Origin of the sequence: Streptomyces odontomachicola, assembly GCF_039605595.1 — a bacterium.
In the GTDB taxonomy this organism is placed as follows: Bacteria; Actinomycetota; Actinomycetes; order Streptomycetales; family Streptomycetaceae; genus Streptomyces.
The window spans coordinates 227,215-284,885 of the sequence record NZ_JBCFOK010000012.1; the positions used below are offsets into that span (position 1 = coordinate 227,215).

46 protein-coding genes, 1 tRNA gene and 2 pseudogenes (2 of these 49 only partly in view) are annotated in these 57,671 nt (G+C 72.1%); 31 read left to right on the forward strand and 18 right to left on the reverse strand.

Annotated features, from left to right (window positions below; genetic code table 11):
• The 4 genes from ABEE00_RS22650 to ABEE00_RS22665 form a co-directional block, all read left to right on the forward strand.
• A protein-coding gene (locus tag ABEE00_RS22650; protein WP_345747445.1) for a RidA family protein crosses the window boundary here: on the forward strand, nt 1–385 show its 3' portion. The gene continues 92 nt to the left of window position 1, outside the view; the window shows 385 of its 477 coding nt (coding positions 93–477); its start codon lies beyond the left edge, outside the window; the stop codon is at nt 383–385.
• A gap of 88 nt (nt 386–473) precedes the next feature.
• A complete protein-coding gene (locus tag ABEE00_RS22655) occupies nt 474–1,499 on the forward strand; it encodes an NUDIX hydrolase (protein WP_345747446.1) in 1,026 nt (341 codons plus the stop codon).
• Nucleotides 1,496–2,326 (forward strand): MBL fold metallo-hydrolase, encoded by an 831-nt coding sequence (locus tag ABEE00_RS22660; protein WP_345747447.1) that lies wholly within the window; start codon nt 1,496–1,498, stop codon nt 2,324–2,326. Before ABEE00_RS22655 ends, ABEE00_RS22660 begins: the two co-directional genes overlap by 4 nt.
• 44 nt (nt 2,327–2,370) lie before the next feature.
• The gene (locus ABEE00_RS22665; RefSeq protein WP_345747448.1) at nt 2,371–3,462 is read left to right on the forward strand and encodes an agmatine deiminase family protein; all 1,092 of its coding nucleotides are present in this window, start codon (nt 2,371–2,373) and stop codon (nt 3,460–3,462) included.
• Nucleotides 3,463–3,580: 118 nt separating this feature from the next.
• Here ABEE00_RS22665 and ABEE00_RS22670 read toward each other — a convergent pair whose 3' ends face one another.
• On the reverse strand, nt 3,581–4,255 hold the full coding sequence (locus ABEE00_RS22670; protein ID WP_345747449.1) for a Crp/Fnr family transcriptional regulator: 675 nt from the start codon (nt 4,253–4,255) through the stop codon (nt 3,581–3,583).
• A 313-nt stretch (nt 4,256–4,568) separates the two neighbouring features.
• Here ABEE00_RS22670 and nth point away from each other — a divergent pair, with 313 nt between their 5' ends.
• The 3 genes from nth to ABEE00_RS22685 are packed head-to-tail and all read left to right on the forward strand — an operon-like array spanning nt 4,569 to nt 7,538.
• On the forward strand, nt 4,569–5,603 hold the full coding sequence (gene nth / locus ABEE00_RS22675) for an endonuclease III (RefSeq protein WP_345747450.1): 1,035 nt from the start codon (nt 4,569–4,571) through the stop codon (nt 5,601–5,603).
• Complete coding sequence (locus tag ABEE00_RS22680) at nt 5,600–6,325, forward strand: NUDIX hydrolase (RefSeq protein ID WP_345747451.1); 726 nt, start codon at nt 5,600–5,602, stop codon at nt 6,323–6,325. Before nth ends, ABEE00_RS22680 begins: the two co-directional genes overlap by 4 nt.
• Nucleotides 6,326–6,338: 13 nt before the next feature.
• Entirely contained in the window at nt 6,339–7,538 is a 1,200-nt protein-coding gene (locus tag ABEE00_RS22685) for a MarP family serine protease (protein ID WP_345747452.1), read from the forward strand.
• A 63-nt stretch (nt 7,539–7,601) separates the two neighbouring features.
• Here the strand turns inward: ABEE00_RS22685 and ABEE00_RS22690 are convergent, their stop codons facing one another.
• The 6 genes from ABEE00_RS22690 to ABEE00_RS22715 form a co-directional block, all read right to left on the reverse strand.
• Entirely contained in the window at nt 7,602–7,778 is a 177-nt protein-coding gene (locus ABEE00_RS22690) for a hypothetical protein (RefSeq protein ID WP_345747453.1), read from the reverse strand.
• Between the two features lie 191 nt (nt 7,779–7,969).
• Entirely contained in the window at nt 7,970–8,902 is a 933-nt protein-coding gene (locus tag ABEE00_RS22695) for an alpha/beta fold hydrolase (protein WP_345747454.1), read from the reverse strand.
• A complete protein-coding gene (locus ABEE00_RS22700; protein WP_345747455.1) occupies nt 8,899–9,381 on the reverse strand; it encodes a phage holin family protein in 483 nt (160 codons plus the stop codon). The genes ABEE00_RS22695 and ABEE00_RS22700 overlap by 4 nt, the downstream gene beginning before the upstream one ends.
• A gap of 70 nt (nt 9,382–9,451) precedes the next feature.
• Nucleotides 9,452–10,879, reverse strand: coding sequence for a Na+/H+ antiporter NhaA (nhaA, locus tag ABEE00_RS22705; protein WP_345747456.1), 1,428 nt, complete (start codon nt 10,877–10,879; stop codon nt 9,452–9,454).
• A gap of 214 nt (nt 10,880–11,093) precedes the next feature.
• Nucleotides 11,094–13,061: an acetate--CoA ligase gene (gene acs / locus ABEE00_RS22710; RefSeq protein ID WP_345747457.1), complete on the reverse strand. Its 1,968-nt coding sequence runs from the start codon at nt 13,059–13,061 to the stop codon at nt 11,094–11,096.
• A gap of 190 nt (nt 13,062–13,251) precedes the next feature.
• Complete coding sequence (locus ABEE00_RS22715) at nt 13,252–15,864, reverse strand: SulP family inorganic anion transporter (protein WP_451918643.1); 2,613 nt, start codon at nt 15,862–15,864, stop codon at nt 13,252–13,254.
• Nucleotides 15,865–16,080: 216 nt separating this feature from the next.
• On the opposite strand from ABEE00_RS22715, the gene ABEE00_RS22720 reads away from it, so the two are divergent.
• A complete protein-coding gene (locus tag ABEE00_RS22720) occupies nt 16,081–17,385 on the forward strand; it encodes a polysaccharide deacetylase family protein (protein ID WP_345747458.1) in 1,305 nt (434 codons plus the stop codon).
• Here ABEE00_RS22720 and ABEE00_RS22725 read toward each other — a convergent pair.
• Nucleotides 17,342–18,379, reverse strand: coding sequence for an ATP-binding protein (locus tag ABEE00_RS22725; RefSeq protein ID WP_345747459.1), 1,038 nt, complete (start codon nt 18,377–18,379; stop codon nt 17,342–17,344). The two genes, ABEE00_RS22720 and ABEE00_RS22725, sit on opposite strands and share 44 nt — an antisense overlap.
• A gap of 110 nt (nt 18,380–18,489) precedes the next feature.
• On the opposite strand from ABEE00_RS22725, the gene ABEE00_RS22730 reads away from it, so the two are divergent.
• Nucleotides 18,490–19,329: a Fic family protein gene (locus ABEE00_RS22730; RefSeq protein ID WP_345747460.1), complete on the forward strand. Its 840-nt coding sequence runs from the start codon at nt 18,490–18,492 to the stop codon at nt 19,327–19,329.
• 392 nt (nt 19,330–19,721) lie between these two features.
• On the opposite strand, the gene ABEE00_RS22735 is transcribed toward ABEE00_RS22730, so the two are convergent.
• A complete protein-coding gene (locus ABEE00_RS22735; RefSeq protein ID WP_345747461.1) occupies nt 19,722–20,579 on the reverse strand; it encodes an HAD family hydrolase in 858 nt (285 codons plus the stop codon).
• A 452-nt stretch (nt 20,580–21,031) separates the two neighbouring features.
• Between ABEE00_RS22735 and ssd the strand changes: the two genes are divergently transcribed.
• From ssd to ABEE00_RS22770, 7 genes and pseudogenes are all read left to right on the forward strand, one after another.
• On the forward strand, nt 21,032–22,189 hold the full coding sequence (ssd, locus tag ABEE00_RS22740) for a septum site-determining protein Ssd (RefSeq protein WP_345747462.1): 1,158 nt from the start codon (nt 21,032–21,034) through the stop codon (nt 22,187–22,189).
• Nucleotides 22,186–23,649 (forward strand): TadA family conjugal transfer-associated ATPase, encoded by a 1,464-nt coding sequence (locus tag ABEE00_RS22745; protein ID WP_345747463.1) that lies wholly within the window; start codon nt 22,186–22,188, stop codon nt 23,647–23,649. Before ssd ends, ABEE00_RS22745 begins: the two co-directional genes overlap by 4 nt.
• Nucleotides 23,646–24,548 carry a type II secretion system F family protein gene (locus ABEE00_RS22750; RefSeq protein ID WP_345747464.1) on the forward strand — a complete coding sequence of 301 codons (903 nt, stop codon included), beginning with the start codon at nt 23,646–23,648 and terminating at the stop codon, nt 24,546–24,548. Before ABEE00_RS22745 ends, ABEE00_RS22750 begins: the two co-directional genes overlap by 4 nt.
• Complete coding sequence (locus ABEE00_RS22755; RefSeq protein ID WP_345747465.1) at nt 24,545–25,453, forward strand: type II secretion system F family protein; 909 nt, start codon at nt 24,545–24,547, stop codon at nt 25,451–25,453. The genes ABEE00_RS22750 and ABEE00_RS22755 overlap by 4 nt, the downstream gene beginning before the upstream one ends.
• 129 nt (nt 25,454–25,582) lie before the next feature.
• Nucleotides 25,583–25,813: a DUF4244 domain-containing protein gene (locus tag ABEE00_RS22760; RefSeq protein WP_345747466.1), complete on the forward strand. Its 231-nt coding sequence runs from the start codon at nt 25,583–25,585 to the stop codon at nt 25,811–25,813.
• Between the two features lie 94 nt (nt 25,814–25,907).
• A complete protein-coding gene (locus ABEE00_RS22765) occupies nt 25,908–26,282 on the forward strand; it encodes a TadE family type IV pilus minor pilin (protein ID WP_345747467.1) in 375 nt (124 codons plus the stop codon).
• A 49-nt stretch (nt 26,283–26,331) separates the two neighbouring features.
• Nucleotides 26,332–26,532, forward strand: a pseudogene (locus ABEE00_RS22770) (Rv3654c family TadE-like protein); the annotation flags it as partial.
• Between the two features lie 138 nt (nt 26,533–26,670).
• Here the strand turns inward: ABEE00_RS22770 and ABEE00_RS22775 are convergent.
• Complete coding sequence (locus ABEE00_RS22775) at nt 26,671–29,025, reverse strand: DEAD/DEAH box helicase (protein WP_345747468.1); 2,355 nt, start codon at nt 29,023–29,025, stop codon at nt 26,671–26,673.
• Between the two features lie 241 nt (nt 29,026–29,266).
• Here ABEE00_RS22775 and bldG point away from each other — a divergent pair, with 241 nt between their 5' ends.
• The 11 genes from bldG to ABEE00_RS22830 all read left to right on the forward strand — a co-directional run bounded on the left by bldG (nt 29,267) and on the right by ABEE00_RS22830 (nt 46,303).
• Complete coding sequence (bldG, locus tag ABEE00_RS22780; protein WP_019547857.1) at nt 29,267–29,608, forward strand: anti-sigma factor antagonist BldG; 342 nt, start codon at nt 29,267–29,269, stop codon at nt 29,606–29,608.
• A 104-nt stretch (nt 29,609–29,712) separates the two neighbouring features.
• Complete coding sequence (locus ABEE00_RS22785) at nt 29,713–30,192, forward strand: ATP-binding protein (RefSeq protein ID WP_345747469.1); 480 nt, start codon at nt 29,713–29,715, stop codon at nt 30,190–30,192.
• Nucleotides 30,193–30,858: 666 nt separating this feature from the next.
• Entirely contained in the window at nt 30,859–33,270 is a 2,412-nt protein-coding gene (locus tag ABEE00_RS22790; RefSeq protein WP_345747470.1) for a sodium-translocating pyrophosphatase, read from the forward strand.
• Between the two features lie 243 nt (nt 33,271–33,513).
• Nucleotides 33,514–34,083, forward strand: coding sequence for a small secreted protein (locus ABEE00_RS22795; protein ID WP_345747471.1), 570 nt, complete (start codon nt 33,514–33,516; stop codon nt 34,081–34,083).
• Nucleotides 34,084–34,239: 156 nt separating this feature from the next.
• On the forward strand, nt 34,240–35,793 hold the full coding sequence (locus tag ABEE00_RS22800) for a DUF7059 domain-containing protein (RefSeq protein WP_345747472.1): 1,554 nt from the start codon (nt 34,240–34,242) through the stop codon (nt 35,791–35,793).
• A 186-nt stretch (nt 35,794–35,979) separates the two neighbouring features.
• Nucleotides 35,980–36,192 carry a hypothetical protein gene (locus ABEE00_RS22805; protein WP_345747473.1) on the forward strand — a complete coding sequence of 71 codons (213 nt, stop codon included), beginning with the start codon at nt 35,980–35,982 and terminating at the stop codon, nt 36,190–36,192.
• A 271-nt stretch (nt 36,193–36,463) separates the two neighbouring features.
• Nucleotides 36,464–39,418, forward strand: coding sequence for a type I DNA topoisomerase (gene topA, locus ABEE00_RS22810; protein ID WP_345747474.1), 2,955 nt, complete (start codon nt 36,464–36,466; stop codon nt 39,416–39,418).
• 337 nt (nt 39,419–39,755) lie between these two features.
• Nucleotides 39,756–42,917 (forward strand): dTMP kinase, encoded by a 3,162-nt coding sequence (gene tmk / locus ABEE00_RS22815; RefSeq protein ID WP_345747475.1) that lies wholly within the window; start codon nt 39,756–39,758, stop codon nt 42,915–42,917.
• A gap of 247 nt (nt 42,918–43,164) precedes the next feature.
• Entirely contained in the window at nt 43,165–44,376 is a 1,212-nt protein-coding gene (locus tag ABEE00_RS22820; RefSeq protein WP_345747476.1) for a DNA polymerase III subunit delta', read from the forward strand.
• Between the two features lie 148 nt (nt 44,377–44,524).
• Nucleotides 44,525–46,153 carry an alpha/beta hydrolase gene (locus ABEE00_RS22825; protein ID WP_345747477.1) on the forward strand — a complete coding sequence of 543 codons (1,629 nt, stop codon included), beginning with the start codon at nt 44,525–44,527 and terminating at the stop codon, nt 46,151–46,153.
• Nucleotides 46,154–46,229: 76 nt separating this feature from the next.
• Nucleotides 46,230–46,303, forward strand: a tRNA-Thr gene (locus tag ABEE00_RS22830).
• A 47-nt stretch (nt 46,304–46,350) separates the two neighbouring features.
• Here ABEE00_RS22830 and ABEE00_RS22835 read toward each other — a convergent pair.
• Nucleotides 46,351–46,799: pseudogene (locus ABEE00_RS22835) on the reverse strand (tyrosine-type recombinase/integrase); the annotation flags it as partial.
• 252 nt (nt 46,800–47,051) lie between these two features.
• Between ABEE00_RS22835 and ABEE00_RS22840 the strand changes: the two are divergent.
• Nucleotides 47,052–47,483 (forward strand): hypothetical protein, encoded by a 432-nt coding sequence (locus ABEE00_RS22840; protein ID WP_345747478.1) that lies wholly within the window; start codon nt 47,052–47,054, stop codon nt 47,481–47,483.
• A gap of 316 nt (nt 47,484–47,799) precedes the next feature.
• On the forward strand, nt 47,800–48,246 hold the full coding sequence (locus tag ABEE00_RS22845; protein ID WP_345747479.1) for a hypothetical protein: 447 nt from the start codon (nt 47,800–47,802) through the stop codon (nt 48,244–48,246).
• Between the two features lie 88 nt (nt 48,247–48,334).
• On the opposite strand, the gene ABEE00_RS22850 is transcribed toward ABEE00_RS22845, so the two are convergent.
• Nucleotides 48,335–48,763: an RNA-binding S4 domain-containing protein gene (locus tag ABEE00_RS22850; RefSeq protein WP_345747480.1), complete on the reverse strand. Its 429-nt coding sequence runs from the start codon at nt 48,761–48,763 to the stop codon at nt 48,335–48,337.
• A 162-nt stretch (nt 48,764–48,925) separates the two neighbouring features.
• On the opposite strand from ABEE00_RS22850, the gene ABEE00_RS22855 reads away from it, so the two are divergent.
• On the forward strand, nt 48,926–49,705 hold the full coding sequence (locus ABEE00_RS22855; protein WP_345747481.1) for a DedA family protein: 780 nt from the start codon (nt 48,926–48,928) through the stop codon (nt 49,703–49,705).
• Between the two features lie 84 nt (nt 49,706–49,789).
• Here the strand turns inward: ABEE00_RS22855 and ABEE00_RS22860 are convergent, their stop codons facing one another.
• The 4 genes from ABEE00_RS22860 to ABEE00_RS22875 form a co-directional block, all read right to left on the reverse strand.
• Nucleotides 49,790–51,007 carry a cation:proton antiporter gene (locus tag ABEE00_RS22860; protein WP_345747510.1) on the reverse strand — a complete coding sequence of 406 codons (1,218 nt, stop codon included), beginning with the start codon at nt 51,005–51,007 and terminating at the stop codon, nt 49,790–49,792.
• A 297-nt stretch (nt 51,008–51,304) separates the two neighbouring features.
• On the reverse strand, nt 51,305–52,795 hold the full coding sequence (locus ABEE00_RS22865; protein WP_345747482.1) for a tripartite tricarboxylate transporter permease: 1,491 nt from the start codon (nt 52,793–52,795) through the stop codon (nt 51,305–51,307).
• Between the two features lies 1 nt (nt 52,796).
• Entirely contained in the window at nt 52,797–53,333 is a 537-nt protein-coding gene (locus ABEE00_RS22870) for a tripartite tricarboxylate transporter TctB family protein (RefSeq protein WP_345747483.1), read from the reverse strand.
• Entirely contained in the window at nt 53,330–54,313 is a 984-nt protein-coding gene (locus ABEE00_RS22875) for a Bug family tripartite tricarboxylate transporter substrate binding protein (protein ID WP_345747484.1), read from the reverse strand. The genes ABEE00_RS22870 and ABEE00_RS22875 overlap by 4 nt, the downstream gene beginning before the upstream one ends.
• Nucleotides 54,314–54,515: 202 nt before the next feature.
• Between ABEE00_RS22875 and ABEE00_RS22880 the strand changes: the two genes are divergently transcribed.
• Nucleotides 54,516–55,466 (forward strand): DUF389 domain-containing protein, encoded by a 951-nt coding sequence (locus ABEE00_RS22880; RefSeq protein WP_345747485.1) that lies wholly within the window; start codon nt 54,516–54,518, stop codon nt 55,464–55,466.
• An 88-nt stretch (nt 55,467–55,554) separates the two neighbouring features.
• On the opposite strand, the gene ABEE00_RS22885 is transcribed toward ABEE00_RS22880, so the two are convergent.
• Nucleotides 55,555–57,327: a BCCT family transporter gene (locus ABEE00_RS22885; RefSeq protein ID WP_451918646.1), complete on the reverse strand. Its 1,773-nt coding sequence runs from the start codon at nt 57,325–57,327 to the stop codon at nt 55,555–55,557.
• A gap of 241 nt (nt 57,328–57,568) precedes the next feature.
• On the reverse strand, nt 57,569–57,671 hold the 3' end of the coding sequence (locus ABEE00_RS22890; RefSeq protein WP_345747486.1) for a rod shape-determining protein. 938 nt of this gene lie beyond the right edge of the window; 103 of the gene's 1,041 nt are visible here — the last part of the coding sequence; the start codon falls outside the window, past its right edge — the gene reads right to left on this strand; the stop codon is at nt 57,569–57,571.

Consider the following 57,671-nt stretch of genomic DNA (forward strand, 5'->3'; position numbering starts at 1 on the left):
GGCGCTGCGCAGCGGCAGTTACGTCTACACGGCGGGCCAGCTCCCGCTGGTGGACGGCAAGCTGCCGGTGACCGGCAAGGTCGGCGACGGGGTCACCCCCGAGCAGGCCAAGGAGCTGGCGGGCCGCTGCGCGCTCAACGCGCTGGCTGCGGTCAAGTCCGTCGCCGGTGACCTGGACCGGGTCGTACGGGTGGTGAAGGTGACCGGATTCGTCGCCTCCGCCCCCGACTTCACGGCCCAGCCGGGCGTGATCAACGGCGCCAGCGAGCTCCTCGGCGAGGTGCTCGGCGAGGCCGGTGTGCACGCGCGCAGCGCGGTGGGCGTCGCGGTCCTGCCGATGGACTCTCCGGTCGAGGTCGAGATCCAGGTCGAGCTGGCGGACTGATCCTGTACGGGGGCCGTGCGGGGTCCGTGCGGGGGCCCGCTCCGGCGGCACCCTCGAACATCAGGGCGTGTGCCCGTAGCATCCGCCCATGTCCTCCTCGGCCTCCTCGTCCTCATCGACCAACGGCACGCAGGGGCGACCGCACGGCGACGGCCAGTGGTACCCCTCGGAATGGCCCGAGCGCATCCGCGCGCTCGCCGCGGGCGAGCTCACTCCTGTGACCCCGCGGCGGGCCGCGACGGTGCTGCTGCTCCGCGGCACGGACGCCGGGCCCGCCGTCCACATGCTGCGCAGACGCGCCTCCATGGCCTTCGCCGGGGGCGCGTACGCGTATCCGGGCGGCTCCGTCGACCCGCGCGATGAAAACCCCGCGCACCAGCGGGAGATCGGCTGGGCCGGCCCCTCGCGCGCCGACTGGGCCGCGCGCTTCGGCACCGACGAGGGCACCGCGCAGGCCATCGTGTGCGCCGCCGTGCGCGAGACCTTCGAGGAGGCCGGGGTGCTCCTCGCCGGGCCCGACCCGCACACCGTGGTGGCCGACACGACGGGCGAGGAGTGGGAGGCGGAGCGCGCGGCGCTGGTCGACCGCGAGCTGTCCTTCGCCGAACTGCTGGCCCGCCGCGGCCTCGTCCTGCGCAGCGACCTGCTCGGCGCGTGGGCGCGCTGGATCACCCCGGAGTTCGAGAAGCGGCGCTTCGACACGTGGTTCTTCGTGGCCGCGCTGCCCGAGGGCCAGCGCACCAGGAACGCGTCGACCGAGGCCGACCGCACCGTGTGGATACGCCCGGCCGAGGCGGCCGCAGGATACGACCGCGGCGAGCTGCTCATGATGCCGCCGACCATCGCGACGCTGCGGGACATCGCCCCGTACGAGTCGGTCGCCGAGGCACTGGAGGCGGCGGGGGAGCGGGATCTGACCCCGGTGCTGGCCAAGGCGCGCATGGAGGGGGAGGAGATCGTGCTGAGCTGGCCGGGGCACGAGGAGTTCACCAAGAAGATCGCCCGCGAGCGTCCCGAGGAGGACGCGGGCGGGCAGGCCGCGGGCGTTGCGCGCGAGCGGCCGGAGAAGGCCGCGCAGGAGCAGTCCATCGACGGGAGCGAGTCCGCATCATGACCGACGCCGCCCTTCTGCCGGGCCAGCCGCGCGGCGGCACGATCTCCGGCACCGGTACGGAGCGGGCCCGCTGCGTCCTCGCGCCGAACCCCTCCGCCATGACCCTGGACGGCACCAACACCTGGATCGTCGCCGAACCGGACGCGTCGCGCGCCGTGGTCATCGACCCGGGGCCGCTGGACGAGTCCCATCTGCGCGCGGTCATCGACGCCGTGGAGCGGGACGGCAGGCGTGTCGGGCTCACCCTGCTCACCCACGGGCACCCCGACCACGCCGAGGGAGCGGCCCGTTTCGCCGAGCTGACGGGCACTCACGTGCGCGCGCTGGACCCGGAGTTGCGGCTCGGCGACGAGGGGCTGGAGGCGGGCGACGTGGTCGCCATGGACGGACTCGAACTCCCCGTGGTGCCCACACCGGGACATACCGCCGACTCGCTCTCCTTCCACGTGCCGGCCGACCGCGCGGTGCTGACCGGCGACACCGTGCTGGGGCGCGGGACGACGGTGGTCGCGCACCCCGACGGGCGGCTCGGCGACTACCTGGACTCGCTGCGCCGGCTGCGCTCGCTGACCGTGGACGACGGGGTGCACACCGTGCTGCCCGGGCACGGTCCCGTACTCGATGACGCGCAGGGCGCCGTCGACTTCTACCTCGCGCACCGCGCGAACCGGCTCGCCCAGGTCGAGACCGCCGTGGAGAACGGCCACCGCACCGTGGACGAGGTCGTGGCGCACGTGTACGCGGACGTGGACCGCAGCCTGTGGCCGGCCGCCTCGCTCTCCGTCCGCGCCCAGCTCGACTACCTGCGGGAACATGGCCTGATCTGAGGACGGCCGCACCGGGCCCGTCCGTGGTCCTGTGAGGGGTCGGCATGAGGGACGTCTCGGCGCGCGACGGCGGCGGGGAGGGCGGGCCCGCGCGCCCCCGGCTCCCCGCCGGGTGGCAGCCGCACGCCCGTACGTTCCTGGCGTGGCCGCCCCGGTGGTCCGTATGGGGCCGGTACGCGCGCGGCGCCCAGCACGACATCGGCGCGCTGGCCAGGGCGATCGCCGAGTACGAGCCCGTTGTGGTGCTGGCGCGTCCAGGGGAGGTCCGGGCGGCCCGGCGCGGCTGCGGCGGGGCGGCCGAGGTGTGGCCGGTGCCGGTGGACGATCTGTGGGTGCGGGATACGGGGCCGGTGTTCGTCGCCGGGGGCGGTCCGGCCGTTGCGGGCGGCTCCGCGGGGCAGGGCGCGCTGTACGGCATTGACCTCGGCTTCAACGGCTGGGGCGGCAGCCAGCGCCATCGCCGGGACCGGCGGGTGGCCCGCCGGGTGCTGGAGCGCGCCGGGGTGCCCCGGGTGCGGCCCGGCCTCACGGCGGAGGGCGGCTCGCTGGAGACGGACGGCGAGGGCACGCTGCTCGCGACCGAGAGCTCGCTGCTGGACCCCGCCCGGAACCCCGGCATGACCAGGGGCGATGTCGAGCGCGAGCTCAAGGACGCCTTCGGCGCCGACACGGTCGTCTGGCTTCGCGGCGTACGCGGCGAGGACATCACCGACTGCCACGTGGACGCCCTGGCCCGCTTCGCCGCCCCCGGCGTCGTCCTGCTCAGCCGCCCCGCGCGGGGCGGCGACGTCTGGGAACGGGTCTACGAGCAGGCGCGCGCGGCCCTGCGGGAGGCCACCGACGCGCGGGGGCGCCGCCTGGAGCTCGTCGAGCTCCCCGAGGCCGACCCGCGCGGGACCGGCGACCGCGGGCCCGACTTCCTCGGCTCGTACGTCAACTATTACGTGGCCAACGGCGCCGTGCTGCTGCCCCGCTTCGGCGACCGCCGCGCCGACGAGCGCGCCGCCTCGCTGCTCGGGGACCTCCACCCCGGGAGGGAGATCCGGGCGGTGACGGTCGACACCGTGGCCTCAGGGGGCGGCGGCATCCACTGCGCGACCCAGCAGCAGCCGGAGGCCCGGCAGCCGGAGGGCTGAGAGGGGCGTACGAACGGGAGAGGGGCGCCCGTGTGGGCGCCCCTCTCCCGGTGTCGTGCTGTGCGCGCCGTGTGTGCCGTGTGCGTCGCTCGGCTCAGCGCGAGCGCTTGGCCTCGGCTCAGCGCGAGCGCTTGGCCAGCCGCTCGATGTCGAGCAGGATCACGGCCCGCGCCTCCAGGCGCAGCCAGCCGCGGCCCGCGAAGTCGGCGAGCGCCTTGTTGACCGTCTCGCGGGAGGCGCCGACGAGCTGCGCCAGCTCCTCCTGCGTGAGGTCGTGCACCACGTGGATGCCCTCCTCGGACTGCACGCCGAAGCGCCGCGAGAGGTCGAGCAGCTGCTTGGCCACCCGGCCCGGCACGTCGGAGAAGACGAGGTCGGACATCGAGTCGTTGGTACGCCGCAGCCGCCGCGCGATGGCCCGCAGCAGCGCGGAGGCCACCTCGGGGCGGGCGTTCAGCCAGGGCTGGAGGTCGCCGTGGCCGAGACCGAGCAGCTTCACCTCGGTCAGGGCCGAGCCCGTGGCCGTGCGCGGGCCCGGGTCGAACAGCGACAGTTCACCGATCAGTTCGCCGGGGCCGAGCACCGCGAGCATGTTCTCCCGGCCGTCAGGGGAGGTGCGGTGCAGCTTCACCTTGCCCTCGGTCACCACGTACAGCCGGTCGCCCGGCTCGCCCTCGTGGAACAGGGTCTCGCCGCGGGCGAGCGTCGTCTCCGTCATGGAGGCACGCAGCTCAGCGGCCTGCTCCTCATCGAGCGCCGCGAAGAGCGGGGCGCGCCGCAGAACGTCGTCCACGAGTTCTCTCCTTGTCGACCTGCCCATGGGGTGGGCCTCCCGGTGGGGAAGCACCTTCGCTCCCATGATGCCGGACGGTAAAACAGTGCGATCAGTCACAAGTTTGACGCACACGGCACGGACACCCTAAGGCAGGGGGCCGATCGGGCCGCCGTCGGCCTTCGTACGGGGCGAATGTCGGTGCTCCCCCGTAGTCTTGCCGAGTGTTCAGTACCCCGGTGAGCGCAGGGAGAAAGGGGCCGCGCGGGTGACGGAGACGGGAGATTCCGCTGTGGGCGAACGCGGGCCCGCAAAACGCATAAGTGAAGCAAAAGTGGCATCGGCGGAGTCCGCTGCCTCGGGTGGCGCAACGAGAAAGCCGGCCGCGAAGAAGACGACGGCGAAGAAGTCCGCAGCCAAGAAGGCCACCGGGACCACGGGCGCGGCCGCCAAGAAGGCCGCGGCCAAGAAGAGCGCCGCAGGCAGTGGCGCGGCGAAGAAGACCGCCGCAGGCGGCAGCGGCGCCGCCAAGAAGAGCGCTGCGAAGAAGTCCGCCGCCAAGAAGACCAGCGTGCCCACAGGCGCGAAAACACAGGAGTCGCAGCTCACGCGCACCCGCCGCGCCCGCCGCATCAACCGCGAGCTCGCCGAGGTCTACTACTACGCGCACCCGGAGCTCGACTTCGAGAACCCCTTCGAGCTGCTCGTCGCCACGGTCCTCTCCGCGCAGACCACCGACCTGCGGGTCAACCAGACGACGCCCGCGCTCTTCGCCGCGTACCCGACCCCGGAGGACATGGCGGCAGCCGAGCCGGAGCGTCTCGAGGAGCTGATCAGGCCCACCGGCTTCTTCCGCTCCAAGGCGAAGTCGCTGCTCGGGCTCTCCAAGGGCCTGCGCGACGACTTCGGCGGCGAAGTGCCCGGCACGGTCGAGGAGTTGGTGAAGCTCCCCGGCGTCGGCAGGAAGACCGCGTTCGTGGTGCTGGGCAACGCCTTCGGCGTCCCGGGGCTGACCGTGGACACCCACTTCGGCCGCCTCGTACGCCGCTGGAAGCTCACCGAGCAGACCGACCCCGACAAGGTCGAGGCGGAGATCGGGGAGCTGCTGCCGAAGAGCGAGTGGACGATGTTCTCGCACCGCACGATCTTCCACGGCCGGCGGGTCTGCCACTCCCGCAAGCCCGCCTGCGGCGCCTGCCCGATCGCCGAGAGCTGCCCGGCGTACGGCGAGGGCGAGACCGACCCCGAGAAGGCGAAGAAGCTGCTCAAGTACGAGATGGGCGGCCAGCCAGGGCAGCGGCTCAAGCCCCCGGCCGACTTCCCCGGCAAGCCCGCGCCCCCGCTGGGCGGCAACGGGGCCGCCTCATGAGCCGTGCCCGTCCCACCTCGGCGGCCCACGGGAGCGCCGCGGCCGGTTCCGACGGCCCCGTCGAGGTCAGCGACCGCGGGCTGCCCGCGTGGCTGGACCCCGTGGCGCGGATGGCACGCGGCGTGGAGCCGCGCCAGCTCAGCCGCTTCCTGCCGCCCGAGGACGGCGCGGGCCGGCCCTCCGCTGTGCTGGTCCTCTTCGGCGAGGGCGCGCACGGGCCCGAACTGCTGCTGATCCAGCGCGCCTCCAGCCTGCGCTCGCACGCGGGCCAGCCCTCCTTCCCCGGCGGCGCCCTCGACCCCGAGGACGGCGACCCGCAGGGTGACGGACCGCTGCGAGCCGCGCTGCGCGAGGCCGAGGAGGAGACCGGGCTCGACCCCTCGGGCGTGCAGCTCTTCGCCACGCTCCCGGCGCTCTACATCCCGGTCAGCGGCTTCGTGGTCACCCCCGTTCTGGGCTGGTGGCGCAGCCCCTCGCCGGTCGCCCCCGTCGATCCGGCGGAGACCGCGCGGGTGTTCGCGGTGCCGGTCGCCGAGCTCACCGATCCGGCCCATCGCGCCATGGCACGGCACCCCTCGGGGCACACCGGGCCCGCTTTCCTGGTCGGCGGCGCGCTCGTCTGGGGATTCACCGCGGGAGTGATCGACCGGATACTGCACCACGCCGGCTGGGAGCGCCCCTGGGATCGCGAAAGGCACGTCCCCCTCGACTGGCACGCATGAGACGGTGACTGGCGTGAACGTGCTGGACATACTGCTGCTGCTCGCCGCCATCTGGTTCGCGGTGGTCGGCTACCGCCAGGGCTTCGTGGTCGGCGTCCTCTCCGTGATCGGGTTCCTGGGCGGCGGGCTCGTGGCCCTGCTCGGGCTGCCGATGCTGTGGGGCGAGCTCACGGACGACGCGCCGCCCGGCACGTTCGGCGTCATCGCCGCCGTGGTGATCGTGATCGTCTGCGCCTCGGTGGGCCAGGCGTTCACCACCCATCTGGGCAACAAGCTGCGGCAGTTCATCACCTGGTCCCCGGCCCGCGCGCTGGACGCGACCGGCGGCGCGCTGGTCAACGTCCTCGCCATGCTCCTGGTCGCCTGGCTCATCGGCGCGGCGCTGGCCGGCACCTCGCTGCCCACCGTGGGCAAGGAGGTGCGCGGCTCCCGGGTGCTCACCGGCGTCTCGCGGATCATGCCCACGCAGGCGGACAACCTGTTCGCGGACTTCTCCAACGTCCTCGCGCAGAACGGCCTCCCGCAGGCGTTCTCCCCCTTCTCCAACGAGCCGATCACCAACGTCCGCCCGCCGGACAAGCGGCTCGCCTCCGACCCGGTCGCGGCCCGCGCGCAGCAGAGCATCGTCAAGGTGCTGGGCAACGCGCCCAGCTGCGGCAAGGTCCTGGAGGGCACCGGCTTCGTCTTCGGGCACGAGCGGATCATGACGAACGCGCACGTCGTCGGCGGCGTGAAGGAGCCCACCGTGCAGGTCGGCGGCCAGGGCAGGAGGTACGCCGCGAAGGTGGTGCTCTACGACTGGCGCCGGGACATCGCGGTGCTGGACGTGCCGGAGCTGCCGGCGCCCGCGCTGCACTTCACCGGGGCCGACGCCGGGAGCGGCGACGACGCGATCGTGGCCGGGTTCCCGGAGAACGGCTCGTACGACGTGCGGGCCGCCCGCGTGCGCGGCCGTGTGCAGGCGAACGGCCCGGACATCTACCACCGCGGCAGCGTGAAGCGCGACGTCTACTCGCTCTACACGACCATCCGCCAGGGCAACTCCGGCGGACCGCTGCTCACCCCCGACGGGCGCGTGTACGGGGTGATCTTCGCCAAGTCGCTGGACGACGCGAACACCGGCTACGCGCTCACCGCCGACGAGGTGCGCGAGGACATCGCGCGCGGGCAGGCCGCCGAGCAGCGGGTCGACAGCCAGAGCTGCGCGATGTGAACGGGGTGCGCTCCGCGGTGAACGGGGTGCGCTCCGCGGGGCGGAGGGGGCGTGCGGCGCGGATCAGCCGCGGGTGTGCCTGATCCGCGCGCCGAACCACCGGGCCCTGCGCCGCAGGAGGCGCGGGATGCCCGGTTCGGCCTGCGGTTGATGATTGCCTGCGGTGCGCTGCGCGGGCACGCGGTCCCTTCGCGTTCCGCGGTCGCGTGCCAGGTCACGGTCGTCGTGCGTCCAGCCCATACAGCGGACTGTGCCCGTGCCCCAAGGTCGATAACCGCGGCGCGGGGGCCTCAATCGGCGTATGCGCGGGGCACGTTACGGACGTGCGTACTACGGATTTCCGTGCCCCGTACGTGCCCTGGCTCCTACCCCGTACCGTGCCCGGTCAACGGGCGGTCAGCGAGTCGTTCGGCGGGGCGTCCGGCGGGCGGTCAGCGGTCGGGTTCCGGGTCCTTGAGCCAGCTGATCAGCTCGGCGCCGAAGGCCTCCGGGTCCTCCTCGTGGGGCCAGTGCCCGAGCCCGTCGAACAGCCGCCAGCGGTAGGGCGCTTCGACGTACTCCCCGGAGCCGGCGGCGCTCCTGGTGCGCAGCACCGGGTCGAGCGAGCCGTGCAGATGCAGGGTCGGCACGCGCACGGGCAGCTTCATGCGCCGGTTGAACTGGATGCCGTCGGGGCGCGCCATGGAGCGCACCATCCACCGGTAGGGCTCGATCGAGCAGTGCGCGGTGGAGGGGATGCAGATCGCGCGCTGGTAGAGGCGCACGGCGTCGTCGGAGAGCGGTTCGCCGCCCGGGCCGGCCCACTCGCGGATCAGGCGCCCGGCCAAGGCGCCGTCGTCGGCCACCAGTTGACGCTCCGGCACCCACGGGCGCTGGAATCCCCAGATGTACGAGGAGGCCCTGGTCTGGCGCGGGTCGGCGAGCATCGCCGCACGCCAGCGCCGGGGGTGCGGCATCGAGGACACCGCGAGCCTGCGGATCAGCTTGGGCCGCATCACCGCGGCCGTCCACGCGAGATATCCGCCCAGGTCGTGGCCGACCAGCGCCGCGTCGGGCTCGCCGAGGGAGCGGATCACGCCGGTCACGTCCAGCGCGAGGTTGGCCGGGTCGTAGCCGCGCGGGGTGCGGTCGCTGCCGCCCACCCCGCGCAGGTCCATGGCGACCGCGCGATACCCCGCCTCGGCGAGCGCCGGGAGCTGGTGCCGCCACGTCCACCAGAACTGGGGGAAGCCGTGCAGCAGCATCACCAGCGGTCCGTCCCCCATCTCCGCGATATGGAACCGCGCGCCGTTCGCGGCGACTTCGCGGTGCGTCCAGGGGCCTTCGGGGCGGACGACTGTCGCGGAGTTCTCGGGGAGGGTCATACCGTCGAGCGTGTCACATGTGCGCCGGAGGAAGCGGTGTCCAGGTCGGTGGACTTGGCGGCCTCGCCGTCGCCCGCGGCGCGCGGGTGCGGCTTCGCGCGCTGGAGCACGGCCGCGGTCTCCTTCGCCGAGGCGATCGACTTGCGCGGCGGCTGGATCTTCTTGAACTTGCGCACCGCCAGCAGCACCAGGATCAGCGCCAGCAGGATGAACGCGCCGCCCACGATCAGGAACGACCAGGCGAGCCCGAGCCCCAGGTTGTGGATGCCGTACGCCGCGGCGAAGCTCAGCACTGGCAGGGAGAAGAGCAGCAGGACGCCCGCGACGATCGCCGCGCCGCTGCCGAAGACCCCCCGCTTCACGTCCTGCCGGATCTCGGCCTTGGCCAGCGCGATCTCGTCGTGCACCAGCGCGGACATCTCGGCCGTGGCCGCCGCGACCAGCTGGCCGAGGCTGCGGCCGTCGTCGGCTGCGCTCATCGGTTTCTCCCTCTTCTCTTGACGGCTCGTCACGGTCCCTGTGCGTACGGAGTCGTAACCCTGGGACACCTCAGCATGCCGGATCATCGTCCGTCACGTGTCGGCCGGTGGCCACTTCGGCAAGTCTGCGGTGTTCCGCCGCCCTGGCCTCGAGGATCTCCGCCATCCGCAGGTGGTACTCGGGACGGTGCTGCTCGTACACGTCCGGGATGCCGTCGCCGTCCTCGTCGCGCTCCTCCTCGTCGACCAGCGTCCGGTACTTCTTGGCACGCAGCTTCAGTACGACGGCCGACACCGCGGCCGCCAGCAGCGAGCCGATCAGGACCGCCGCCTTGGCCTCCTCGGTGAGCCCGGAGCCGCCGAAGGCCAGCTCGCTGATCAGCAGCGAGACGGTGAAGCCGATGCCCGCCAGCGAGGCGATGGCGAAGACGTCGGCCCAGGCCAGGTCCTTGTTCAGCTCGGCCTTGGTGAAGCGCGCCGTGAGCCAGGCGCCGCCGAAGATCCCGATGGTCTTGCCGAGCAGCAGCCCGCACACGATGCCCAGCGTCTCGGGCCGGGTGAAGACGTCGGTCAGCGCGCCGCCCGACACCGAGACACCCGCCGCGAACAGCGCGAACAGCGGCACCGCGAGCCCCGCCGAGAGCGGCCGTACGAGGTGCTCGATGTGCTCGGCGGGGGAGACCGTCTCGCCGTCCTTCTCCCGGACGGTGCAGCGCAACATCAGTCCCATCGCGACGCCAGCCACGGTGGCGTGCACCCCGCTGGCGTGCATCAGCGCCCAGATCACCGCGGCCAGCGGCACGTACACGTACCAGCCGCGTACGCCCTTGTGGTGCAGGAACCAGAAGGCCGCGAGCCCGGCCACCGCGCCCAGCAGCGCGCCGAAGCTGATCGCCGAGGTGTAGAAGACCGCGATGATCACGATCGCGCCGAGGTCGTCCACCACCGCGAGGGTGAGCAGGAAGGCGCGCAGCGAGGAGGGCAGCCCGGTGCCGAGCACCGCGAGCACGCCGAGCGCGAAGGCGATGTCGGTGGCCATCGGGATAGCCCAGCCCTTGAGGTCGCCGCCGCCGGAGACCGCGAAGCCGGCGTACACCAGCGCGGGAATCGCCATCCCGCAGATGGCGGAGACGATCGGCAGCGCGGCGGCCCGCGGATCGCGCAGCTCGCCGGCGACCAGCTCGCGCTTGAGCTCGATGCCCGCGACGAAGAAGAAGACCGTGAGCAGGCCGTCCTTGGCCCACTCGGCGACGGTGAGGTTCAGGTGCAGCGCCTCGGGCCCGATGCTGAAGTCCCGTACGCCGTCGTAGAAGCCGCTCAGCGGGGTGTTTGCCAGCACCAGCGCGGCCACGGCCGCCGCCAGCAGCAGCATGCCGCCGACCGTCTCGGTGCGCAGCGCGTCGGCGAGGAAGCGGCGCTCGCCCAGCGGCAGCCTGCCGAGGAAGACGGAGCGGCGGCGGCTCGACGCTTCGGACGTGGGGTGGGGCGGCGGGGTCACGGGGCCTCCTGGCGGCAGTGCGCGCCCGCCGGGAGCGGGTGCACGTCGTACACGAACGCCGACCAGACTTCCCGGCACACCCTGATTTTCCTGTCGCGTTCTTTACGCGACACCCCCACACCCTAACCAACACGAGTGAAGGGGGCGCCCCGGTCGAACCGGGACGCCCCCTTCGGAGCCCTCTGCGCGCGCCGACGCGCGCTGCCGCGCCGGGTCAGTCCTCGCTGGGGGCCGCGGGCAGCTTCTCCTGGATGAGGTTCATCACCGAGGAGTCGGTGAGGGTGCTGACGTCGCCCAGCGAGCGGTTCTCCGCGACGTCCCGGAGGAGCCGTCGCATGATCTTGCCGGAGCGGGTCTTGGGCAGCTCGGCGACCGGCAGGATGCGCTTGGGCTTGGCGATCGGGCCGAGCTGCTTGGCCACGTGCGAGCGCAGCTCCTCGACCAGGCCCTCGTCTTCCGCGTCCGCGGTGCCGCGGAGGATCACGAAGGCCACGATCGACTGGGTCGTCTGCGGGTCGGTGGCGCCGACGACCGCCGCCTCGGCGACCTTCGGGTGCGAGACCAGCGCGGACTCGACCTCGGTGGTGGCGATGTTGTGGCCGGAGACCAGCATCACGTCGTCGACGCGGCCGAGCAGCCAGATGTCGCCGTCCTCGTCCTTCTTGGCGCCGTCGCCCGCGAAGTACCTGTTCTCGAAGCGCGACCAGTACGTGTCGAGGAAGCGCTGGTCATCGCCCCAGATGGTGCGGAGCATGGACGGCCAGGGCTCGGTGAGCACGAGGTAGCCGCCACCGCCGTCGGGCACCTCGTTGGCCTCGTCGTCCACGACCGTCGCCGAGATGCCGGGCAGCGGGGTCTGCGCGGAGCCCGGCTTGGCCTCGGTGACGCCGGGCAGCGGGCTGATCATGATGCCGCCGGTCTCGGTCTGCCACCAGGTGTCCACCACGGGGGTGCGGTCGCCGCCGATGTGGTGGCGATACCAGACCCAGGCCTCGGGGTTGATGGGCTCGCCGACCGAGCCGAGGATCCGCAGCGAGGACAGGTCGAACTTCGCCGGGATGTCGTCGCCCCACTTCATGCAGGCGCGGATTCCGGTGGGCGCGGTGTAGAGGATGGTGACGCCGTACTTCTGCACGATCTCCCACCAGCGGCCCTTGTGCGGGGAGTCGGGCGTGCCCTCGTACAGCACCTCGGTGGCGCCGTTCGCCAGCGGTCCGTACACGATGTAGGAGTGGCCGGTCACCCAGCCCACGTCGGCGGTGCACCAGAAGACGTCGGTCTCCGGCTTGAGGTCGAACACCGCGTGGTGGGTGTAGGCGACCTGGGTCAGATAGCCACCGGTGGTGTGCAGGATGCCCTTCGGCTTACCCGTGGTGCCCGAGGTGTAGAGGATGAACAGCGGGTGCTCGGCGTCGAACATCTCCGGCGTGTGCTGCTCGCTCTGCCGGTCCACGACGTCGTGCCACCACAGGTCGCGCTCGTCGTTCCACTCGATGTCCTGCTGTCCGGTGCGCTTGACGACCAGGACGTTCCGCACGTTCTCGGTGCCGGGCTTGGTCAGCGCCTCGTCCACGGCGGGCTTCAGCGAACTGGCCGCGCCCTTGCGGTAACCGCCGTCGGAGGTGACCACGACGCGCGCGTCGGCGTCCTGGATGCGGGTGGCCAGCGCGTCGGCGGAGAAGCCGCCGAACACGACCGAGTGCGGTGCGCCGACGCGGGCGCAGGCCAGCATCGTGATCACCGTCTCGGGGATCATCGGCATGTAGACCGCGACCCGGTCGCCCTTCTGCACGCCCAGCTCGGTCAGGGCGTTGGCGGCCTTGGAGACCTCGCGCTGGAGGTCGGCGTACGTGAGGACACGCGAATCCCCGGGCTCGCCCTCGAAGTTGATGGCCACCCGGTCGCCGTTTCCGGCCTCGACGTGCCGGTCGACGCAGTTGTACGCGACGTTGAGCTTGCCGTCCTTGAACCATTTCGCGAACGGCGGATTCGACCAGTCGAGGGTCTCGGTGGGCTCGGTGCCCCAGCTCAGCCGGCGTGCCTGCTCGGCCCAGAAGCCCAGCCGGTCCGCCTTCGCCTGCTCGTACGCCTCCGCCGTCACATTGGCGTTCTCCGCCAGCTCGGCGGGGGGCGCGAACCTCCGCTCTTCATGAAGCAGGTTGGCCAGGCTTTCGTTGCTCACGACATCTCCCATTCCCAGGGTTGTCAGTTGTTCCCGGCCTTAGCTCATCAGCAGGCGTACCTCCATGACAAGGGTTCTCGGCGCGAGTGGTGTAGACCAAAACCTATGGTACGTGCGGCAGTTGTGCGGGCCTCCCACGTCACGCGGACTTCCGCGCCGCGCGGGCTCCCGTACGGCGCGGCCTCCCGTGTCATACGGGAGCCCGTACGTCGGGGTGCACCGGAACGAACAGCGGCCGCCCGTCGGGGCCCTCCGGCGCCCCGCCGTGCCCCGGCAGGTCCAGCACATATGCCTGAGCCCTGGCCACATCGAAGTACATCCCGTGCAGCTCAAGCGAACCGTCCCGCAGCCGCCGCGCCACGCAGTCGTGCAGCCCCAGATGCTCCAGCTGCTGGAGGACGTTGCTCAGGCACAGGGCCTCCAGAGGGTCCGCCACATCGCGGTCGGCGAACCCCGGGTGCCCGTGCCCCTGCCGCCCCAGCCGCTCCAGGCTCGGGCGCCCGTGCCGCAGCCAGCGGCGCAGCGGCGAGTCCCCTTCCTCGGGCTCCTCTCCCCGGTTGCCCGGCTCGTCCGCCGAAGCGGTGCTGTGCAGCGCCTGCATCGCGCCGCACCCCGAGTGCCCGCACACCGTGACGGAACCGACCCGCAGCACGTCCACGGCGTACTCGATGGCCGCGGCGACCGACTCGTCCCCCGACTCCTCGCCGGGCAGCGGCACCAGATTGCCGACGTTCCGCACGGTGAACAGGTCGCCCGGGCCGCTGGACGTGATCATGCTCGTGACCAGCCGGGAGTCCGCGCAGGTGAGGAAGAGCTGGGAGGGCTGCTGCCCCTCGGCCGCCAGCCGCGCCAGCTCGTCCCGCACCAGCGGCGCCGTGATCCGCTGGAAGTTGCGTACGCCGCCGAGGAGTTGGCCGCGGCGGGGAGCGGTGGTGGGCGCGGCGGCGGACGCGGTGGCGGCCGCGCCCGTGCCGGTGACCGCACCGGTGCCGGCTGCTCCGGTGTAGGTGCCGGTGCATGCGCCCTGGCCCGCGCCCGTGCCCGCGGTCCCGTGGGCGTCGGCCGCGCTCTTCGCTTCCGATGGATCAGCGGTGTGCGGTGACGCATCGGCGGCGTGCGGTCTCGTGCACTGGTGGTTGCGCCAGGGCAGCCAGGGCGTGCAGCGGTGCGAGGCGGAGGGCTCGGCGACCGGCCGGCCCCCGCGGTCGGTGATCTCGACCTCGCCGCCCTTCGCCGTGTGCGTGTCCCGCCACTCCTGCAGCGTCTCGTACGCCGCGTGATCCATGAACGAACCGTCCAGCTCGACCACAGCCCGTGCCCCTTCCGGTACCTGTGCGAGTGCGCGGCTCAGCCGCGGCACCGCGAGAAACGTCAACTGGCCGCGCACACACAGCCGGTGCTCCACTCCGTGTGCCGCCCCCTCGTCCCGCCCCGTGCCCTCCGCGCCGCAGCCCGGCTCCCCGTGGGTGATGCGGGTGCGGGCCAGCCGGTGCAGCGCGGTGGCCACCGCGACCGCGCCCCCGAGGAGCACTCCCTCCAGCACGCCGGCCAGCACCACGGCGCCGACGGTGACCGCGTAGACCGGGAACTCCCTGTTGCGGTGGACGTTCCTGATGTGCGCGAAGCTCACCATCTGGATGCCGACCACCATCACCAGCGCCCCCAGCGCCGCGAGCGGGATCCGCTCCAGGGCCCCGGCCAGGAACAGCGCCGCGAGCACCACCCACACCCCGTGCAGCACGGTCGCCGCCCTGCTCCGCGCTCCCGCGCGCACATTGGCCGAGCCCCGCACCGCGCCGCCGGACAACGGGAGCCCGCCCAGCGCCCCCGACACCGCGTTGGCGATGCCCTGACCGCGCAGCTCCTTGTCCAGATCGGTGCGGGGAGCGGGCGGGCCCGGCCTCTCGGCGGCGAGCTTGTCCACCGCGACGGCGGCCAGCAGCGACTCCAGGCCCGCGACCAGCGTCACCGTGAGCACCCCGGCGGCCAGCCCGGACACCGGCCCCTCCGGCAGCCCGGGCAGCACATGGCTGCCCCAGGACGGCAGGTGCACCCGGCGCACCTCCGGCATCGCCACGGCGGCCACCCCCGTCGCGCACACCACGGCGACCAGCGCCGCGGGCACCCGCGCCGCGCGTCTCCCCAGCCGCCCCGGCAGCCGCGGCCACAGCAGCAGCACCCCGACGGTGAGCACTCCCACGCCGCCGGCGGCGAAGTGCGGGTCGGCCAACTGGCCCGGCAGGGCGAGGAGGTTGGTGACCGCGTCGCCCTCGGGCTGACCGCCCAGCACCACGTGGAGTTGGGCCAGCGCGATGGTGATCCCGATCCCGGCCAGGGTCCCGTGCACGATCGCCGGGCTGACGGCCAGCGCCGTGCGGGCCCAGCGCAGCGCGCCCAGGGCGAGTTGGAGCAGACCGGCCAGCACGGTGATGGCGCAGGTGGTGGGCCAGCCATAGGTCTCGATCAGCCCGGCCGTGACCACGGTCAGCCCCGCCGAGGGGCCGCTGACCTGAAGCGGTGATCCGCCGATGAGGCCCGCGACGATGCCGCCGACCGCCGCGCCGACCAGCCCGGCCTGGAGCGGTGCGCCGACCGCGATGGCCAGGCCGAGGGAGAGCGGGATCGCGATCAGGAAGACGGTGACGGAGGCGGACAGATCCCGCATCAGCCCCTCCCGTCCCTCCCGCCCCCGCGGGGGCCTGCGGCCGTCGGGACGGGGAGCGCCGGGGCGGGCGGCGGTGCGTGTGGCGGTGCGGTGGGCGGAGGTCTGCTGGTCGGTGGTTGCGGGGGCACAGGCGGACATCGTGTCTCCTTCGCGGCGGCACGGTGCGTCACCGTCTGGCTGCTGGCCGTGTTCAAGCGTCGGTAAACGAATCGTAATGGCGTGTAAAGCGCCGAAGAAGCGCAGGAGCTGCGAATAGGGGTTCATTCCGTCCATGGGGTGAACGAACCCTGAGGCCGTCATCCGGGTCACCCACACCAAATGCCCCCTTTGCCCCGCCATGTGAGCTTGACTCACATGACTGGACCGGTGAGACACCACAGGCCGAGACGCCGCGGACCCGGACGCCTCGGGACGACGGTCACGGCCACGGCCGCCGCCCTGGCCGGGCTCGTGGTCCTCAGCGGCTGCGCCGACGGCGTGACCGGCAGCGGCGACGACCGTACGGACAAGCAGAACAAGCAGAGCGAGGCGCGCACCCACCAGCAGCGCAGCCCCGCGCGGCCGATCGGCGACGGCTCGACCGCACTCACCGGCAGCCAGCCCAACCAGCCCACCCCGCACAGGCTGCGCCCCGGCGAACGGCCCCCGCAGTTCGTCGTCTTCTCCTGGGACGGCGCGGGCGAGGACAGCAAGAAGCTGTTCTCCCGCTTCCGCGAGGCGGGCCGCAAGTACGGCGCCACGCAGACGTACTTCCTCAGCGGTATCTACCTGCTGCCCGAGGGCAGGGCCAAGCGCTACAGCCCGCCCGGCCACCCGCCGGGCGCCTCGGACATCGGCTACCTCAAGGACCGGAACGTACGGTCCACGCTGCGCCAGGTGCGCGGCGCCTGGCTCGACGGCAGCGAGATCGGCACCCACTTCAACGGCCACTTCTGCGGGCCTGGCGGGGTCGGCGACTGGTCGGTCGGGCAGTGGCGGAGCGAGATCCGCCAGGCCCGCTCGTTCGTCAGCGGCTGGCGCACCAACACCGGCTGGAAGGCGGTGCCCCCGCTGCCCTTCGACTACGGCCGCGAACTCGTCGGGGGCCGCGCGCCCTGCCTGGAGGGCCAGGAGAACCTGCTGCGCGCCGGGCGCGCCGAGGGCTTCCGCTACGACTCCAGCGGCAACGGCAAGCAGGTCTGGCCCGGCAAGAAACAGGGCCTGTGGGACCTGTCGCTCCAGCAGGTCCCGATGCCGGGCAGCTCGTACGAGACGCTGTCGATGGACTACAACTTCCTGGCCAACCAGTCCGTGACCACCGACGGACCCGAGTCCCGGCATCCCGCGTACAAGAAGCAGATGCGGGACGGCCTGCTCGCCGGCTTCGAGCGCGCGTACAAGGGCAATCGCGCGCCGATGGTCGTCGGCAACCACTTCGAGGACTGGAACGGCGGCGTCTACATGGACGCCGTCGAGGAGGTCATGAAGAAGACCTGCCGCCGCGACGAGGTGCGCTGCGTGTCCTTCCGCCAGCTCGTCGACTGGCTGGACGCGCAGGACCCGAAGACGCTCGCCGAGCTGCGAAAACTCGACGTCGGCGAGCGCCCGAAGGGCGGCTGGTCCTCCTTCGGCCAGGTCAGGCCGGCTGCGGAGAAGCAGACCGCGGCGCGCTCCCGCTGACCCCGGCACCCTCGCGCGCACCGGTCTCCGCGTCCTCGCGCAGCACGAAGGAGGGGTCGACCTGCGCCGCCAGGTCGACCCCGGTCCGCTCGTTGGCCCAGCTCTCCGCGTTGCGCAGGTGGAAGTGCACCATCTGGCGCGTGTAGCGCTCCCAGTCCCTGCGCTCGTACGCCGCGTCCGCCGTCTCCCGCAGGGTGTCCAGCGCGCCGCGCACCTCCTCCTCCAGCGCGCCGAACGGCCGCGGCCGCCCCTTCTCCATGGCCCGCACCCAGTCCGAGTGCCCCACGGTCGTGAGCAGGTCCTCTCCGACCTCCTCGCGCAGGAACTCGACGTCGTCGGGTCCCTGCACCTTGTTCCCGACGACGCAGAGGGGTACGTCGAAGTCGCGGGCGTACTCCTTGTACTGCCGGTACACCGAGACGCCCTTCCTGGTCGGCTCGGCCACCAGGAACGTCATGTCGAAGCGGGTGAACATCCCGGAGGCGAACGAGTCGCTGCCCGCCGTCATGTCGACGACCATGAACTCCCCGCGCCCGTCCACCAGGTGGTTGAGGCACAGCTCCACCGCACCGGTCTTGGAGTGGTAGCAGGCGACGCCCAGGTCGGACTCGGTGAACGGGCCCGTCGCCAGCAGCCGTACGTCGCCGCCCTCCAGCGGCACGGTCGTGGCACACGCGTCGTACACCGGGTTGTCCTCGGTGATCCGCAGCAGCCGGGAGCCCTCGCCGGGCGGGGTCGTCTTGATCATCGACTCGGCCGAGGCGATCCGCGGGTTGCTGCCGCGCAGATAGTCCTTGATCAGCGGCAGCCGAGCCCCGAGCGCGGGGAGCGCGGCCGCCGCCTCCTCGTCCAGGCCGAGCGCGGTGCCCAGGTGCTGGTTGATGTCCGCGTCCACGGCGACCACCGGCGCGCCCCGCGCCGCCAGACCGCGGACGAACAGTCCCGACAGCGTCGTCTTCCCGCTGCCGCCCTTGCCAACGAAAGCGATTTTCATGAACAAGAGCGTAGTCCTCCGTCACACCCGCCCCGCCCTCCCCCGGGGTACGGGCCACCCGAACGTGGGGCGCGGCGACCTCCCGCGTACCGGGTCGTAGGGTCGGACCCATGACGAGCACCGCTGACCCCCTGGCGCCGCTGGGCGCGCTGCCCGGCGTCGCCGACGCCGTCGCCTCCGTACGCACCGCCGTCGACCGGGTCTACGGCCATCGCGTGATGCGCCGCCGCAGCGCCGAGGTCACCGCCGAGGCGGCGCTGCGCGGGGCGCGCGGTTCGGCCGCGCTGGACGGCGCCGACTGGGCGCTCGAAGAGGTGCGCAGGCGCAGCGACTTCGGCGCGGCCGGCGAGCCGCGCACGGTCGGCGCGGCGCTGCGGCTGACCGCCGAGGCCGGCCAGCTCCTGGACGTCTGGCGGCAGTCGCCGCTGCGCGTGCTGGCCAGGCTGCACCTGGTCGCGGCCAGCGGCGACGCGGACGAGCAGCGGGTCGGCCGCCCCCGGCTGGCCGGCGAGCCGGTCGCCGACGCGGTGCCCGGCAAGGAGACCGCCGGGCTCCCCGAGCTGCCCAGCGCCGACGAGGTGTCGGCCCGGCTGGACGCGCTGGCCGGCATCGTGACCACGGGTACGGCGGCTCCCGCACTGGTGCAGGCGGCCGTGGTGCACGGGGAGCTGCGCACGCTGCGCCCCTTCGGCTCGTACAACGGCCTGGTGGCGCGCGCCGCCGAGCGGGTCGTCCTGGTCGCCAGCGGCCTCGACCCGAAGTCGATCTGCCCGGCCGAGGTCGGCCACGCGGAACAGGGCCGTGAGGCGTACGAGAGCGCCCTCGGCGGCTACGCGTCCGGCACCCCCGAGGGCATGGCCGAGTGGATCGCCTTCTGCGGCCGCTCCGTCGAGCTGGGCGTACGGGAGAGCACCGCGGTCTGCGAGGCCATGCAGCGCGGCGCGGCCTGAGGGCCGGGTGGTCCGGGTCCGGGTGTTGCCTGACTCCTGGTACTGAACGCACCCGTCTCGCATACGAATTGCGGCGACACCGCCGGACGGTGTCGCCGCTGGCATGGCCACCGGGTTACCAGTGCGTGCTCTCCATAGGGCCCATCAGGCCGGGTTCTTTGCCCGTCGCCTGGTGGGACATGCCCTGTCTGCGGGCTCGGCGTCGCGTGGGTGCCCGGTATTCATGCGATCCGGTCCGTGGGCCATGCGTACTGGGAGCCTCTCGGACTCCGCTGGTCTCGCGGGCCGTTGAGTCCTTTGTACTGCGCGCGTGGGTGAAGCGGAACCCCTCGCCGCAGATCTTTACTTTTCGCCTCTACCGCTGCCTATCGCCCCTTCCGGCTCCTTACGCTTCAAAGCAGCCTGAAGGGGTTGAATCGCCCGTAGCGCTCCCGGTGCCTGCTCGTGTACCAGACCAGGCCGGCGGCGGCCGCCGCGGCGCCCACGGCGGCCGCGGTCACCGCCAGCACCGGCCGGGAGGGCATCGACAGATTCGGGATCCGCTGCTTGAGTCGCACGGGGCGGGAGAAGGTCAGCACCGGCCAGTCCCTGGCCAGCGCCTCCTTGCGCAGCGCGCGGTCCGGATTGACCGCGTGCGGATGCCCGACCGCCTCCAGCATCGGGATGTCGGTCGCCGAGTCGCTGTACGCATAGCAGCGGGTCAGGTCATACCCCTCCGACCTGGCCAGATCCTCGATCGCCTCGGCCTTGGTGGGGCCGTACGCGTAGTACTCCACCTCGCCCGTGTAGCAGCCGTCCTCGACCACCATGCGGGTCGCCACCACGCGGTCGGCGCCGATCATCTCGCCGATGGGCTCGACCACCTCGGCCCCCGAGGTCGAGACGATCACCACATCGCGGCCGGCGAGATGGTGCTGCTCGATGAGGGAGGCGGCCTCGTCGTAGATGATCGGGTCGATCAGCTCGTGGATGGTCTCCGCGACGATCTCCTGCACCTGGGAGACGTTCCAGCCGCGGCACAGCGCCGAGAGATACTCGCGCATCCGTTCCATCTGGTCGTGGTCAGCGCCGCCGAGGAGATATACGAACTGGGCGTACGCGGTGCGCAGTACGGCACGGCGATTGATCAGGCCACCTTGGTAGAAGGACTTGCCGAAGGTGAGCGTGCTCGACTTCGCAATGACCGTCTTGTCCAGATCGAAGAACGCGGCTGTGCGGGGCATCGCAAGGTTTTCCACGAGGCCGAGCATAGGCGCCAACCATTCGGCGTAAGGTGGGGCGCGTGGGTTTGCCTGAGAAGGCTCTCGGGTACACCATGGAAGTCACGGATCGTTCGCGACCGTGCTAACCCGGCCCGACTCCTCCCCCCCCGAGTCGGCCGTGGAGACGACCCCCGCTCTCCCCCCCGGCGGGGGTCGTCGCATGTCCGGGGGCCTTTTTATGCGTCGAGGGCCGCGTCGCCCGAACTTCTCGATCTTTACGGGTGCCCGTTCCGGGGTGCGCGGATCTGTAACACACAGTAGCCATTGTGCTGCTCTCCGGAAGTCACCGGGATGGGTGAAGGAGTTATTCACAGGCTTCGAGTTGTCCACAGATTTGGACCATGATCATCAAGTTTTCCGGCTTCCCCGCACAGTGATTCCGCGACGGGTCCGCATCTGTTTGCGGACGCGAGCACGGCATGTGCGAAGAGGACGTGATCATGGCCGAAACCATTCTGATTGTTACCGAGGACGAGCTGCTCCTCGACGATCTGCTGAGGCTCTGCGCCGCCGCCGGAGCCGAGGCGGAAGTGGCCCACGGTGCCCCCGCTGACCGTGTGACCTGGGGGAGTTGGTCCGGGGCCGGTCCCTGGGAGAAGGCCCCGCTGGTGCTGGTGGGCGACGACTGCGCGGGTGCGCCGGGGTTCGGCGGGGCGCACGGTGAGGGAGGGGCGGGCGGAGCGCCCCGTCGCCCCGGGGTGCTCCTCGTCGGGCGCGATCTGGACGACCCCGGGGTGTGGGAGCGCGGTGCGCGGATCGGCGCCGAGGGCGTGGTGATGCTGCCCGATGCCGAGGGCTGGCTCGCGGGCCGGATCGCGGACGCGGCGGAGGGCGTGGGCCGCCCGGCGGTGACCGTCGGAGTGATCGGCGGACGCGGAGGCGCCGGCACGTCCACGCTGGCCGGAGCCCTGGCGCTGACCGCGGCGCGGGCGGGGCACCGCACCATGCTGATCGACGGCGACCCGCTGGGCGGAGGCCTGGACGTGCTGTTCGGCGGCGAGCGCGCCGCGGGGCTCCGCTGGCCCGCGTTCGCCGAGTCGCGCGGGCGTGTCGGCAGCGAGGCGCTGGAGGATTCGCTGCCCCGGCTCCACGAGCTGCGCGTGCTGAGCTGGGACAGGGGCGAGTCCGCCGTGGTGCCCGCCGACGCCATGAAGACCGTGCTGTCGGCGGCCAGGCGCCGCGAGGGCGTCGTGGTGGTGGACCTTCCGCGCCGGGTGGACGAGACGACCGCCGAGGCGCTGGCACAGCTCGACCTGGGCCTGCTGCTGGTGCCCGCCGAGCTGCGCGCGGTGGCGGCGGCGCACCGGGTGGCCTCCCGGGTGCGCCTGGTGCTGCGTGATCTGCGCGCCGTGGTCCGTACGCCGGGCGGCCCGGAAGGCGACCGCGGCTATGGCCCGGGGCTGGACGACACCGAGGTCGCGCGGCTGCTGGGGCTGCCGTTGGTGGGCGAACTGCCCTGGGAGCCCGGGGTGTTGGACGAGGCCGAGCGCGGTGTGCCGCCCGGAGACCGGGAGGCCGGCGCGCTGTCCAGATTCTGCAAGGCGTTCTGGGAGCAGGCCCTCGACGGCGGCGCGGCACGCGGGGGTGCGGCGGCATGAGCGGTCGTACGAAGGGTGTGCCGGGGGAGGCCGCGCCGGTGGACGTCTCGTCGTTGGGGGGCGCCCTGCCGGGGAGCGGGCCGTCGGGGGCCGGGCCCCTGGGAGCCGGGGCATCGGCGCCCGTGCTGAGCGCCGAACGTCCCGCCGGGGAAGCGCTGCTGGATGCCGTACGCGTCCGGCTCGCCGACACCGGGGCCGAGCCCACGCCCGCCAGGGTGGCCGCCGCGCTGCGGGCGCAGGGGCGGCTGCTGGGGGACAGCGAGGTGCTCGGCATCGCGCGGGCACTCCGTTCCGAACTGGTCGGCGCGGGCCCGTTGGAGCCCCTGCTGGCCGACCCCGAGGTCACCGACGTGCTGGTCAGCGGCCCCGAGGAGGTGTGGGTCGACAGGGGGCGCGGGCTGGAGCGCACGGCGGTGCGGTTCCGCGACGCCGGGGCCGTGCGGCGGCTGGCGCAGCGCCTGGCGACCTCGGCGGGACGGAGGCTGGACGACGCGCGGCCATGGGTCGACGCGCGACTGCCGGACGGCACGCGGTTGCACGCGGTGCTGCCGCCGGTGGCCGTCGGCTCGGCGTGTCTCTCGCTGCGGGTGCTGAGGCCCAGGGCGTTCACGCTCGCTCAGCTGGTGGCCGCCGGCACGGTGCCGCCAGGGGGCGACCGGCTGCTGCGGGCCCTGCTCGACGCCCGGCTCTCCTTCCTCGTCAGCGGCGGCACGGGCTCGGGCAAGACCACGCTGCTCAGCACCCTGCTGGGCCTGGTGCGCCCGTATGAGCGGCTGGTGCTCGCCGAGGACTCTGCGGAGCTCCGGCCCGAACACCCGCATGTGGTGCGGCTGGAGGCCCGGCCGCCCAATCAGGAGGGCGCCGGCGAGGTCGGCCTCGACGACCTGGTCCGCCAGGCGCTCCGGATGCGCCCGGACCGGTTGGTGGTCGGCGAGGTGCGGGGAGCCGAGGTGACCACGCTGCTGGCCGCGTTGAACACCGGCCATGAGGGCGGCAGTTGCACGGTCCACGCGAACGCCGCGGCCGACGTGCCGGCCCGCCTGGAGGCCCTGGCCACGGCCGCCGGACTGGAACGGGCGGCCCTGCACAGCCAGTTGGCCGCCGCCCTCCGCGTGCTCCTGCACGTGGCGCGCGACCGCACCGGACGCCGCCGCATCGCGGAGATCCATGTGCTGGAGCGTGACGCGCAGGGCCTGGTGAGCACGGTCCCCGCCGCGAGGTGGGGCGCCGCGGGATTCGCTCCGGAGCGCGGCTGGGACCGGCTGTGGGAGCTGTGCGGGCGGGGAGCGTCGCGTGGCGGGGCTCCTGGAGCGGCCGGAGTGTCCGGGGCGGCCGGAGTGCCCGGAGCTGCCGGAGCGGCTGGAGCTGCCGGAGTGTCCGGGGCGTTCGGCGTGTCGGGGGCGTCCGCGGCGGTCGGCGGCGCCGTGTCGGAGCCGCACGAGGGGAGGGGCACGCGATGACGGGCGCGAACGGTCTGGAGACCGCACCGGTGTATGCGGCCGCCGCCTGCGCGGGCGCCGCCGTGTGGATGATGGCCGGGCGCGAGGAGGGCATGCGGAGGGCGCGGCTGCTGCTCGCCGGGGGCGGCGAGGTGCAGCGTACGGGGGCCGGGCGACCGCTCCCCTGGCGGGAGTTGGCCCTTCGCCTGCGCGCCTGGTCGGGCGGCTCGCTGGGGCACGCCTGGTGGTGTCTGCCGCTCGGCGTGGCACTGGGGCTCCTCGGGCACTCCTGGCTCCCGGTCGTCCTGGGAGCGGTCGCCGTGTGGCCCGTACGGAGGTGGCTGAGGCACCGGGAGCGGCGGCGCGGCGCGGTGCGCAGGGAGGCCGCGGTCGTTGAGCTGTGCGACGCGGTGGCGGGAGAGCTGCGCGCGGGCAGGCCGCCGGACCGGGCGCTGCTGGCCGTGGGCGCGGGCGCCCTGCGGGAGTTGGGCGATCCGGGGTCGGCCGTGCTGGCGGCGGCGCGCTTCGGCGGGGACGTACCGGAGGCACTGCGGCACGCGGGAGCGCTGCCCGGCGCCGAGGGGCTGCGCATGGTGGCCGGGTGCTGGCAGGTGTCGGTGGAGCGCGGCGCGGGCCTGGCCGAGGGGCTGGAGCGCATCGCGGCGACGCTGCGGGAGGAACGGGCGCTCAGAGAGGAAGTCGAGGCCCAGTTCGCGGGGCCGAGGGCGACCATCGCGGTGCTGGCGCTGCTCCCGGCGTTCGGGCTCCTGCTGGGCGGCGCGATGGGGGCCGACCCACTGGAGGTGCTGCTGCACACGCCTGCGGGACTCGCTTGCCTGGTGGCGGGAGCCGCCCTGCAGGGCGCGGGCATCGCCTGGGCGCTGTTCCTGCTGCGATCGGCGAGCAGGAGGGGCGGATGAACGCGGCGGGAGTGGTCGGCGGAGCGGGGCTGGCGGCTGTGCTCGGGTGGGCGCCGCTCTCGTGGCTCGTTCCGCTCTGGTGGGGTTCGGCGCTGTTGTCGGGTGGCTGCGCGGCGGCCGGCGTGCTGGCCCTCGGGCGGCCCGGTGGCCGGGGTGTGCGGCGCAGGGCGCGGTGGCTGGTGCCGTCCGAGGAGCCGGCCGCGGCGGGGGAGCGGGGTTGGTGGGCCGCCCGCTTCTTCCGGCGGATGGGTGCTCGGGCGGGAGTCCGTTCCCGCGCGGACGTCCGCGCCCGGTTGGAGGACCGGCGGCTGCGGGAGGCGGCGGCCTCGCTGGCGGCCCTGGCGTTCGGCGCGGTGGTGCTCGGCGGGGTGTTCGGGTGGTTCGTGGGCGTGGCCGGTGCCCTCGGCGTACGGCGTCTGCTGCGGAGCCGGTCGGCGCGCGGCGGGGGCGCGGAGGAGGCCGAGTCGCGGCGCGCGGCGGCACAACTGCCGCTGGCCGCCGATCTGCTGGCGGCCTGCCTCGCGGCGGGGTCGGCGCCTGGACGGGCTGCCGAAGCGGTGGGCCAGGCCCTGGGCGGCCCGTTGGGTGAGCGCCTGGTGCGGGTCGCCACGGAGCTGGGGCTCGGCAGTGAACCGGGCGCTGCATGGCGGCCCTTCGCGGCCCTGCCCGGCGGTGCCGGGCTCGCGCGGTGCATGGAGCGCGCCGCCGCCGGTGGCGCTCCCGCCGTGGACCCGGTGACGCGGCTGGCCGCCCAACTGCGGGCGGACGGCGCGCGGGAGAGCGCGGCACGGGCCCGGCGCGCCGCGGTCCTGGTGACCGGCCCGCTGGGTCTGTGCTTCCTGCCGGCGTTCCTGGCGGTGGGGGTGGCCCCGGTCGTGATCGGGCTGGCCGGGGCCCTGAGGTGAACGAGGCGTGAGAGCGGGCCTCAGTGGGGGCGGGCCCAAGAGCGGCCCCAAGCGGTGCGCCAGAGCGGCGCAGGTAGGTCGGAGCGGATCAGTGTCCCCGCGGGTGCGGGGCGAGGAAGGAGCGGCGTGATGGGACAGCGCATGGCGAGTACGAGGGCAAGGGCGGAGGCAGCGGTGCTGCGGAGGCTGTACGGGGCGCTGGGCGGCGCGCGGGAGGCGGGGATGTCCACGGCGGAGTACGCGGTCGGCACGCTGGCCGCCTGCGCCTTCGCTGCGGTGCTCTACAAGATCGTGACGAGCGGCACGGTCAGCGGCGAGCTGCAACAGCTCATCGGGAGGGCGCTCCATGCGGAGTTCTGAGAACGGACTGTGGCCGCCCGGAGAGCCCGGAGCCCCGGGAGCCCCCGGACATCCCGGAAGGAGCGGTGGGCGGCGGGGCGGGGACGCCGGGTTCGTGACGGCGGAGGCGGCCGTGGTGATCCCGTCGCTGGTCCTCCTGTTCACGGTGCTGCTCTGGGGCGTGACGGCGGCCATCGCGCGCATCCAGTGCGTAGACGCCGCCCGTGCGGGGGCCCGGGCCGCGGCACGGGGCGACGCGCCAGCCGGAGTGCGGGCCGCGGTGCTGAGCGCCGCGCCGAACGGCGCCGAGGTCGCCACGACCCGTCAGGGCGACATGGTGCGGGTGGAGGTGCGGGTCAGAACGGCGGGCCCCGGCCCCCTCTCGCTGAGCCTGCGCGCACACGCCGTGGCCCTGGACGAGGAGCACGTGGGGGAGGGGGCGGGTGATGTGGATGCCGGGGCGGAGGCGGTGCGGAGCGCTGCGGTGTGACCGCGGTTCGGCGACGGTGTGGGCGGCGACGGGTGCGACGGTGCTGTGCATGCTGCTGGACCTGCTGCTCGGGCTCGGCGAGGCCATCGCCGCCCGGCACCAGGCGGGAGCGGGCGCGGACTTGGCCGCGCTGGCCGCGGCGGACAGCGCGCTGGAGGGCGGGGCCCGCGCCTGCGCGACGGCGCGCACGGTGGCGGAGGCGCAGGACACCAGGCTGCTGCGCTGTGCGGTACGGGACGAGATCGCGGACGTCACGGCACAGGCCCACCTCGGCCCGTACGCCCCGTCCGTACGGGCACGGGCGGGACCGCCAGGAGCGGTGGGGACGGCGGACGTACCGAGCCCAGCCGTCCCTACGGGAGCGAGCCGGTCAGGCGGAGCCGGCCGGTCAGGCGGAGGGGTCCTGCGGGGCCGCCTTCAGGACCTCCGTCAGCAGGCGGATCGCTCCCCGCTTGTGGAGCGGGTCGTTGCCGTTGCCGCACTTCGGGGACTGGATGCACGAGGGGCACCCGCCCTCGCACTCGCAGGCGGCGATGGCGTCGCGGGTGGCGGTGAGCCATTCGCGGGCGGTGTGGAAGGCGCGTTCGGCGAAGCCCGCGCCGCCGGGCTGGCCGTCGTAGACGAACACGGTGGGGAGGAGCGTGTCCGGGTGCAGGGGTATGGAGACGCCGCCGATGTCCCAGCGGTCGCAGGTGGCGAAGAGCGGCAGCAGGCCGATGGAGGCGTGCTCGGCGGCGTGCAGCGCCCCGCCGAGTACCTCCGGGCCGACGCGCGCGTCGTCGAGCTGGTCCTCGGTGACCGTCCACCACACGGCGCGGGTCCGCAGGGTGCGCGGCGGAAGGTCGAGCTTGGTCTCGCCGAGCACCTCGCCGGTGATGACGCGGCGGCGCAGATAGGAGACGACCTGGTTGGTGACCTCGACCGTGCCGTAGCACAACCGCGCATCGCCCCAGGGCACTTCGGCGTCGGTCTCCAGGACGGAGACGGAGGTGGTGTCCCGCGCCATGGTGGTCCAGGGCGGGTTGGACTCCTTGACCAGGGCGGCGGAGTCGTCCAGGTCGAAGCGTTCCACGACATAGGTGCGCCCCTGGTGGAGGTGCACCGCGCCCTCGTGGACGGTGGTGTGGGCCGCGGCGGCGTCCACGGTGCCCAGCAGCCGCCCGGTGCCGGACTCCACGACCTGTACGGGCTTGCCGCCCGAGCCGCGGATGTCGGCGAGGTCGGCGGGGCTGTCCTTCCGCGTCCAGTACCAGGAGCGGCCGCGCCGGCGCAGCAGCTTCCGCCCCTCCAGGCTGCCCAGCACGTCGGTGAAGGACGGCCCGAAGAGCTCCGCGTCGGACTCGCCGAGGGGGATCTCGGCGGCGGCGGCGCAGAGGTGCGGGGCCAGGACGTAGGGGTTGTCCGGGTCCAGCACGGTGGACTCGACCGGGCGCCGGAAGACGGACTCCGGGTTGTGCACCAGGAAGGTGTCCAGCGGGTCGTCGCGGGCGACCAGGATGGCCAGCGCGCCCTCCCCGGTGCGTCCGGCGCGCCCGGCCTGCTGCCACAGCGAGGCGCGGGTCCCCGGATAGCCGGTGATGATCACGGCGTCCAGGCCGGAGACGTCGACGCCGAGCTCCAGCGCGTTGGTGGCGGAGAGGCCGAGCAGGTCGCCGGTGTGCAGGGCGTGTTCGAGCGCGCGGCGCTCCTCGGGCAGATAGCCGCCGCGGTAGGCGGCGATCCGGGAGGCGAGCCGCCGGTCGACGGCGCCGAGGCGGTCCTGCGCGATGACGGAGACGAGCTCGGCGCCGCGCCGGGAGCGTACGAAGTCGACCGTGCGCACCCCCTGGAGCGCCAGGTCGGTGAGCAGGTCGGCGGACTCCGCCGTCGCGGTGCGGCGGACCGGCGCGCCGCGCTCGCCCTCGAGGTCGGTCAGCGGCGGCTCCCACAGCGCGAAGACGAGCTCCCCGCGCGGCGAGGTGTCCTCGGTGACCGCGGTGACAGGTACGCCGGTGAGCCGCTCCGCCGCGTCGCCGGGGTCGGCCGAGGTGGCAGAGGCGAGCAGGAAGACCGGCTCGGACCCGTACTTGGCGCACAGCCTGCGCAGCCGCCTGATCACCTGGGCCACGTGCGAGCCGAAGACCCCGCGGTAGGTGTGGCATTCGTCGATCACGACATAGCGCAGCGCGCGCAGGAAGGAGGACCAGCGGGTGTGCCCGGGCAGGATGCCGCGGTGGAGCATGTCCGGGTTGGTGAGAATGTAATTGGCGAAGCGCCTGACCCACTCGCGCTCTTCGGGGGGAGTGTCCCCGTCGAAGAGCGCCGGGCGCACGGAGTCGCCGAGGGGAGCGGCCAGTTCGGAGACCGCCCGGCGTTGGTCGGCGGCGAGTGCCTTGGTGGGCGCGAGGTAGAGCGCGGTGGCCCCGCGTTTGTTCGCCGCGCGAGAACCTTCGTGGAGCGCGTCCAGCACGGGGAGTTGATACGCGAGGGACTTGCCGGAGGCCGTTCCCGTGGCGATCACCACGGATTCGCCGTCCAGCGCGTGGCCGACGGCGCGCGCCTGGTGCTCCCAGGGGCGGTCGATCCCGGTGGCCCGCACCGCGTCGGTCACCTCGGAGCGGATCCGCCCCGGCCAATCGGCATGGCGGCCCTGTCGCGGGGGCAAGTGCTCCGTATGGGTGACACGGGCAGCGCGTTCGGCCCCCGCGGTGAGCTGGTCGAGCACCGCGCGGGGGTCGCTGTGGCGAACCTTGCGGGAGGGCACAGCACGTGAGCGTACGCTCGTTGACCGTGGGCGATGTCCGTCGGCGTCCCCCGCACCCGGAGACGGCGCCGGCGACCCGGCTCTGACACTCAGGGTGCCCCAGGCGTGACGGACAATGGCCGCAAGGCGTCGTGCGTGGAGGCATGTAAGTGATTGAATGCCTCTGCGGCTGCCGATCCGTCCCCGCCTCGGCCGGGAGGCACCGGGGCGGACGACTCGATAGCAAGGTGCTGGAGGATCCGTGGACCTGTCCCTGTCGACCCGGACCGTTGGCGATCGCACGATCGTCGAGGTCGGTGGCGAGATTGATGTATACACCGCGCCCAAGCTGCGCGAGCAGTTGGTCGAGCTGGTGAACGACGGCAGTTACCACCTCGTCGTGGACATGGAAGGCGTCGATTTCCTGGACTCCACCGGCCTCGGTGTGCTCGTCGGCGGGCTCAAGCGAGTACGTGCCCATGAGGGCTCGCTGCGCCTGGTGTGCAACCAGGAGCGCATTCTCAAGATCTTCCGTATCACCGGTCTGACCAAGGTGTTCCCCATCCACGGCTCGGTCGACGAAGCCGTGGCGGCCACCGATTGACCTGCCGCGGGCCCGTTCGCGGGCCCGCGGAGCCGACCCGGACGCGAGGCCAGGGCACCCCAGCCCGGCCTCGCGAGTGATCTAGCAGGACCGAGGGGGATGGCATGGCCACCGTGGAACTCCGCTTCAGCGCGCTGCCCGAGCATGTGCGCACGGCGAGGCTGGTGGCCGCCGCCGTGGCGCGCCGGGCCGGAGTCGACGAGGCCGTGCTGGACGAGGTCCGGCTCGCGGTCGGCGAGGCCTGTACGCGCGCCGTCGGCCTGCATCTCAGCAATGGCGTGGACAGCCCGGTGCGGGTCGCGCTGATCGAGGAGGAGAAGAAGTTCTCCATCGAGGTCGGCGACGAGGCTCCGCCCGTCACGCACCCGTCAGGCCGGCCCGAAGAGGCGGGTGCGGAGGCCCTGTTGGTGCCGGGCGCACGCAATGGCCACGGCGGTTCCGACGGAGCCGACGAGGAGGCGGACGGCGAGATGGGTCTCGCCGTCATCAGCGGACTCGTCGACGACGTCGAGGTCACCGCCGACGAGCGGGGCGGCGTCATCAGGATGAGCTGGCCCGCCGCGCCGGAGCCCGTGATCCCCTGACCCCTGTCGGGGCACGGCAGCGCCGGGTTTCCGGCGCGGCGGCGGGCTTCCGGAGCCGCCGCGCCCCCGGCGTCCGTCCCGGACGGCGTACGCAGTGCCGTCCACCGCAGTTCCGCAAGGGACCCCCGGCCTTTTCGGCCGGGGGTCCTTCGCGCGTGCGGGGCGGTGTGGACGGTTCCGCTCCGTACGGCGTGGCCGCGGCGTAGGCGGTGCTGTACGCGGCCGTGCGGGCGGTGGCGCGGCGCGCGGCCTGCGGGTGATCCCCGAAGGGGCGGCCCGGGCGGTCGCGGCGTACCCGAATCCCGTACTCTGCACGGCGGTTGAGGCGCGGCAGGGGGCCGGAGCGCGCCTCCGGCCTGGCGTTCCGCGAGGCGTGAAGAGCCCCGGACGCCGTGCGTGCGGGGCCGGATTTCCCGGACGGGCGCCGCGGAATGATCTTTTTTATGGGGGATCAGCTTTACGGCGTCAGCCCTTTTGTAAAGCTCGCCCGTGCGGGCGAAATATCTCCCCGAGTTTTTCCTGATCTCGCCTGTCACAGCCGAATTACCAGTGCTGCGCCCTGTTTTGATGCGGTGCCACTCCCTACAATCCGTCCACATCTTCGCAGCAGGAGCCGAGGGCGCTCCTCCCTTGGCGCGCCCCTGCCCCCAACGTCAAGGAGGACGAATGGCGGGGCATCTCACCCCACTTCAGGACCACCGACTCCAGAATCCGCACTATCTCGCCGATGCCGTTCTCACCAGCGGAAACAGAGGTCTGGTCATCGGGATCGCGGTGATCGCGCTGGCGGCGCTGGGCGTGGCGCTGGTCTTGGTACGTCAAGTGCTCGCCGCGGGCGAGGGCACCGACAGCATGAAGAAGATCGCAGCTGCCGTGCAGGAAGGCGCCAACGCCTACCTCGCACGGCAGTTGCGTACCCTCGGCATTTTCGCCGTGGTGGTCTTCTTCCTGCTGTTGCTGCTGCCGGCGGACGATATGAACCAGCGGCTCGGCCGTTCGTTCTTCTTCCTGGTCGGGGCGGCTTTCTCGGCCGCCACCGGCTATATCGGAATGTGGCTGGCGGTGCGCAGCAATGTGCGGGTCGCCGCGGCGGCGCGGGAGGCCACCCCGGACGAGGGGGAGGCAGGACGCGATCTGACCGCGGTGGCGCACAAGGCGATGAAGCTCGCCTTCCGTACGGGCGGCGTGGTCGGCATGTTCACCGTGGGCCTCGGGCTGCTCGGCGCGGCCTGCGTGGTGCTGGTGTACGCGGCCGACGCGCCCAAGGTGCTGGAGGGCTTCGGCCTCGGCGCGGCGCTGATCGCGATGTTCATGAGGGTCGGCGGCGGCATCTTCACCAAGGCCGCCGACGTCGGCGCCGACCTGGTCGGCAAGGTCGAGCAGGGCATCCCCGAGGACGACCCGCGCAACGCGGCGACCATCGCCGACAACGTGGGCGACAACGTCGGCGACTGCGCCGGCATGGCGGCCGACCTCTTCGAGTCGTACGCGGTGACGCTGGTCGCCGCGCTCATCCTGGGCACCGCGGTGTTCGGGGACAGCGGCCTGGCGTTCCCGCTGCTGGTCCCGGCGATCGGCGTGATCACCGCGATCATCGGCGTGTTCGTGGTCGCCCCGCGGCGCTCCGACCGCAGCGGCATGACGGCGATCAACCGCGGGTTCTTCGTGTCCGCTGTGATCTCCCTCGTACTGGTCGCGGCCGCGGCGTACGTCTATCTGCCCTCCAGCTACGCCGACTTGAAGGGCGTGGCGGGTGACGACGCGAAGGCGATCCTCGGGCACGAGGGCGATCCGCGGGTGCTGGCGATCGTCGCGGTCGCCATCGGCATCGTGCTCGCGGCGGTGATCCAGCAGCTCACCGGGTACTTCACGGAGACCAGCAGGAAGCCCGTACGGGATGTGGGCAAGACCTCCCTCACGGGGCCCGCGACCGTGGTGCTCTCCGGCATGTCGCTCGGGCTCGAATCCGCGGTGTACACCGCCCTGTTGATCGGGCTCAGCGTGTACGGCGCCTTCCTGCTCGGCGGCGGCACGGTGATGCTGGCGCTGTTCGCGGTGGCGCTGGCCGGTACGGGCCTGCTGACCACCGTCGGCGTGATCGTGGCGATGGACACCTTCGGGCCCGTCTCCGACAACGCGCAGGGCATCGCGGAGATGTCCGGCGACGTCGAGGGCTCGGGCGCGCAGGTGCTCACCGACCTGGACGCGGTCGGCAACACCACGAAGGCGATCACCAAGGGCATCGCCATCGCGACCGCGGTGCTCGCCGCGTCCGCGCTCTTCGGCTCGTACCGCACCGAGCTCGGGCAGGCGCTGGACAAGGCGGGCCAGGGCGGCAGCAAGATGCTGGAGCTCCTCGACATCGCGCAGCCCAGCACGCTGGTGGGGCTGATGTTCGGGGCGGCCGTGGTGTTCCTCTTCTCCGGTCTGGCGATCAACGCGGTGTCCCGGTCGGCCGGCGCGGTGGTGTACGAGGTGCGGCGCCAGTTCAAGGCCAAGCCCGGGATCATGGACTACACCGAGAAGCCCGAGTACGGCCGCGTGGTGGACATCTGCACCAAGGACGCGCTGCGCGAGCTGACCACTCCGGGACTGCTCGCCGTGATGGCGCCGATCTTCGTGGGCTTCACCTTCGGGGTGGGCGCGCTGGCCGCGTTCCTGGCGGGCGCGATCGGCGCGGGCACCCTCATGGCGGTGTTCCTCGCCAACTCCGGAGGCGCCTGGGACAACGCGAAGAAGCTGGTCGAGGACGGCCACCACGGCGGCAAGGGCAGCGTGGCGCACGAGGCCACGGTCATCGGCGACACGGTGGGCGACCCGTTCAAGGACACCGCGGGCCCGGCCATCAACCCGCTGCTCAAGGTCATGAACCTGGTGGCGCTGCTGATCGGTCCCGCCGTCGTGCAGTTCAGCTACGGCGACGACGCGAGCGTGGGCATCAGGGCGGTGGTCGCGGCCCTCGCCGTCGCGGTGATCGTGGGTGCCGTGTACGTCTCCAAGCGGCGCGGCATCGCGGTGGGTGACGAAGACCACGCGGAAAGAGTGGCGAACCCGGGTGATCCGGTGACGGCTTCCTGATTCCCGGGCCGAAAACCCGTACATAGCGGACTTAGCAGTCCCAACTCAGGGGTGGGCGGGGCGCGTTGGCGCCCCGCCCACCCTTACGTGGTGTGACGGATGTCCCAGAATCGGCCGTGGTGGAACCGGTGCGCTTTTAGTGCAAACGGCTGCAATCCCGGACAGAAGCTTCCTGTGACTCGCCGCTGACGGCTGTGAGGCGTGTATGTTCCGGGCCGAACAGCCACGGAAGGGACCGATCCGGTGAACAAGAAGCTAGCGGCCGCGCTGTCCGGCAGTGCGGTGCTCGTCCTCGCGCTGTCCGGCTGCGGGGACGACAGTGCGGAGAAGACCGACGCGTGGGCCAAGAAGGTCTGCGACCAGGTCGGCCCGCAGGTCACGAAGATCAACAAGGCGAACTCCGAGATGGACGCCGCCTCCAAGGACAAGAAGAAGTCGGCGAAGGAGGTCCAGAAGACCGACTCCACCGCCTTCGGGCACATCGCCGGCGCCTACAACGCGCTGGGCAACGCGGTGAACAAGGCGGGCGCGCCGCCCGTGGACGACGGGGCGAAGCTGCAGAAGGACGCGGTGAAGGAGCTCAAGACGCTCTCCGCCAAGTACCGCGGCCTGAAGAAGCAGGTCGACGGCCTGGACGCGAAGGACTCCGCGAAGTTCGCCAAGGGCCTGCGCGGCCTCGCGCCGAAGCTGGACGAGCTCGGCAAGAGCGGCGACAAGGCGCTCCAGAAGCTCCAGTCCGGCGACGTCGGCAAGGCCATGGCCAACCAGGACGGCTGCAAGCGGCCCTCGTCGGCCGCCACGCCGAGCTCCTGAGGCGGCCGGGCCCGTGAGCCTCCGGGCTCCCGGGCACGCGGCCGCGCGCCGTCACCGAAACCCCGGCCGTCCCGTGCCGGCGGAGCGGTGGGTCGCCGTACGATCCGGCGTCCACCGCTCCGCCGCGGGGACGGGGCGACGCGACACAATGGCCGGGTGAGTACCAGTCAGCCCCTCCCCCAGGCACACCCCGACCGCACCGCACGGCTGCGCGAGGCCCTGCTCGCCGCCGGATTCACCGCCGACGGACTGCTCGAACTGCTCGGCGCCCCGGCGTACGCGGCGCTCGGCCGCAGCGAGACGGTGCCCGCGCTGCGCGCCACCCGCGGCGACGGCCCGCTGGAAACCCTGGTGCAGCTCTTCCTGCTCCAGCAGCCCGCCACCCGCGAAGCGGCCGCCGCCGCGCTGCCCTTGGAGGACGCGCTCACCGACGGCTGGCTCGTGGAAGCGTCCCCGGAAGACTCCGCGACCCCCGACTCCGTGCGCGCCACCGTCGACCTCCGCCCCTACGGGGGCCCCGAGGGTCAGGACTGGTGGATCGTCGCCGACCTCGGCTGCGCCGTCGGCGGCGCCGGGGGCAGCGCCTCGCGCGCCGAGGACGTCGTGCTCGGCGTGGGCGGCGCCTCCACCACGCTCGCCGGGATCACCGTGCGCACCCCGGTGGCCCGCGCCCTCGACCTCGGTACGGGATCCGGCATCCAGGCCCTGCACGCCGCGCAGCACGCCACGAAGGTCACCGCGACCGACCTGAACCCGCGCGCGCTGGAGTGCACCCGGCTCACCCTCGCGCTCTCCGGCGCGCCCGAGGCCGATCTGCGCGAGGGCTCGCTCTACGAACCGGTGGAGAACGAGGAGCCGTACGAACTCATCGTCTCCAACCCGCCGTTCGTGATCTCGCCCGGCGCCCGGCTCACCTACCGGGACGGCGGCATGCGCGGCGACGACGTGTGCCGCACCCTCGTACGGAACGCGGCGGAGCGGCTCGCCGAGGGCGGCTACTGCCAGCTGCTCGCCAACTGGGAGCACCGGGACGGCGAGGACTGGCGCGAGCGCGTGAAGTCCTGGGTGCCGAGCGGCTGCGACGCGTGGATCGTGCAGCGTGAGGTGCAGGACGTGAACCAGTACGCGGAGCTGTGGCTGCGCGACGCCGGGGACCACCACGCCGATCCGGCGGCGTATGCGGAGCGGTACGACGCCTGGCTGGACGAGTTCGAGGAGCGCGGCACCCGGGCCGTCGGGTTCGGGTGGATCACGCTGCGCAGGACGGCGGCCGAGCGCCCCTCGGTGATCGCCGAGGAGTGGGCGCACCCGGTGGAGCAGCCGCTCGGCGAGGTGATCCGCGCGCACTTCGAGCGCCAGGACTTCCTCCGCGCCGTGGACGACGCGGCCCTGCTGGACTGCCACTTCACGCTCGCGCCCGAGGTGGTGCAGGAGCAGGTCGGGCTGCCCGGCGCCGAGGACCCCGAGCACGTCGTGCTGCGCCAGCACCGCGGGATGCGCCGGGCCACCACCGTGGACACGGTCGGCGCGGGCTTCGCGGGAGTGTGCGACGGGACGCTCCCCGCGGGCCGGATCCTGGACGCGATCGCCCAGCTCGTGGACGAGGACTCCGTCGTGCTGCGCGAGCGCACCCCCGAGTCGATCAGGCTGCTCGTGGAGCAGGGCTTCCTGCTGCCCGTGGAGGAGCCCGAGCAGGCCGCGAAGCTCTGAGCGACCGGGGCTGACGACGGCTCCCGCGGCCCAGGCTGCACGCGGACCAAGCTGCGCGCAGTCCAAGCTGTACGCGGCCCGAGCTGCGCGCAGCCCAACCCCGCACGGCCCCGCGTCACCCGCCAACGGCGCGCCGTTCACCCGGAGTTCGGCCGGGGGACGGCCGCCGGTGCCAGGCTGCGGGGCATGGAGAGTGCACCCGCCGTCTTCGCCGGCTCGGCCCTCGCGGTGTTCGGGACCGGGCTGCTGCTGTGGATCACAGTACGTACACGGGCAGGACGTCCTGTCGTAGAGGAAGTGGCCGGAACCGCGCGGCACCAGCCGGGCGCGGTCGTACTGGCCGGACTTTTCGGAGTGATTTCGCTCATCACCGGCGTCTGGCTGCTGCTCACGGTCTGATCGCCCCTGGTCGGAGGGCATCCGGCGGAGCCGCGGCGGGGGAGGGAAGCGGGGCGTGCGCAGGGGGCGCGAAGCCGTTCCCCGCCCCCGCGGACCGGCCGTGCGGCCGGAAAACCGGTGGGCACCGGACGGCAGGATGGATGGTTGTCGGGTTACCGTTCGAGTGGCGTTGCGGACTTTTACCGTTTGACACGGGGGCGGGAGGTACCGTCACACTCCGCAGCGACACCGATGCCGTACGCCTACTGCCGACCGGAGAGAAGAGCCGAAGTTGTCCCCGACCAGCGACACCGCAAACGGCGGGCGCCGACTCGTGATCGTCGAGTCGCCTGCCAAGGCTAAGACGATCAAGGGCTATCTCGGCCCCGGCTTTGTGGTGGAGGCCAGCGTCGGGCACATCCGCGATCTCCCGAACGGTGCCGCTGAGGTCCCCGCCAAGTACAAGGGGGAGCCCTGGGCCCGGCTCGGCGTCAACGTAGATCATGACTTCGAACCCCTCTATGTCGTCAACAGCGACAAGAAGGACCAGGTGAAGAAGCTCAAGGATCTGCTGGCCGAATCCGACGAGCTCTATCTCGCCACGGATGAGGACCGCGAGGGCGAGGCCATCGCCTGGCACCTGCAGCAGGTGCTCAAGCCCAAGGTCCCGGTGCGGCGCATGGTGTTCCACGAGATCACCAAGGACGCCATCCAGGACGCGGTCCGGCATCCCCGCGATCTGAATCAGCGCCTGGTCGACGCCCAGGAGACCCGCCGCATCCTCGACAGGCTGTACGGCTACGAGGTCTCCCCGGTGCTGTGGAAGAAGGTCATGCCGCGGCTGTCGGCGGGCCGCGTGCAGTCGGTGGCCACCAGGCTCGTGGTCGAGCGGGAGCGCGAGCGCATGGCGTTCCGCTCCGCCGAGTACTGGGACCTGGCCGGAACGTTCGCCACGGGGCGGGCGGGGGACGCCTCGGACCCGGGGACTTTCGGCGCGAAGCTCACCACCGTCGACGGCAAGCGGGTCGCGCAGGGCCGCGACTTCGGCGCCGACGGCCAGCTCAAGAACCCCGACCAGGTCCTGCACCTGGACGAGGAGAACGCACGGGCGCTGGCCTCCGCGCTGGAGGACACCGCCTTCACCGTGCGCTCGGTGGAGTCCAAGCCGTACCGCCGCTCGCCGTACGCGCCGTTCCGCACCACCACGCTCCAGCAGGAGGCCAGCCGCAAGCTGGGCTTCGGCGCGAAGCGCACGATGCAGGTGGCGCAGAAGCTGTATGAGAACGGCTTCATCACCTATATGCGTACGGACTCCACCACGCTCTCGGACACCGCGATCACCGCGGCCCGTTCGCAGGTCACGCAGCTCTACGGCAGCGACTACCTGCCGGACAAGCCCCGTACGTACGCCGGCAAGGTCAAGAACGCGCAGGAGGCGCACGAGGCGATCCGCCCCTCCGGCGACAGCTTCCGCACCCCGGCGCAGACCGGCCTGAGCGGCGACGAGTTCAAGCTGTACGAGCTGATCTGGATGCGCACCGTCGCCTCCCAGATGAAGGACGCCACCGGTCAGTCGGTGACCGTCAGGGTCGGCGGCGCCGCGTCCGACGGGCGGGACGCCGAGTTCAGCGCGACCGGCAAGATCATCACCTTCCACGGCTTCCTCAAGGCGTACGTGGAGGGCTCCGACGACCCCAACGCCGAGCTCGACGACCGCGAGCGCCGTCTGCCGCAGGTGAACGAGGGCGATCCGCTGACCGCCGAGGAGATCACCGCGGACGGCCACGCGACCAAGCCGCCGGCCCGCTACACCGAGGCCACGCTGGTCAAGGAGCTGGAGGAGCGGGAGATCGGCCGCCCCTCGACGTACGCCTCGATCATCTCGACCATCCTCGACCGGCGGTACGTCTTCAAGAAGGGCACCGCGCTGGTCCCCTCCTTCCTCTCGTTCGCCGTGGTCAGGCTGCTGGAGGAGCACTTCGGGCGGCTCGTCGACTACGACTTCACCGCGAAGATGGAGGACGACCTCGACCGGATCGCCGCGGGCGACGCCGAGGCGGTGCCGTGGCTGCGGCGCTTCTACTTCGGCGGCGAGGGCAGCGGGGACGGCTCGGCCGCCGACTCCGGCAACGGCGACGGCGACCACCTGGGCGGCCTCAAGGAGCTTGTCTCCGACCTCGGCGCGATCGACGCCAAGGGCATCTCCTCCTTCCCGGTCGGCGAGGGCATCACGCTCCGCGTCGGCCGTTACGGCCCGTATGTCGAGGGTCCCGCGGAGAAGGAGGACGAGCCGGGGCCGCGCGCGGACGTGCCGGACGACCTGCCGCCGGACGAGCTGTCCGTGGAGTACGCGAAGGAGCTGCTCGCCAAGCCGAGCGGCGACTTCGAGCTGGGCACCGACCCGGAGACCGGCCGCCCGATCGTGGCGCGCGACGGGCGGTACGGCCCGTACGTCACCGAGGTGCTGCCCGAGGGCACCCCGAAGACCGGCAAGAACGCGGTCAAGCCGCGCACGGCCTCGCTGTTCAAGGACATGTCCCTGGACACCATCACGCTGGAGCAGGCGCTGAAGCTGCTGTCCCAGCCGCGTGTGGTGGGCACCGACCCCGAGTCGGGCAACGAGATCACCGCGCAGAACGGCCGGTACGGCCCGTACATGAAGAAGGGCACCGACTCCCGGTCGCTGGAGACCGAGGAGCAGATCTTCACCATCACGCTGGAAGAGGCCCTGGAGATCTACTCCAAGCCGAAGCAGCGCGGGCGGGCCGCGGCCAAGCCGCCGCTCAAGGAGCTGGGCACCGACCCGCAGACCGAGAAGCCGGTGGTGGTGAAGGACGGCCGCTTCGGTCCGTACGTCACGGACGGCGAGACCAACGCGACGCTGCGGAAGGACGACGACCCCGAGTCGATCACCCCCGAGCGCGGCTTCGAGCTGCTCGCGGAGAAGCGCGCGAAGGGGCCGGCGAAGAAGACGGCCAAGAAGGCCGCGGCGAAGAAGGCCCCGGCCAAGAAGACGGCGGCGAAGAAGACCACCGCGAAGAAGACGGCGGCCAAGAAGACCACCGCTTCCAAGAGCGCGGAGTCGAAGAGCGCCTCGTCCAAGAGCACGGCTTCCAAGACCACCGCCAAGAAGACCGCGGCGAAGAAGACGACGACCGCCAAGAAGACGACGGCCAAGAAGACCGCAGCCAAGAAGACGGCGGCGGCCGGAGCGCAGGCCGGCGGTCAGGACTCCGACGGTCAGTGACCGTGAGCCCCGGGCGGCGTGCCGTGCAGGAACGGTGCGCCGCCGCGGGGCTTCGTCGCGTTCGGGGTCCTTTCGCGGCCCGTTCCGGGTCTCCGGCCCCTTTCGAGGTCCTTTTCGTGGTCCTTTCGAGGCCTCGGCGGCCCGTGGGTCCCGCCTCAACTCCCGTACGCGGGCTGCCCGTTGACCCGTGCGCGGGGCCGTGCGCAGCGCCGTACGCGGGACCTGCCGGGCTCCGGCGGCGTACGGGCGCCCACGTGAACCTCACAAATCACACCAGCCCCACGAGTTTGTCGGAGCACCGGCACAACAGGTCGGCCGCTCGCTATACGCTGGCAGGATGACGCGTGCAGAGCAGCCAACGGGCGTGACCCCGCCACCCCCCGACGACGCACTCGCCGCTGAAGCCCGCGAAAGTGCCGTCGGTGCCCTGCTGCGCTACCCGCCGCTGCGGCGGCTGTGGAGCGCGCAGGTGACCGGTTCCATCGGCGATGCGCTGGGGCTGCTGGTGCTGGTGCTGCTCGCCGTGCAGGCGGCGGCGGCCCAATCGGCAGCGGGCAACCCGGTGTTCGGCGGCGGCTATCGCGGCATCGCGCTGGTCGTGACCGTGGTGTTCGCACTGCGGATGCTGTCCACGCTGCTGTTCGGCGCCGTGCTGCTGGGCCCGCTGACCGCGCTGGTCTCCCCGGCGCGCGCGGCGAAGGACAAGGGCGCGGCCGGCGACAGGAGCGGAGCCGGGGAGTCGGGCGAGGGCGGCGAAGGCGAGGCCGGCACGGCGGGCAAGGGCGGCGCCGGGGCCAAGAGCTTCCGGGACGGCCGCGGCCTCAAGGGCCTGCTGGACCGGCGCTGGACCATGTTCGGCACCGACGTGCTGCGCGCCCTCGCGCTGATCGTCGCTCCGCTCTGGGTCGACTGGACCCCGGGCGTCTCCCTCCTGATGGTCCTGATCACGGTCTTCGTGACCGGCGCGGCCGAGCGCTTCTGGACCGTCGCGCGGGACAGCGCGGCGCCCGCGCTGCTGCCCGCGCCGCCCATCGAGGGCTCGGCCGTGCGTCCGATGCCCGACCACCACGACGCGCTGCGCAGGCTCTGGCTGCGCACCGGCTTCATCGCGCTGCCGGCCGCGGCCGCGGGGTTGGTCGTGGTGTCGCTGGTCAGCAACGTCTTCGGCGCAGGGATCGAGTGGTTCCACACCCACCAGGCGGCGCTCGGCTCGTATGTCGCCGCCGGCCTGTTCGCCGCGGCGTTCTCCACCGTGTACTTCCTGGAGCTGCCGGACACGGCGGCCCCGCGCCCGCGCTCGCCTCTGGAGGGCCTGCGCCGTCCCAAGAAGGCCGACGGCGAGGGTCCCGACAAGGGCCGCACCGGCGCCATCCCGCTGCTGGTGCTGGCGTGCGCCGCGATCGGCGGCGCCATCGCGGCCGCCGTCGCGCTCGCCCCGCTGCACTCAGCGGACCTGGGCGGCGGCCCTGTCGGCTTCGGGCTGCTGGTCACCGCGCTGACCGGGGGCACGGCCGCGGGCATCAGGCTCGCGCCGCGCGTGCTGCCCACGCTGTCCCGGCGCAGGCTGCTGGCCCTCGCCCTCGCGCTGACCGGCGTCGCGCTGCTCGCCGCGGGGATCGTCGGCGACACCGCGACGGTGCTGGCCCTGGCCCTGCTCGCGGGCGTCTCAGCGGGTGTCGCCGCGCACACCGGGCACAGCCTGCTGGACCTGGAGACGGACGCCCCGCGCCGGCCCCGTACGACCGATCACCTCCAGGCGGTCGTGCGCACGGTCATCGCGCTGTGCGCGCTGGCGGGTCCCGTGCTGGCCGCGCTGATCGGCCACCACAGGATCCAGAAGGGCTCCTTCGTCATCGACCACGGCGGCGCCGCCTTCACGCTGATGCTGGTCGGCGCGCTGCTGCTGCCCGTCGCCGCGCTGGTGCTCTCCCGTACGGACGACCGCCACGGCGTACCGCTCCGGCGCGACCTGCGCGAGGCCCTCGGCGGCGGCCGCCCCAAGCAGGCCCCCGCGGCGAGCGGCTTCTTCATCGCGCTGGAGGGCGGCGACGGCGCGGGCAAGTCCACGCAGGTGGAAGCCCTCGCCGAGTGGATCCGCAACAAGGGCCACGAGGTCGTCGTCACCAAGGAGCCCGGCTCGACGCCGATCGGCAAGCGGCTGCGCTCGATCCTGCTGGACGTCTCCTCGTCCGGGATCTCGCACCGCGCCGAGGCCCTGCTGTACGCGGCCGACCGCGCCGAGCACATCGAGACCGTGGTCCGGCCCGCGCTGGAGCGGGGCGCCGTGGTGATCTCCGACAGGTACATCGACTCCTCCGTCGCGTACCAGGGCGCCGGCCGCGACCTCTCGCCGACCGAGATCGCGCGGATCTCCCGCTGGGCGACCGACGGGCTCGTGCCGCATCTGACGGTGCTGCTCGACGTGTCGCCGGAGACCGCGCGCGAGCGCTTCACCGAGGCGCCGGACCGGCTGGAGTCGGAGCCCGCCGAGTTCCACGAGCGGGTGCGCTCCGGCTTCCTCACGCTGGCCTCGGCCGATCCGGCGCGCTATCTGGTGGTCGACGCGGGCCAGGAGGCCAGTGTGGTCACCACCGCCGTACGCCACCGCCTCGACCAGGTCCTCCCGCTCTCCGAGCAGGAGATCCAGGCCCGCGAGGAGGCGCGCAGGGCAGCCGAGGAGGAGGCCCGCAGGAAGGCCGAGGAAGAGGCCGCGCGCAAGGCCGAGGAGGAGCGCCTGGAGCGCGAACGCCAGGAGCAGATGGCCAAGCTGCGCGCGGAAGAGGAAGAGCGCAAGCGCCGCGAGATCGAGCTGGAGAAGCAGCGCGAGGAGGCGCGGCGCGCCGAGGAGGCCCGCCAGCGCGCGGAGGAGCAGCGCCGCCGCGAGCAGGAGGAGCGGGAGCGCAGGGAGGCCGAGGAGCGCACGCGCCGCGAGGAGATCGAGCGGCAGCGGCGGCTCGCCGAGGAGGAGGCCAGGCTGCGCTCGGAGGCCGAGGAGCGCCGCCAGGAGAAGCAGCGCAAGGCCGAGGAGGCGCTGCTGCGCGCCGAGGAGCAGCGCCGCGCGGCGCAGGCGCCGGAGCCCGACGGTTCGGACGCGGACACCGCGCAGCTTCCGCAGGTCCAGCCGCCGGAGGAGGCCGAAGCCGAGCGCACGGCCGTGCTCCCGCAGGCGCAGGAGCCGCGCGGCGGCGCGGACGACGAGACGGCGGTGATGCCGCAGTACCGCGCGGACCGGGCCGACGAGGACGAGACGACCGTGATGCCGCGGTACGGGTCAGGCGCGGGTTCCGACCCGGGCTCCGGCTCGGATGAGGAGAGCACGCGGGAGGTCCCGCAGGTCGACCCCGAGACGGGGCGGCCGGCGCGGCGCCGTTCGGACTGGGCCGAGGAGACCCCGCTCGACAACGAGACGACGCTCGCCGACGAGCTGCTCGGCCCGCGATACGAGGCCGAGTACGGCTCGGACGAGGACTCCGACTCCGGCCGCCGCAAGGGGCGTTGAGCCGGCGGGACACCGGTCATCCGGGGGCGGCATCCATGCGGGTGCCGCCCCCGGTCGCGTGCGGGGGTCGCGTGCGGGTCGCGTGTAGGGGGCTCGCAGGGGGCAGGCACGTCGCCGCCGTCCAGGCCCTTACGGGTTCCCGTACGGGCTCTCGTACGAGGTCGGGTACGGGGTCTCGTACGAGAGCCCGGCGCGCGGTCGCGCCCGGGCACAATGGAGGCCGGCGTAAGGAAGGGGACAGGACACGATGGCGGTCTGGGACGACCTGGTCGGGCAGGAGCGCCCGACGGAGCAGCTGAGGGCCGCCGCGCGGGACGCGGACGCGTTCGTCACGGCGGAGGCCGAGGCGCACGGCTCGGCCGCGCTCTCCGGCTCGTCCATGACGCACGCGTGGCTGTTCACCGGGCCGCCCGGGGCCGGACGGGCCACCGCGGCGCGGGCCTTCGCGGCGGCGCTCCAGTGCGTGAGCCCCGACCGCGCGCTCGGGGGCGCCCCCGGCTGCGGCTTCTGCGACGGCTGCCACACGGCGCTGGTCGGTACGCACGCCGACGTCGAGGTCGTCCGCACCGACCTGCTCAGCATCGGCGTCAAGGAGACCCGCGACCTGGTGCGCAGGGCGCAGATGTCCCCCTCGGGCGGCCGCTGGCAGGCCATCGTGCTGGAGGACGCCGACCGGCTCACCGAGGGCGCGGGCAACGTGCTGCTCAAGGCCGTCGAGGAGCCCGCGCCGCGCACGGTGTGGCTGCTGTGCGCGCCCTCGACCGAGGACGTGCTGCCCACCATCCGCTCCCGCTGCCGCCACCTCGCGCTGCGCACCCCGCCGGTGGACGCGGTCGCCGACCACCTCGTACGCAGGGACGGCATCGCCCCCGACATGGCGGCGTACGCGGCCCGCGCCACCCAGGGCCACATCGACCGTGCCCGCCGCCTGGCCACCGACGAGCGGGCACGCGCCCGGCGCGACGCGGTCCTGAAGCTGCCCGCGCGGGTCGACGACGTGGGCGGCGCGCTCAAGGCGGCGCAGGAGCTGATCGACGCGGCGGGCGAGGACGCCAAGCAGGTCGCCGAGGAGCTGGACGCCAAGGAGACCGAGGAGCTGCGCGCCGCGCTCGGCGCCGCCGAGGGCAAGCGGCTGCCGCGCGGCACCGCCGGCGCGATGAAGGAGCTGGAGGACAAGCAGAAGCGCCGCGCCACCCGTACCCAGCGCGACTCCCTCGACCTGGCGCTCACCGACCTCACCGGCTTCTACCGCGACGTACTCGCGCGCCAGCTCGGCTCCGAGGTCGCGCTCGCCAACGACGAGGCACGCGACGTGGTCGCGCGCATCGCGGACCAGTCGGGACCCGAGCAGACCCTGCGCCGCATCGAGGCGGTCCTCGACTGCCGCGGCGCCCTGGACCGCAACGTCGCGCCGCTGCTCGCGGTCGAGGCGATGACGATGGCGCTGCGCGCGGGCTGAGCGCCCGGCCGTCCCGTTTTCGCCGAGGGGGATGACCCGGGTGCCCTTCACGTACGGCTGACTTGATCGTCCTGCGGGTACGCTCGCCGCACCTGCCGTACCGCCGGACCTGTCGCAGACGGGCCGTCGTTCACCGAGGGATGGATACATGGCCAAGGCCACCAGGCGTCGCCCGTTCCGCACCTCATCGGCCGCGTTCCTCGCCGCGGCGCTGGTGGTGATGTCCGGCTGCTCCTCGGGCGGTTCGGACCCCGACGCCTCCAGCGGCAGGTCGCAGGGCCCCGGCAGCAACGAGAACGCCATCGGCGACAAGGACGCGGCCCCGCTGAAGCCGCTCCCCGCCAAGGTGCCGGGGAACCTCAAGCCGTACTACGAGCAGAAGCTGAGCTGGCGCGACTGCGGCACCGAGGGCTTCCAGTGCGCGACCCTCAAGGCCCCGCTGGACTACGGGAATCCGCAGCCTGACAAGGACCTCAAGCTCGCCGTCACCCGCAAGAAGGCCGACGGGGGCGGGGGCAAGAAGCTCGGCTCGCTGATGGTGAATCCGGGCGGGCCCGGCGGCTCGGCCGTCGAATACGTACAGCAGGCCGCCGGCATCGGCTATCCGCCGCAGGTGCGCCAGCGGTACGACATCGTCGGCATGGACCCGCGCGGGGTGGCCCGCAGCGCGCCCCCGGTGAAGTGCCTGAGCGACAAGGAGATGGACGCCTTCACGCAGGCCGACCAGACCCCGGACGACAAGGGCGAGGAGAACAAGCTCGTCACCTCGTTCAAGGACTTCGCGAAGGGCTGCGAGAAGCGTTCAGGCGACCTGCTCGCGCACGTCTCCACCAAGGAGGCCGCGCGCGACATGGACGTGCTGCGCGCGGTGCTGGGCGACAAGAAGCTCAACTACACCGGCGCTTCGTACGGGACCTTCCTCGGCGCGACGTACGCGGGCCTCTTCCCGCAGCGCTCCGGGCGGCTCGTGCTGGACGGCGCGATGGACCCCTCGCTTCCCGCCGAGCGCGTCAACCGCGACCAGACCGGCGGCTTCGAGCTGGCCTTCCAGTCCTTCGCCAAGGACTGCGTGAAGCGCAAGAACTGCCCGCTGGGCACGAAGAACGTGGCCGATGCCGGGAAGCGGCTGAACGCCTTCTTCAAGAAGCTGGACGCGAAGCCCGTCGCGACGGGGGAGTCCCGCAAGCTCACCGAGTCCCTGGCGACGACGGGTGTGATCCGCGCCATGTACGACGAGGGCTCCTGGGGCGGCCTCCGCACCGCGCTGGCCAAGGCCCAGAAGGGCAACGGCTCCCAGCTCCTCTCGCTCGCCGACGAGTACTACGAGCGCGATCCCGACGGCAGCTACGGCAACATCATGTACGCCAACCCGGCCGTCAACTGCCTCGATCTGCCGCCCGCCTTCAAGGGCCCGAAGGACGTCGAGAAGGCCGTACCCGCCTTCGAGAAGGCGTCCCCGGTCTTCGGCCGCGGCTTCGCCTGGGCCGCGCTCAACTGCGGCTACTGGAAGCAGAAGCCGGCCGGTGAGACCCACCGCATCGCCGCGAAGGGAGCCGACCCGATCCTCGTGGTCGGTACGACGCGGGACCCGGCGACCCCGTACTCCTGGGCCCGCGGCCTGGCCGGCCAGCTCTCCTCCGCCCGCCTCCTGACGTACGAGGGCGACGGGCACACCGCCTACCTGCGCGCGGGCCCGTGCATCAACGACGCGGTCGACAGCTACCTGCTGACGGGCCGCAGCCCCAAGGACGGCACCCGCTGCGCGGCGGGCTCCTAGCACCTCGTTCGGAGCACCCCCGATTACTGTGTAGACTTGTCCGCGCTGCGGCTGCCACGCTGGTCGCACGCGGCAAGCCGCCTTAGCTCAGTTGGCCAGAGCGACGCACTCGTAATGCGTAGGTCGGGGGTTCGACTCCCCCAGGCGGCTCACTCCGGGACCCCAGGTCAGATTCCTCTGGCCTGGGGTTTTCTCGTTCATCGGATGCGGCGACGCCTCTTCGCGCGGGCCGCGCGGCGGTCCGCAGTCTCAGTTTTGGTCTCAGACGTGGCCCGTGGCGGCGGCATGAAGGCGTCTCCCATGCGCCGCATCGCCTCCTTCGAGAGGTGGGACCGACCCTTCACGTAGCGACGCGTCTGGCTGATCTGGGTGTGCCGGAGGATCTCCATGATCGTGGGCATGTCGACGCCGAGCTCGTTCAGGACCGTGTCCGCGGTGTGGGCGGCTGCCGTTGCAGCCGGGCGCCGCACGCGTGCGGGTTCTTGCAGCCGTGGCGTCATGTGAGGCGCTGGAGCTGCCACTTGGGGTGGAACAGCTCAGCCTCGAAGTCCACGAACGGCCAGCGCAGGCCCAGCGTCTCGCCCTGCCGGAAGCCCATGCCGACGCCGACGATCCAGTGCATGAAGGTCGGGCGCTTGGCGGCGGACTAGGAACGCCTTCCGCCTCGTGCCCGAAGCCGTTCGCCGACGTGATCCGCCAGCGGATCGAGGACGGCACCTAACTGCCGCGCACCCGCGTCCTCTCGGTGGTCGCGCCATGCTCAACGAGTTCGGCATCGCGACCTCGACCGGCCAGAAGGTGCACCGGGCACTGTGCGAAGAGGGGCTGATCTACACCGAGCCGGGCATGGGTAGCTTCGTCGTCAAACGCTAAGGTCCGGCTTCAAGGAGAAAGCTTCGTGCTCGTCCCGATCCATAACCCCGACGGCGACCCCGTACTGCGTCGTGGCGAGCGGCTGGTGCGCTACGGGGGGATGCTGCCGATGCTGGCGGTGCTCGCCTACATCGTCATTGCCGGACTCGCCTCGCATCTGGTGCACATCGACCGGGATTTGTGGCGGAATGCCTACTACGCCTGGGTGGCCGCCGTCGTGGGGGCGGGACAGATTGCGATTTGGCTCGGCATGTACTTCGTGCAGCGCTCGCGGGGCTGGGAAAGCAACGTGCTGACGTACTTCTGGGTCGGCGCAGTCGTCAACACGATCGCTGTGGTGCAGTTGTTCACGGTGAGTCTGCTCTGGATTCCGTGGGTCGCGCCCGTCCTGGCGACCCTTGCCAAGCGGCGCTCTGTGCAGCAGCGCATGCAGGCAGAAGGCGGGACCACCACGTGATGGAGCTCGCAGAACGGGTCGTGTAACTGTGGGACGGCCGCGTACCAGGGTGGGGGCTGCGTGCAGCGCCTGGGTGCCGGAGGCGGTCGCGGTGGTCTGTGTGCCGTGGCTCACCAGCTTGAAGGGACCCCGGGTCAGATGCTTCTGGCCTGGGGTCTGCGTCGCCGCACCCGCTGTCGTCTGAGACGTCTTGCGGATGTGATCAGAGGGTTCAGGTACTGCGGGGGTCTGACGTTGGCCGACGGGTCTGCTTCGAGGTGTATGTAGCATGCACCCTGACCAAGATCGGATTACTGAACAACGGGGTGACAGCATCATGCAGCCAGTCAGGCGAACGCGCGCCGGCATCGCGGCGGGCGTCCTTGCCGCCAGTACCGCCATCGCACTCCTGAGTGCGCCCGCCGCGCAGGCGGCGCCCGAGAAGCAGGTGGTCGCGCACAAGGGCAACTACTCGATCATCGTGACCTACCAGCACAGGTCGGGGACCTCCAAGCGGTCGATCAGCATGATCGCCATCGACAAGAACGTGTCCAAGCACAGCGGCACCAAGTACGGCCGCTGGCTGTACAAGAAGCCGGGTGGCTCGGCGCACGTCGGCAAGTCCTGGCGGAAGGCGCCCTACGGCTCGCAGGACAGCAAGCACTGGTACGAGGCCCAGTGGGGCCACCGCTTTCACCACAGCGGCATGAGCTTCCCCAAGGGGACCAAGTTCTGCGGGCAGTTCAAGGGCTACGCGACGAAGGCCTGCGTCACGTTGAAGTGACCGCCGGCGCTGACCTTGGGGGCGGAGCCGCACAGCACCGGCTGTGCGGCTCCGCCCCTCGGGGTTGCTGCCCTTGCCCTGATGCCGCTCAGTCCACGTCGACGTCTATGTCGACGTCCACGTCCCTCGCCTGCTGGTGGTGCTGCTCGCGCATGCGGTCCAGTTCCCTGCGGTCGCGTTTTGTGGGGCGGCCCGCTCCCGGGGCTCGGCGGGGGACTGCCAGGGCCGGCTCGCGGGGCGGCGGGGGCGGGCTGTTGTCCTCGTAGCATTCGGCGGCCACGGGGGCGCCGACGCGTTTGCGGATCAGTTGCTTGACCTTGACGACGCGTTCCTGGCCGCCGGATCTGCGTACGCGTACCTCGTCGCCGGGCTGGAGGCCGTGCGCGGGCTTCACGCGCTCGCCGTTGACGCGTACGTGGCCGCCGCGGCAGGCGGTGGCGGCCTGCGCCCTGGTCTTGGTCAGCCGGACCGACCAGATCCAGACGTCGACCCGTACGGTGCCCTCAACTGAAGCCATGGGTACGACTCTACGTTCCGGTGCGGGTGCGACGTGGCCTGGTTTGTGCCTGATCCTGGGGGTCTGTGGAACCGGGGGCGTTGGTAGCGTGTCGTACTCCATGACCGCGGTGTGTGTGCCACCCGGGCCCGCCCGCGCACCAGGCGATGAGGAGCCCTTCTCGTGACCCAGATCGCGCTAGGTCCAACCTGGCTGGACCCGGACTACCTGATTCCGACCTTCGGTCTGATCGGGATTCTGGTGATCGTCTTCGCCGAGTCGGGGCTGCTGATCGGCTTCTTCCTGCCCGGTGACTCGCTGCTGTTCACCACGGGCCTCCTGGTGGCCACCGGCCAGTATCTGCACTATCCGCTGTGGCTGGTGTGCCTGCTGGTGGTGATCGCCGCGGTGCTCGGCGACCAGGCGGGCTTCCTGTTCGGGCGGAAGGTGGGGCCCGCGCTGTTCAAGCGGCCCGACTCGCGGCTCTTCAAGCAGGAGAACGTGGAGAAGGCGCACGAGTTCTTCGAGAAGCACGGCGCGAAGTCCCTGGTGCTCGCGCGCTTCGTGCCCATCGTGCGGACCTTCACGCCGATCATCGCCGGCGTGAGCCGCATGCGGTACCGCTCCTTCGTCACCTTCAACGTGATCGGCGGCGTGCTCTGGGGCGCGGGCGTCACGCTGCTCGGCGCCGCGCTCGGGCAGATCGACTTCGTACGGAAGAACATCGAGGCGATGCTGGTCGCGATCGTGCTGCTGTCGGTGGTCCCGATCGCGATCGAGTACCTGCGGGCGCGCCGCAAGACCGCCAAGGAGGGGGCCGGGGCCACCGCGAGTGCGGCCGTCGCCGGAGCGGACGACACGGCGCCGATGCCCCCCGTCGGAGGCGCGGAGGCCCCCGGCGCGCAGGGCCCCCAGCAGCCGCCGCAGCCCCCGCAGGGCCGCGGGCGCCACGCACGCCGCTGACGGCCGAGCCGCAGACGGCAGAAAGAGCGGTGGCCCGGACACGATCTCGTGTCCGGGCCACCGCTCTATGCCGGGAGGTACGCGTTACCGCGCCGGCTCCGGCGTCTGGGCCGGAGGCGCCTCCTGCCCGGAGTCCGAGTCGGAGCCCGAGCCCGACGAGGGATCGTCCCGCCCCGGCAGCACCTTCGCCAGCCACTCCGACTTGCTCGCGGCCAGCGGAGCGATCACGGCGAGGATCAGCACGTACCCGGCGATGAACGGCGAGAGCCGCTCGTCGAGGTCGGCCGTCGCGGCCATGGTCGCCAGGATCAGCGCGAACTCGCCGCGGGCCAGCAAGGTCGTGGCCACGTTGGCCGAGGGGCCCGGGCCGAATCCGTACAGCCGCGCCGCCGCCATCCCGGCGAACACGTTCATCACGATGGTGAGCGTCACGGCGATCAGCACGGGGACCGCGACCGAGGGCAGGTCGCCCGGGTCGATGGAGAGGCCGAAGGCGAAGAAGAAGATCGCGGCGAAGGCGTCGCGCAGCGGGTGCACCAGTTCCCTGATGCGTTCGGCGGAGGAGGTGTTGCCCAGCATCAGGCCGACCATGAAGGCGCCGATCGCGTCCGCGACGCCGAACACCTCGGCGATGCCGGACACCAGTACCGCGGCGCCCAGGAACGAGATGACCAGCAGCTCGTTGTCCTTGATCGCGAACATCCGGCTGATGATCCGGGTCCCGAAGCGCGCGGCGACGGCCAGCACCAGCAGGAAGGCGAAGGCCTTGCCGACCTGGAGCAGCGCGCTGCCCGCGTCCTCGGCGCCGGCCAGCACGGGCTGGAGCGCGGCCAGGTAGAGGGCGAGGAAGATGTCCTCGACGACGATGATCCCGAGGATGGGTTTGGTCTCCGGATTGCCGATCCGGCCCAGGTCGACCAGCACCTTGGTGACGATCGCGGAGGACGAGATGCCCAGGACGCCCGCGAGCACCAGGGCCTCCGAGGTGCCCCAGCCGAGCAGGAAGCCGAAGGCGAGCCCGGCGCCGACGTTCAGCGCGAGATAGACGCCGCCGGCCGTGGCCATCTTCCGGCCGCCCGCCTTGAGGTCGTCCATGTGGAACTCGAGGCCGAGGTAGAAGAGCAGCAGTACGAGGCCGAGCGCGGAGAGCATCTCCAGCTCTTCGGGGTCGTGTACGAGCACGAAGCCCGGGGTGTTCGGGCCGAGCAGGATGCCCGCGAGGATGAACAGCGGGATCGTCGGCAGGCCGATGCGGTTGCCCAGGCGGGCGAGCACCGCGGCGGCGACGAAGGCGCCGCCCATGGCGAGCAGGGTGTCGGCATGACCCATGTCACACCGTCCCGGCTATGGAGCGCAGGTCGTGCGTGGAGAGTCTGGCGGGCGTCAGCGAGTCGATGATTCCTCCTGTGCGTCCGGACGACTCGGTCAAGAGTGCGTCAAGAAAGCGTCAATACTTAGCTTAACAAATGACCTTGGGGAGGGTGGGCAGGGGTGGCGAATCCGGACATGTGGGCCCAACTGGGCCCCGTGATAAGGGAGTTGGCAAAGAAACGGCCGGGCCCCGCCCAGGGACCCGGCCGTTTCTGCTCTGCGGGGGCGTCAACGCCGCGGCAGCGCTCCGGTCAGCCGCTTGAGCCACGGCCAGACCAGGATCAGCGCGATCACGGCGTACACCGTCACGGAGAACGGGGTGTTGACGAGCCCCGTGACGCTGCCGTCGCTGATCTGGAGCGCGCGGCGGAGCTGCTGCTCGGCCGAGGGGCCGAGGATCACGCCGATCACGGCGGGCAGCACGGGCAGCCCGTAGCGCCGCATCATCAGCCCGAGCAGGCCCACGATCAGCAGGATCACCAGGTCGATGGGCTGGCCTCCCACCGCGTACGCGCCGACCCCGGCGAAGAAGAGGATGCCCGCGTACAGGTACGGGCGCGGGATCCGGAGCAGCTTCGCCCAGACCGGCGCGAGCGGGAGGTTGAGCACCAGGAGCAGCACCATGCCGACGAACAGCGAGGCGATCAGGCCCCAGACCAGCTCGGGCTCGCGCTCGAAGAGGAGCGGGCCGGGCTGGATGCCGTACTGCTGGAAGGCGGCCAGCATCACCGCGGCGACCGCGGTGGTGGGCAGGCCGAGGGTGAGCATGGAGACCAGGGTTCCGGCGGCCGAGGCGGAGGCGGCCGACTCGGGCCCGGCGACGCCCTCGATGGCGCCCTTGCCGAAGTCCTTCTTGTTCTTGGAGAGCCGCTTCTCGGTGACGTACGAGAGGAAGGTGGGGATCTCGGCGCCGCCCGCGGGGATCGCGCCGAAGGGGAAGCCGATCAGCGGGCCTCGCAGCCAGGGACGCCAGGTCCGGCGCAGGTCGGAGCGCCCGAGCCAGGGCGTGCCCACGGGGATCGACTCACCAGTGCCGCGACGGAGATGGGCCGCGACCCACAGTGCCTCGCCGATCGCGAAGAGGCCGACCGCGACGATCACCACGTCGATGCCGTCGGAGAGCTGGAGGCTGCCGAAGGTGAGCCGCTGCTGCCCGGTCATCTGATCCAGCCCGATCAGGCCGAGGGTGAGGCCGAGGAGGAGGGAGGCGAAGCCGCGTACGCGCGAGGAGCCCAGGACCGAGGTGACCGCGATGAAGGCGAGGACCATGATCGCGAAGTAGTCGGGCGCGCCGATGTCCACGGCGAGCGAGGCGACCGTGGGCGCGAGCAGGACGAGCAGGATCGTGCCGACCATGCCGCCGGCGAAGTGGCCGATCGCGGCGGCGGCGAGCGCCTGCGCGCCGCGGCCCGCCTTCGCCATCGGGTTGCCCTCGATCGCGGCGACCACCGCGGCGCTCTCACCAGGGGTGTTGAGCAGGATCGAGGTGGTGGAGCCGCCGAACATCCCGCCGTAGTAGATGCCGGCGAACATGATGAAGGCGCCCACCGGGTCGAGCCCGTACGTCACCGGCAGCAGCAGTGCGACGGCCATCGCGGGGCCGATGCCGGGGAGCACGCCGATGGCGGTGCCGAGCAGCACGCCGATCGCGGCCCACAGCAGGTTGAGCGGGGTCAGCGCCGTACCGAAGCCGTCCAGGAGGGAGGTGAGGGAATCCATGTCACAGCACTCCCATCAGCGGGCCGCCGGGCAGCGGGACACCCAGCGCGGTGTTGAAGACGAGGTAGGTGAAAAAGGAGAGTGCCGCGGCGATCAGCGGGTCGCGGCGCGCGTTGCGGCTGCCCAGCGCGTACGCGGAGCCCCAGAAGAGCCCGGCGCCGGACAGCGGGAAGCCGAGCGGGCCGATGAGCGCGGCGAACGCGAGGAAGACGCCGGCGAGCAGCGCGACCGTGCGCCAGTCGCCGGGCTCGGCGAGATCCATGTCCTCGCCGCCCTCCGCTTCTCCTTTGCCGCCGCGGAGTACGTCGACTGCCAGCACCACGGCCACCACGATCAGCGCGCAGCCGACCACCACCGGCACGGTCTTGGGGCCCACCGGGCCGCGCTGGCCCGACACCGTGTCCATGCTCAGCACGTCGCCGAGCACCAGGAGGCCGATCAGCAACAGGAGGGCGCTGACGCCGAGTTCGGAGTGTTGGCGCAGGCGGTCGCCGAGGGTGCCGCTCTGCTCTCTTTCGCGGAGATCCGAGGTGCTCACTGGCCCAGCCCCTTCAGTACGTCGTCGACGCGCCGGTCCTGCTGCTCCAGGAAGCGGCCGTACGCGTCGCCGCTCAGGTAGGCGTCGTCCCAGCCGTTGTCCTTCATCGACTTCCTCCACTGCGGCGACGCGTGCAGCGCGTCGAAGAAGCGGATCAGGCGCGTGCGCTTCTCCTCGCTGAGCCCCGGAGGCGCCATGACGCCGCGCCAGTTGGTGAAGTGCATGTCCACGCCCGCCTCCTTGAGGGTGGGCGCGTCGTAGCCGGGGATGCGCTTGGGGCCCGTGACCGCGAGCAGCCTGAGCTCGCCGGACTTGATCTGGTCGCGGTACTCGCCGATGCCCGAGACGCCGAACGCGACCTTGCCGCCGAGCACCGAGGCCAGCAGCTCGCCGCCGCCGTCGAACGGGACGTAGTTGACCGACTTGCCGGGGATTCCCGCCTTGTCGGCCATCATCATCGGCGCGATGTGGTCGGGGCCGCCCGCCGAGGAGCCGCCGCCGACCGGCAGCGCGCGCGGCTTCTTCTTCCAGTCGGCCAGCAGTTGGCCGAAGGTGCGGTACTTGGACTTCTTCGACACCACCACGATGTCCGGCTCCTCCACCAGCCGCGCCACCGGCGTCGCGTCGGCGAGCGTGGAGGGGGACTTGTTGGTGTGCACGGCGCCGACCACGCCGAGGCCCATGGACATGGTGAGCTTGCCGTTGCCGCGCTCGTTCACCAGCCGGCTGAGGCCCACGGTGCCGCCCGCGCCGGGCAGGTTGAAGACCTCGATGTTGTGGTTGAGCCCCGCGTCCTCGGCGTCCTTGGCCGCGGTGCGCGCCGTGATGTCGTAGCCGCCGCCCGGGGTGTTGGGCACCATCAGGCGCAGTCCTGGGATGTGCGTACCGCTCTCGGCCCCGCTGCCCGTAGTGATCAGCGGCGGGCCGATCAGCAGGAGCAGCGCGGCCCCGAGCGGGAGGAGTAGCGACGGGAAGCGCACGCGGGTGCACCGCCTTCCATGGCCGGGACAGGGAAGCGTGGGGGGTGCGGGTGGCGCGGGTCGTACGGGGTGGTGCCGGGAGGTACGGGGGGTGCTCCTGGTTGCGCCACATCGTGCACAGCGGTCACCGCGGTGTCTGCCCCTGTGCGGCGGGGAAACTATTGGTCGTTCCGTAACTTGTGGTCGCGGTTACGCTGCCGCCATGCTCCACCTGCGGATGATCACCCCGTCCGACCGCACCGAGTCGGTGGTCGGGCTGCTGGAGAGGACCGTCGGCACCGCGCACATCGTGGTGCACCCCGGCGCGGCGCGCGACCCCGCGGGGGACGTCGTGCTGTGCGACGTGGCCAGGGAGGCGGCCGACCGGCTGCTGCGCGAGCTGCGGGAACTGGGCCTGGTCGGCGAGGGTTCGGTCGCCGTCGAGAACATCGACCTCTCGCTCTCCGACCGCGCCGAGCGCGCCGAGGTGGAGGCCCCGGGCGAGGGCGTGGACGCGGTGCTGTGGGAGTCGCTGGCCGACGCCACCCACGAGGAGTCCCGGCTCTCGGTGACCTACCTCGCCTTCCTCACGGTCGCCACGATGCTGGCGGCCTGCGGCGTGGTCACCGACAGCGCGATCCTGATCGTCGGCGCGATGGTCGTGGGCCCGGAGTTCGGACCGCTGGCCGGAGTGTGTACGGGGATCGTGCGCCGCAAGCCGCGGCCCGCGCTGCGCTCACTGGCGGCGCTCGTCCTCGGGTTCCTCGTGGCGATGCTGCTGACCGGCGTGTTCGGTCTCGTGATGGACGCGGTGGGGCTGTTCTCGCACGAGCGGTTCAGCGGTGCGCACCCTGAGACCTCGTTCATCTGGAAGCCGGACCTGATGTCGCTGGTCGTCGCCCTTCTCGCCGGGGTCGCCGGAATTCTCTCGCTCACCTCGGCCAAATCGGGAGCGCTGGTGGGCGTGGCCATTTCCGTGACCACGGTGCCGGCGGCCGCCTTCGCGGCGCTGGCGCTCAGTTATGGCGAATACGGCGAAATGTGGGGCGCGGCGGTTCAATTGGGCGTGAACCTCGCGGGAATCCTGGTCGCCGGTACGGGCACGCTGCTCGCGCAGAAGGCGTTCTGGAGTTGGAAGCGGACGCAGGGGCCCGACCGCAGGATCCTGGGCTGAGCCTCGTACGCGTACAACCTCCGTACGCAACGAAAGCGCCCCGCCACGGTGTCGACCGCGGCGGGGCGCTCCAGTATCGGGCGAGCCCCTACGTGTCCTTGCGGGTGGCCGTGACGGTGGTGTCGTGGCTCGCGGAGTTCGGCTCCTCGTCGTCCTCGTCCTCGTCCGTGCCGTTGCCGCCGGGGCCGATCTGGATCTCGAAGTCGCCGCCGTACTGCTCGTGGCCGGCGACCACGGCGCTCTCGATGGCCTCGGTGCCGCGCTCGCCGATCACGATGAGGCGGTCGCTGCGCAGGTCCTTGGTGAGGGCGACGCACAAGCCGACCATGACGAGCGTGAAGGGGACGGCCACGAGAATCGTCAGATTCTTGAGGCCGTCGAGCGCTTCGCTCCCACCACCACCGATGAGCAGCATGATCGCGGCGACCGCGCCGGTCAGCACGCCCCAGACGATGACGACGAAGCGGCTGGGCTCCAGGGTGCCCTTCTGCGACAGCGTGCCCATCACGATCGAGGCCGCGTCGGCGCCGGAGACGAAGAAGATCGCGACCAGGATCATCACGATCAGCATCGTGACGCTCGCCATCGGGTACTCGCGCAGCACCGCGAAGAGCATGGCGTCGTCGTTGGCCGCCTGGGTGACCTTGTGGGTGGTCTCCTCCACGTGGATGGCCGTGCCGCCGAAGATGGCGAACCAGATCAGGCTGACCACGCTGGGCACCAGGATGACGCCGCCGACGAACTGGCGGATGGTGCGGCCGCGGCTGATGCGCGCGATGAACATGCCGACGAACGGCGTCCAGGAGATCCACCACGCCCAGTAGAAGACCGTGTAGCTGGCCAGCCACTCCGCGGTCTTCGGGCCGCCCGAGGAGTCGGTGCGCGAGATGAGCTGCGCGAACTCGCCGATGTACGAACCGAGCGAGGTGGGCAGCAGGTTGAGCATCAAGATGGTCGGGCCCACGACGAACACGAAGAGCACCAGCAGCCCCGCCAGCACCATGTTGATGTTGGAGAGCCACTGGATGCCCTTCTCCACGCCGGAGACGGCGGAGAGCACGAACGCCGCGGTCAGCACCGCGATGATCAGGATCAGGACGGGCTCGCTGACCTCGCCGGCCCAGCCGACCTCCTTCACACCGGCGCTGATCTGCAGGGCGCCCAGGCCCAGCGAGGCGGCCGAGCCGAAGAGGGTGGCGAAGATCGCGAGGATGTCGATGACCTTGCCGGGGCCGCCGTTCGCGGCCTTCTCGCCGATCAGCGGCGTGAAGACCGCGCTGATGGTCTGCCGCCGGCCGCGCCGGAAGCAGCTGTACGCGATGGCCAGGCCGACCACCGCGTAGATGGCCCAGGGGTGCAGGGTCCAGTGGAACAGCGTGGTGGCCATCGCCGTTTCCATCTTCTCCGGGTCGTTCACGGGGTGCGATCCCGGAGGGGTGCTGGAGAAGTGGTTCACCGGCTCGGCCACGCCGTAGAACATCAGGCCGATGCCCATGCCGGCGCTGAACATCATGGCGACCCAGGAGACGGTCTTGAACTCCGGCTCCTCGCCCTCCTTGCCGAGGGTGATCTTTCCGTAGCGGCTGAACGCCAGCCAGAGCGAGAAGACCACGAACCCGGTCGCGGCGAGCACGAAGGCCCAGCCGCCGTTCTTCATGGTGCCGCTGAGCATCGTCTCCGAGACGCTGCTCAGCGATTTGGTCGATACCGCGCCCCAGACGACGAAGGCGAGCGTCAGCGCCACGGTGACGCCGAACACGGTGCGGTCCGTCCGCGGCACCAGCGCGGACCGCAGATTCCCCGACGGGCCCGGTGGCCCGTCCTTCTCCGGTGCGTTCCGTTCCACCCGTTCTTCCGGCACGCTCAAGCCCTTTCATCCTCTGGACTGTTGGACTGTGTCAGCACTGCATCAACTACCTGAGGGCATGCAACTACCCGAGGCTGCGCAATGCATGTGCAGTCGAACGGTCAACGATAGGCAAACAGGGTCACGTTCAGGTTTAGAACCCGGGAACCCGTCCCCTCTCTGCCCCTTACGGCGTGCCGTGCTTCTTGTCGTGCTTGCCGGGGAAACTCCGGAAAGGCGCCGCACGCCCGGGAGTTCACGGCACGTCGATCCGGAGCGGCTCCGCCTTGCCCTCGACCATCGCGGCGAGCCCGTTCACTGCGGCCAGCGCGGGCTGCTCGGCCACATGCACCTCCATT

Excerpts from the sequence above, each read along its gene's own strand:
- ABEE00_RS22655 (WP_345747446.1), top strand. The coding sequence starts at position 474 with ATGTCCTCCTCGGCCTCCTCGTCCTCATCGACCAACGGCACGCAGGGG.
- ABEE00_RS22660 (WP_345747447.1), top strand. The coding sequence starts at position 1,496 with ATGACCGACGCCGCCCTTCTGCCGGGCCAGCCGCGCGGCGGCACGATC.
- ABEE00_RS22665 (WP_345747448.1), top strand. The coding sequence starts at position 2,371 with ATGAGGGACGTCTCGGCGCGCGACGGCGGCGGGGAGGGCGGGCCCGCG.
- ABEE00_RS22680 (WP_345747451.1), top strand. The coding sequence starts at position 5,600 with ATGAGCCGTGCCCGTCCCACCTCGGCGGCCCACGGGAGCGCCGCGGCC.
- ABEE00_RS22690 (WP_345747453.1), bottom strand. The coding sequence starts at position 7,778 with ATGGGCTGGACGCACGACGACCGTGACCTGGCACGCGACCGCGGAACG.
- ABEE00_RS22695 (WP_345747454.1), bottom strand. The coding sequence starts at position 8,902 with ATGACCCTCCCCGAGAACTCCGCGACAGTCGTCCGCCCCGAAGGCCCC.
- ABEE00_RS22700 (WP_345747455.1), bottom strand. The coding sequence starts at position 9,381 with ATGAGCGCAGCCGACGACGGCCGCAGCCTCGGCCAGCTGGTCGCGGCG.
- ABEE00_RS22715 (WP_451918643.1), bottom strand. The coding sequence starts at position 15,864 with ATGTCCGCCTGTGCCCCCGCAACCACCGACCAGCAGACCTCCGCCCAC.
- ABEE00_RS22720 (WP_345747458.1), top strand. The coding sequence starts at position 16,081 with ATGACTGGACCGGTGAGACACCACAGGCCGAGACGCCGCGGACCCGGA.
- ABEE00_RS22725 (WP_345747459.1), bottom strand. The coding sequence starts at position 18,379 with ATGAAAATCGCTTTCGTTGGCAAGGGCGGCAGCGGGAAGACGACGCTG.
- ABEE00_RS22730 (WP_345747460.1), top strand. The coding sequence starts at position 18,490 with ATGACGAGCACCGCTGACCCCCTGGCGCCGCTGGGCGCGCTGCCCGGC.
- ABEE00_RS22735 (WP_345747461.1), bottom strand. The coding sequence starts at position 20,579 with ATGCTCGGCCTCGTGGAAAACCTTGCGATGCCCCGCACAGCCGCGTTC.
- ssd (WP_345747462.1), top strand. The coding sequence starts at position 21,032 with ATGGCCGAAACCATTCTGATTGTTACCGAGGACGAGCTGCTCCTCGAC.
- ABEE00_RS22745 (WP_345747463.1), top strand. The coding sequence starts at position 22,186 with ATGAGCGGTCGTACGAAGGGTGTGCCGGGGGAGGCCGCGCCGGTGGAC.
- ABEE00_RS22750 (WP_345747464.1), top strand. The coding sequence starts at position 23,646 with ATGACGGGCGCGAACGGTCTGGAGACCGCACCGGTGTATGCGGCCGCC.
- ABEE00_RS22755 (WP_345747465.1), top strand. The coding sequence starts at position 24,545 with ATGAACGCGGCGGGAGTGGTCGGCGGAGCGGGGCTGGCGGCTGTGCTC.
- ABEE00_RS22760 (WP_345747466.1), top strand. The coding sequence starts at position 25,583 with ATGGGACAGCGCATGGCGAGTACGAGGGCAAGGGCGGAGGCAGCGGTG.
- ABEE00_RS22785 (WP_345747469.1), top strand. The coding sequence starts at position 29,713 with ATGGCCACCGTGGAACTCCGCTTCAGCGCGCTGCCCGAGCATGTGCGC.
- ABEE00_RS22790 (WP_345747470.1), top strand. The coding sequence starts at position 30,859 with ATGGCGGGGCATCTCACCCCACTTCAGGACCACCGACTCCAGAATCCG.
- ABEE00_RS22805 (WP_345747473.1), top strand. The coding sequence starts at position 35,980 with ATGGAGAGTGCACCCGCCGTCTTCGCCGGCTCGGCCCTCGCGGTGTTC.
- tmk (WP_345747475.1), top strand. The coding sequence starts at position 39,756 with ATGACGCGTGCAGAGCAGCCAACGGGCGTGACCCCGCCACCCCCCGAC.
- ABEE00_RS22820 (WP_345747476.1), top strand. The coding sequence starts at position 43,165 with ATGGCGGTCTGGGACGACCTGGTCGGGCAGGAGCGCCCGACGGAGCAG.
- ABEE00_RS22825 (WP_345747477.1), top strand. The coding sequence starts at position 44,525 with ATGGCCAAGGCCACCAGGCGTCGCCCGTTCCGCACCTCATCGGCCGCG.
- ABEE00_RS22845 (WP_345747479.1), top strand. The coding sequence starts at position 47,800 with ATGCAGCCAGTCAGGCGAACGCGCGCCGGCATCGCGGCGGGCGTCCTT.
- ABEE00_RS22850 (WP_345747480.1), bottom strand. The coding sequence starts at position 48,763 with ATGGCTTCAGTTGAGGGCACCGTACGGGTCGACGTCTGGATCTGGTCG.
- ABEE00_RS22860 (WP_345747510.1), bottom strand. The coding sequence starts at position 51,007 with ATGGGCGGCGCCTTCGTCGCCGCCGCGGTGCTCGCCCGCCTGGGCAAC.
- ABEE00_RS22865 (WP_345747482.1), bottom strand. The coding sequence starts at position 52,795 with ATGGATTCCCTCACCTCCCTCCTGGACGGCTTCGGTACGGCGCTGACC.
- ABEE00_RS22880 (WP_345747485.1), top strand. The coding sequence starts at position 54,516 with ATGCTCCACCTGCGGATGATCACCCCGTCCGACCGCACCGAGTCGGTG.